The organism is Saccharopolyspora elongata, assembly GCF_004348985.1.
In the GTDB taxonomy this organism is placed as follows: Bacteria; Actinomycetota; Actinomycetes; order Mycobacteriales; family Pseudonocardiaceae; genus Saccharopolyspora; species Saccharopolyspora elongata.
In genome coordinates, this window is the sequence record NZ_SMKW01000020.1 from 57,133 (window position 1) to 114,803 (window position 57,671).

A 57,671-nucleotide genomic window follows, 5' to 3' on the forward strand; every position below is an offset into this window, starting at 1 on the left:
CGCGCCGGGAGCTCCAGGATCGGCGAGCAGCGCCTCCAGCAGGCGCGAGATCGTCGCCGGCTCCAGGTGCGGATGATCTCCGGCTAGCACGGCGACCAGCCGTGCCGACGCCGGCAACCTCCGCAACCCGGCGTGCACGCCGGCCAGCGGGCCGCCGCCCGGTGGCTCCTCCAGGGTCCACTCGACCGCCCTGGCCGTCTCCCGCTGCGGCCCGACCACGATGACCGGATCCGCCGCCGCCACGGCGTCGAGGGTGCGGTCCAGCAACGACCGGCCGCCGACCGGCAGCAAGACCTTGTCCACGCCGCCGAGCCGACGCGCCCGACCGCCCGCCAGCACGAGTGCCGCGAATTCCACCGCCACGCCGCGCAATGCTCCCAGCCGTCCGGAACCCGCGGCCAACCGGACCGCGAGTACGTTCCCTTGCCGGCCTTTCACGAGCAGCCGGTCGCAGGACCATTACTTGGTCTTGCTGCGCACGACCTTCCATGGACCGGTAAGCCCGAGCTGGGACTCCGGGCCTCAGAGCATGCGGACCGCGTACGGGGCGATGCCGCCGTAGCGGACGGCGGTGACCCGGACCCGCGAGCCCGAGTACGGCGCCTCCACCATCCTTCCGCCGCCGAGGTAGAGCGCCACGTGGTGGATCCGGCCGCCGTCCTGCCAGAACAGCATGTCGCCGCGCCGCATCTGCGACACCGGCACCCGGCGACCGGACTGGTACTGGTAGCCGCTGTAGTGGTCGAGGCTGACGCCGGCCCCGGCGAAGGCGTAGATCATCAGGCCCGAGCAGTCGAACCCGACCTTGGCGTAGTCGCCGTAGGAGTCCGCGACTCCGCCGTCCCGGATGCCCCGCGACGGGCCGCGCGAAGTCCCGCCGCCCCACGCGTACTGCACGCCCAGCTGGGACAGCGCCCGCCCGACGACCACCTCGACCGACCGCCCGCCGGGCCGCGGCCCCGCACCTGCCGATGGTGCGGTGACCGTGCTGTTCGACGTGGCCTGCGCGGCCGCTTGCGCGGCGGCCTCCTCCTCGCGCTGCTTCGCAGCTTGCCAGCTCTCGTAACGGCCGCGCTGCGCTTCCAGGCCCGCCACGTGGGAGCGCGCCTCGGCGAGCTGCGCTTCCACGCCTGCCTTGTCGGCCTCCAGCCGGCGCGCTTGCTCCGCCTGCGTCTCCTGCGCCGTGATGGCCGCCTGCTCCGCTGCCTCCGCGGCGCTGCGCGCCTGATCGGCGGCGAGGCGCTTCGCCTCTGCGTCCTGCAGCGCCGCCCGGGTCAGCGAGTCCTTGTTGATCTTCTCGATCCGCGCCCGCTCCAGGTCGTCCATGACGTCGAGCTGGGATTCGCTGATCGCGTCCAGGAAGACCGCCCGGTCGAGCACGTCCTGCGGGGTCTTCGAGCCGATGAAGGCCGTGGCCGAGCCGATCGTGCTGCCCTGCCGGTAGCTGCTGGCCGCGAACTGGTCGAGCCGCTTGCGCTGCTCCTCGATCTGCCTGGCCGCGGCGTCGGCCTCGGCCCCGGCCGCCTCGGCGGCGCGGCGGGCATCGTCGTAGGCGCGTTCGGCGCGGCCGAGGTCGACCCGCGCCTTGTTCGCGTCCTCCATCTTGAGCTCGACCTGGGACCGCAGGCCGATCAGCTGCGACTCCGCATCGGCGAGCCGGTTCGCCAGCTCCCCCACCTGGCTCGCCGTGCTCTGCGCCGTCTCGCGGCCCGCACTTATCTCGGCGTCGCTGGGGTTGGGCGGCGGGGGTGGCACCGCGAGGGCACTACCGGACGCCGCCAGGCCGACTGTCGTCAGCAGCGTGATCGTGGCAATGCTCCGCGCGCGGAGCACTCCTCGGGTTCGCGACACGACCGTCACCTCCAGCTGATGCGCCCGATCGGCGGTCGATCAATGGGCCTAATGGAGTCACACGACAGCCAGGAACTTTGCCACTCGTGCCCCGATTGCACCACTTGGCACGATCACGACATGTGCAACATCAGCCACACGTGTCACATCGTTGGAGGGACGTTCACCCCCAGGTGCTGGGGTCGCCCCAGGTGCGCAGCGGGTTCGGCGAGTCGATCAGCGGCGCCGCGACCAGCTCCGGAAGCACCTCGACCAGCGGCTCGCGCAGCACCGCCGACGCCACGTCGTCGTACGGGGTCGGCTCGGCGTTGCAGATGACCAGCGCCGCGCCCGCCTTGACGGCCAGCTCCACGAAGCCCGCCGCCGGGTACACCGTCAGCGAGGTGCCGGCCGCGACGAACAGGTCGCAGTTCAGCGTCGCGCGCTGGGCGTCGCGCAGGACGTCGGGGTCCAGGGACTGTCCGAAGGAGACGGTCGCCGACTTGAGGATGCCACCGCAGGAACGGCAGGGCGGGTCCGGCTCGCCGGCCGCCACCCGTTCCAGCGCGGCGCTCATCGGGCCCGTCGCCCCGCAGTCCAGGCACACCGTCCGGTAGATCGTGCCGTGCAGCTCCAGGACCCGGTCGCGGTCCAGGCCGGCGCGCTGGTGCAGCTCGTCGATGTTCTGCGTCAGCAGCGCGCCCAGCCGCCCGGAGCGGTCGAGTTCGACGAACGCGCGGTGGGCGGCGTTGGGCTCGGCGCGCCAGGCCGAGTGCTCGGCGCGGTTGCGCCACGCCTCCTCGCGGACCTGCGGATCGGCGATGTAGCTGTCGATGTCGGTCAGGCGCTGGGCGGCCGGGTTCTTGGTCCACACGCCGTTGGGGCCGCGGAAGTCCGGGATCCCGGAGGCCGTCGACACCCCGGCGCCGGTGAGGGCGGTGATCCGGCGCGCGCGGCCGAACAGTTCGCGGGCGCGCTGCCAGTCCGCGCCGTCACCCGTGCCGTCGGCCGTGCCTCGCTGCATCACGGCTCCACGGTGCCATGGCCCGACCGGCCGAGGCGTGCTCGGGGGCCGTTCCGCTGCTCACACCGCCCGGACCTGCGCTTGTGAAGGCCGGTTTGCACCGTGGTAACGATCGGTGCGCCCGCTCGAAACACCCGGTTCCTACCTTCGGAGCAATCCAACGAGAGGAGCCGAGTTGACCGCGAGAGCCAAGGCCAGCGGCCGCTGGATCGAGGGCTGGGATCCCGAGGACGAGCGGTTCTGGGAATCCACCGGCAAGCGCGTGGCGCGGCGGAACCTGATCTTCTCGATCCTCTCGGAGCACATCGGCTTCTCCGTCTGGAGCATCTGGTCGGTGCTGGTGCTGTTCATGTCGCCGGACATCGGCTTGCCGTTCACCGCGGCCGAGAAGTTCCTGCTGGTGATCACCCCGAACCTGGTGGGCGCCGTGCTGCGGCTGCCCTACGCCGCCGCGGTCACCCGCGTCGGCGGCCGCAACTGGACGGTCTTCAGCTCCGCCGTGCTGCTGGTGCCGACCGCGCTGGCGTTCCACTTCGTGCAGCAGCCGGGCACGCCGCTGTGGGTGTTCATGCTGATCGGCGCCGCGGCCGGGGTCGGGGGCGGCAACTTCGCCTCGTCGATGACGAACATCACGACCTTCTACCCGCAGCGCCACCAGGGCTGGGCGCTGGGGCTCAACGCGGGCGGCGGAAACCTCGGCGTGGCGGCGATCCAGGTCATCGGCCTGCTAGTGATCGCCACCGCGGGCAACTCCCACCCGTCCTACGTCGCGGCGATCTACCTGCCGCTGATCGTGGCGGCCGCCCTGTGCGCGGCGCTGTTCATGGACAACGTGGACGCGGTGCGGGCCCGTCCCGGCGCGTTGCGCGAGGCCGCCGCGAACAAGCACACGTGGTGGGTCTCGTTCCTCTACATCGGAACGTTCGGCTCGTTCATTGGTTACAGCTTCGCCTTCGGCCTGGTGCTGCAGACCGAGTTCGGCTTCACCCCGCTGCAGGCCGCGAGCTGGACCTTCCTCGGCCCGCTGATGGGCTCGGTGGCCCGGCCGTTCGGCGGCTGGCTGTCCGACCGGCTGGGCGGCGCCCGGGTCACCCTCGGGGCCTTCGCCGGCATGACGGCGGGCACCGGGGCGCTGCTGTTCGCGTCGTCGCAGGGCTCCTTCGCGCTCTACCTCGCGGCGTTCATCGCGCTGTTCGTGCTGACCGGCATCGGCAACGGCTCGACCTACAAGATGATCCCCGCGATCTTCGCCAAGGAGGCCGAGGACGACGTGACCGACGGCGGCGAGGCCATCGCGGCTTTCGCCCGGGCCCGGCGGATGTCCGGCGCGGTGATCGGCATCGCCGGCGCGATCGGTGCGCTCGGCGGCGTGGGAATCAACCTCGCCTTCCGAGCCTCCTACGGCGGCGCGGCCGCCAACGGCGATGCCGCCCTGACGACGTTCCTCGGCTACTACGTGGTGTGCGGGCTCGTCACCTGGGTGGTGTACCTGCGCGGGACTCTCAAGAACACCCCCGCGCCGCGGCCGGCTCAGGAGCCGTCGAAAGCCGAGGTCGGTCGTGCCTGACATCCGGACCGTTGCCACCCACTGCCCCTACTGCGCCCTGCAGTGCGGCACCCGGCTGACTCGCGAGCGGCGCGGCGTGTCGGTGCGGCCGACGGACTTCCCGGTGAACCGAGGTGGTCTGTGCCAGAAGGGCTGGACCGCGCCTGCACTGCTGGACGTCCCGGACCGGCTGCGGAACCCGCTGGTGCGCCGCGGCGGCGAGCTCGTGCCGGTCGACTGGGACACCGCGCTGGGCACCGTCGCCGCCGGCATCGACCGGGTGCGGCGCGAGCACGGGCCGGACGCGGTCGGGGTGTTCGGCGGCGGCGGGCTGACCAACGAGAAGGCCTACCTGCTCGGCAAGTTCGCCCGGCTGGCGCTGGGCACCAGCCAGATCGATTACAACGGCCGGTTTTGCATGTCCTCGGCCGCGGCCGCCGGCAACGCCGCCTTCGGCGTCGACCGGGGACTGCCGTTCCCGGTCACCGATCTCGCCGGCGCGGACGTGGTGCTGCTGGCCGGGGCGAACCCGGCCGAGACCATGCCGCCGCTGATGCAGCACCTGAACGCCGCGCAGCTCGTGGTCATCGATCCCCGGCGCACGGCGACCGCCGAGCGCGCCGCGCTGCACCTGCGGCCCGCCCCGGGCACCGACCTGGCGCTGGTGCTGGGACTGCTGCACATCGCCCTGGTCGACGGCTGGTCCGACACCGCCTACATCCGGTCGCGGACAACGGGTTTCGACGCGGCGTGGCAGCGGGCGACAACCTGGTGGCCGGAGCGCGTCGAGCGGGTCACCGGGGTTCCGGTGACGGCGCAGCGGCAGGCGGTGCGGATGCTCGCCGAGGCCGAGAGCGCTTACGTGCTCACGGGTCGCGGGGCCGAGCAGCACAGCAAGGGCGTCGACACCGTGTCCGGGTTCATCAACCTCGCCCTCGCGCTCGGCCTGCCGGGCCGGCCCGGTCGCGGCTACGGCTGCCTCACCGGTCAGGGCAACGGTCAGGGCGGGCGCGAGCACGGCCAGAAGGCCGACCAGCTGCCCGGGTACCGGATGATCACCGATCCCGCCGCGCGGGCGCACGTGGCCGAGGTCTGGGGCGTGCCGCCCGAGGCGCTGCCCGGTCCGGGCCGCAGCGCCTACGAGCTGCTCGACGCCTCGGGCCGCGCCGACGGACCCCGGGCGCTGCTGGTCTTCGGCTCCAATCCGGCGGTTTCGGCGCCCAACGCCGGTCACGTCGTCAAGCGGCTGTCCGCTTTGGACTTGCTGGTGGTGGCCGACTTCGTGCCCTCGGAGACCGCTGAGCTGGCCGACGTGGTGCTGCCGGTGACGCAGTGGGCCGAGGAGGAGGGCACCATGACCAACCTCGAAGGCCGCGTGCTGCGCCGCCGCCGGTTGCAGGTGCCGCCCGGCCACGCGCGCAGCGATCTCGAAGTGCTGCACGGCCTGGCGGTTCGCCTCGGCGAGCCCGGCCACCGCTACCCCACTTCGCCCCGGGAGGTCTTCGACGAGCTGCGCCGCGCGTCGGCCGGCGGCAAGGCCGACTACAGCGGCATCACCTACGACCGCCTCGATTCCGGCGAGGCCCTGCACTGGCCCTGCCCCGACCCGGAACATCCCGGTACGCCGCGCCTCTTCCTCGACGGCTTCGCGCATCCCGACGGGCTGGCCCGGTTCGCGGCCGTGGAGCACCGCGATCCGGCCGAGACGCCGCAGGAGGCGTTCCCGCTGACCGCGACCACCGGCCGGGTGCTGGCGCAGTACCAGTCCGGCGCCCAGACGCGGCGGGTGGCCGAGCTCAACGAGGCGGCCGCCGAGGCTTTCGTGGAGATCCACCCGGACACCGCCGACCGCGCAGGCCTCGCCGAAGGCGCCCTCGCCCGGGTCACGTCGCCGCGCGGCAGCGCGCTGGCGCGCGTGCGGATCGTCGCCACGATGCGCACCGACACCGTGTTCCTGCCGTTCCACTTCCCCGGCCCGGGGCGGGCGAACCTGCTCACCGGTGACGCGCTGGACCCGCGCAGCCGGATGCCGGAGTTCAAGGTCAGCGTCGTGCGGATCGAGCCCGCCGAGGAGGTGGCCACCCGATGAACCGCATCGTCATCGTCGGCAACGGGCCCGCCGCGCACCGGCTGGTGGAGCGGCTGCGCGCGCACGGCCACGCGGGCCCGATCACGGTGCTGGGCCGCGAGGAACACCCCGCCTACAACAGGGTTCTGCTCGGCGCGGTCCTGGACCGGACGCTGACCCCCGCCACCCTGGCACTGCCCGTGGTGGACGCCGAGGTGCACCTGCGGGTCACCGCCACCGAGATCGACCGCGCCCGGCGTGTGGTGCGCACCGACAACGGCGACGAGCACCCGTACGACGTGCTCGTGCTGGCCACCGGATCCCGGCCCCGGCTGCCCGAGATCCCCGGGCTGGGCGGCGAACGCCTGCAGGCGTTGCGCACGCTCGCCGACTGCGCGCGGATCGGCTCCGCCGCAGGTCCGGTCGCGGTGCTCGGCGGCGGGATCCTCGGCGTCGAAGCGGCGCGGGCGCTGCTGGCTCGCGGGCACGAGGTGACGCTGGTGCACCCGAATCCGCACCTGATGGACCGGCAGCTCGACGACGTCGGCGGGCGCCTGCTCGCCGAGCGGCTGGGCAAGCTCGGCGTCGAGCTCCGGCTCGGCCGCCGGGCGGTCGCCTACCGGCGCGGGCAGCTCGTCCTGGACAGCAGCGATGTGGTGCCGGCCGGCCTCGTCGTGGCGTGCACCGGAGTCACCGCGGAGACCGGGCTGGCGGTCCGGGCGGGATTGCCGGTGCGGCGCGGGATCGTCGTCGACGACCGGCTGCGCACCAGCGATGCGCGCATCCACGCCATCGGCGACTGCGCCGAGCACGACGGCGAGGCGTCCGGCCTGATCGCCTCGGCCTGGGAACAGGCCGACGCGCTGGCGGAGCTGCTCGCCGGCGGCGACGCACGCTACCGCGGGACCCGCACCGTCACCCGGCTCAAGGCCCGCGGTATCGACCTCGCCTCGATCGGCTCGGTCGACTGCCTCCAGAGCACGGACGCCGAGGTGGTGACGCTGTCGGACCCGGCCCGCGGCCGCTACGCGAAGCTCGCGCTGCGCGAGGAACGGATCGCCGGCGCGGTGCTGTTCGGATTCCCGGAGGCGATCGCGGCGGTCAGCCAGCTGCACGACCGCGACCTGCCGGTGCCCACCGACCGCCTCGCGCTGCTGCTGGGCACGCCGGCCGCCGTGCCGGGCGCGCCCGCCGAGCTGCCCGAGGACGCGGTGATCTGCCGCTGCAACAACGTGACAAAGAAGGCCCTGACCGCCGCCTGGCAGGGCGGCGCCCGCTCGGTCCCCGAGCTGGCCAGGGCGACGCGGGCGACCACCGGCTGCGGAGGCTGCGTCGACGACGTCGGCCGCCTCTGCGGCGCGCTGGCCGACCGCACCGAACACCAGAAGGAGGGCGCGGCATGACCCGCACGCTCGTCGTCGTCGGCCACGGGATGGTCGGCCACCGGCTCGTCGAAGCGCTCCGGGAGCGCGACGCGGACGGCACCTGGCGGATCGTCGTCCTCGGCGAGGAATCCCGGCCCGCCTACGACCGGGTGGCGCTGTCGTCCTACTTGGACGGCAAGAGCGCCGAGGACCTGAGCCTGGTCGACCACGAGCTGCTGGACGACCCGATGGTCGACCTGCGGCTGGGCATCGGCGCGACCGGCATCGACCGGGCGGCCCGCACAGTGTCCACATCGGATGGTGCGGAGCTGCGCTACGACGCGCTGGTGCTGGCCACCGGCTCGCGGCCGTTCGTGCCGCCGGTGCCCGGCCACGACCTCGACGGCTGCTTCGTCTACCGCACCATCGAGGATCTCGACGCGATCCGCGCCGCCGCCACCGAAGGCGAGCCCGGCGTCGTCATCGGCGGCGGCCTGCTCGGCCTGGAGGCCGCGAACGCGCTGCGACTGCTGGGCATGCGGGCGCACGTCGTGGAGATGGCGCCGCGGCTGATGCCGCTGCAGGTCGACGAGGGCGGCGGCCAGGTGCTCGGCCGGCTGGTCGGCGATCTCGGCCTGACGGTGCACTGCGGAGCCGCGACGAAGTCCATCGACGGCGAGGGGCGCGTCCGCGGGGTCACGCTGGCCGACGGCACCGTGATCGACACCGATGTCGTGGTGTTCTCCGCCGGCGTCCGGCCGCGCGACGAGCTCGCCGAGCCCACCGGGCTGGCGCGAGCGGATCGCGGCGGGTTCCTGGTCGACGCGAGCTGCCGCACCAGCGACGAGAACATCTGGGCCATCGGCGAATGCGCGGCGGTGGAAGGCCGCTGCTACGGCCTGGTGGCGCCCGGCTACAGCATGGCCGAGGGCGTCGCGGAGCAGCTCCTCGCCCTCGGCGAGGGAACCTTCCCCGGCGCGGATCTGTCCACCAAGCTCAAGCTGCTCGGCGTCGACGTCGCCAGCTTCGGCGACGCCCACGCCCAGACCGACGGCGCGCTGGAGGTCGTCTACGCCAACAACGCCGCGGGCACCTACGCCAAGCTCGTGCTCAGCGACGATGCGCGGATCCTGCTCGGCGGCGTCCTCGTCGGCGACGCGACCGCCTACTCGGTGCTGCGGCCGCTGATCGACCGCGAACTGCCCGCCCCGCCGGAACAACTGCTGCTGCCCGCGGGTTCCGGCGTCGACGCGGGCGCGCTGCCCGCCGATGCGACGGTCTGCTCCTGCAACAACGTGTCCAAAGAGGACATCACATCGGCCATCGCCGGACAGGGGCTCACCGACGTGCCCGGGATCAAGGCCTGCACGAAGGCCGGCACCAGCTGCGGCTCGTGCGTGCCGATGCTGAAGAACCTGCTCGCCGAATGCGGCGTGACCGCCTCCAAGGCGCTGTGCGAGCACTTCCCGCAGTCCCGCGCGGAACTGTTCGAGATCGTCCAGGCCACCGGGATCGGCTCGTTCTCCGAGCTGATCGGCAGGCACGGCAGCGGTCACGGCTGCGACATCTGCAAGCCCGCCGTCGCCTCCATCCTGGCCAGCCTCGGCCACGGCCACATCCTCGACGGCGAGCAGGCCGGGCTGCAGGACACCAACGACCGGTTCCTGGCCAACATGCAGCGCAACGGCACCTACTCGGTGGTGCCCCGGGTGCCCGGCGGCGAGATCACGCCGGAGAAGCTGATCGTGCTCGGCGAGGTCGCCAAGGACTTCGGCCTCTACACCAAGATCACCGGCGGGCAGCGCATCGACCTGTTCGGCGCCCGGGTGGAGCAGCTGCCGCTGATCTGGCGGCGGCTGGTGGACGCCGGGTTCGAATCCGGCCACGCCTACGGCAAGGCGCTGCGCACCGTGAAGTCCTGCGTCGGCAACGACTGGTGCCGCTACGGCGTGCAGGACTCGGTGAGCATGGCCATCCGGCTGGAACTGCGGTACCGGGGCCTGCGGGCACCGCACAAGATCAAGGCCGGCGTGTCCGGCTGCGCCCGCGAGTGCGCCGAGGCGCGCGGCAAGGACTTCGGCGTGATCGCCACCGACAAGGGCTGGAACCTCTACGTCGGCGGCAACGGCGGTTTCACCCCGCGGCACGCCGACCTGCTGGCCGCCGACCTCGACGACGAGCGGCTGATCAGGATCATCGACCGGTTCCTGATGTTCTACGTGCGCACCGCCGACCGGCTGCAGCGCACCTCGGCGTGGCTGGAGGCGCTCGACGGCGGCCTCGACCACCTGCGGGAGGTGGTGGTCGAGGACTCCCTGGGCATCGCCGGGGAGCTGGAGGCCGCGATGCACCGCCACGTCGAGAACTACGCCGACGAGTGGGCCGGGGTGCTGGCCGATCCCGGCAAGCTCGCCCGCTTCGTGTCCTTCGTCAACGCCCCCGACGCGCCGGATCCGACGATCCGATTCGTCCAGGAACGCGGCCAGATCCGGCCCGGCCCGGTCACGCTCCCGATGCCCGCCATCCCGAACCAGGAGGTGCTCACGTGAACTGGCAACAGATCTGCGAACTCGACCTGCTGCCGCCCGAGTTCGGGCTGCCCGCGCTGATCAGCGACCACGCGGTGGCGCTGTTCCGCACCCGCGACGACGAGCTGTTCGCCGTCGGCAACGTGGACCCGTTCTGCGGGGCCGGCGTGATGAGCCGCGGCATCGTCGGGGACCGCGACGGCGAACCCACGGTCGCCTCGCCGATGCTCAAGCAGGTCTTCTCGTTGCGGACCGGGCTGTGCCTGGACGACCCGGGCGCGCGGCTGCCGGTCTACCCGGTGCGGCGCCGGGCCGACGTGGTGGAGGTCGCCGTCCCTTGATCGACGAACTCGCTGGTTACACCGTCGCGGTGACGGCGGCGCGACGGGCCGACGAGCTCGGTTCCCTGCTGGAGCGCCGCGGCGCGCGGGTCGTGCATGGCCCCGCGCTGCGGATCCTGCCGCTGGCCGACGACGCGGAGCTGCGCCGCGCGAGCCGGGACTGCGTCGCCGCCCCGCCGGACGTGGTCGTGGCGACCACCGGCATCGGGTTCCGCGGCTGGATCGAGGCGGCCGAGGGCTGGGGCATCGGCACCGAGCTGCTCGACGCGCTGCGCCCGGCGCAACTGCTGGCCCGCGGGCCGAAGGCGCGCGGGGCGGTCCGCGCCGCCGGGCTGCCCGACCCGTGGTCGCCCGCCTCGGAATCGTCGGCGGAACTGCTGGAACGCCTGCTCGACCAGCCGCTGGACGGGGTCCGGGTAGCGGTGCAGCTGCACGGCCAGCCGCTGCCCGACTTCGTCGAGGCGCTCAGCTGCGCGGGCGCGGAGGTCATCGAGGTCCCGGTGTACCGCTGGACCGCGCCCGCCGACATCACCGCGCTGGACAACCTGCTGACCTCGGTGTGCGCGCGGGAGGTCGACGCGGTGACGTTCACCAGCGCGCCCGCGGCGGCCAGCCTGCTGTCGCTGGCCGCCGAGCGGCGCTGCCAGGTCGAACTGCTCGACGCCCTGCGCGGGCCGGTGCTGGTCGCCTGCGTCGGGCCGGTGACGCACGCCCCGCTGGCCGATCACGGCGTTCCCGCGGTGATCCCGCAGCGGTTCCGCATCGGCGCGCTGGTGCGCTCGCTGTGCATCGCGCTGCCGGGCCGGGCGCCGACGCTTCCGGTCGGCGGCAGGCAACTGCAGGTGCGCGGGCACGCCGCCGTCGTCGACGGCGTGGTGAAACCCCTTTCACCGCAGGGGAAGACGCTGCTGCTCGCGCTCGCCGAACGGCCCGGCCGGGTGGTGTCGCGGCGCAGCCTGGCCGAGGCGTTGAACGGCGCCGGGAACCCGGCGGACGAGCACGTCGTGGAGCAGGCCGTCGCGCGGCTGCGGGCCGCGCTCGGAGCGCCGGAGCTCGTGCAGACCGTGATCAAGCGCGGATACCGACTTCCGCTGGAACCGATGGGGGACGCACCGCGATGCGCCGATCCGCAACCCTGACTCCCCCGCTGCTGCTGGTCGCCCACGGCACCCGCGATCCCGCCGGGCCGCGGGTGGTCGAACACCTCGCCGAAGCCGCGGCCGCCCGCCTGCGGGTGCCGGTGCACGTCGCGTACGTGGACGTCATCGGCCCGACCGTCGCGGAGGCACTGCGGGCGGCCGGTGACGGGCCGGTGGTCGCGCTGCCCGCGTTCCTCGCGGCCGGCTACCACGTGCGCACCGACCTTCCGGAGCAGATCGCCGCGACAGGACACGAGGGCGTGACGGTCTGCGCTCCTCTCGGCCCAGCGCCGGAGATCGTCGAGGCGATGCTGCGGCGGTTGGTCGCCGCCGGTTGGCGGCCCGGCGACCGGGTCGCGTTCGCCGCGGCCGGTTCGTCGGACGAGCAGGCGCTGGCCGACGTGCGAACCGCGGCGCGGCTGCTCGGCCGCCGTGTCGGCCGGTGGCTGACGCCGAGCTACGTCGCCACAGCGTCGCCCGCGACCGCCGACGTCTGCGGCCCGGCCGACTTCGTCGCTCCGTACCTGCTGGCCCCGGGGTTGTTCCACCGGCGGCTCGCGGAACTGCCGGTGGCCGGCGTCGCCGAGCCGATCGGCGCGCACCCGAGCGTGATCGACCTGATCGCCCGCCGCTACCGGTCGGCGGTGCGCGATCGCGTTTCCGCCGCCTGAACTCCCGGCACCGGGATTCATCCGCGCGGATCGGGGTACTTCAACGGAATCGAACGGCTTCAAAGCGATCTGACGTCCGGCGCGGCCTGAACAGCTGCGGCTCCGGAGGAGGGGGTGTCCCAACCATGGCCACCACGACAAGTCCGAGCACCTCGTCGACGAGCTCGGGCACCGCGCATCGCACTCGCAAGCAGCCCGCGACCAGGGCCGCCCCGGCGCGTGGCGGCACGGACATCACCCTGCCCTACGTCACCGCCGAGCTCCACACCACCAAGGTCCACCTGCCCGGGCTCCCGGGGATGCCCGGCCGCAAGGAACTGACCTCCGCCGTCGACACCGTGCGCGGTCAGCTGCCCTCCCGCGAGCAGGCGCTGTTCTACGGCGGGTTGACCGCCGCGGCCGCGTTCAGCCTGATCGAGTGGCCGGTGGCCGCGGCGATCGGCATCGGCAACGCGCTCGTCCAGCGCAGCGTGCACAAGGAGATCAGCGAGGCCTGATCGCGAAGGATCTCCGATGCCGCTGGGTTGGCTCCTGTCGAAGGCCGCCGAAGTCGTCGCGCCGGTGGCACGCGCGGCCCGCACGGTGGCTGCCGGGCCGGCCGACCGGCGGGTGTGGGTCGGCCGCAACCGCAGCCACCTGGAGATGCGCGGGGTGCACAGGCCCGGCACCGAGAGCGCGGCACGTGACGTCGAGCAGCGGCTGCGCGACGTCGCCGGAGTGCGCGGCGCCGAGGTGAACGGCGTGTTGGGCCGGGTCGTGGTCACGCACGACCCGGAGGTCGTGAACATCGCGGCGCTGGCCCGCGTGATCGCGGAGGCCGAGGCCGAGCACGGCTTGGACGACGAGCCGATGTCGCCGCGCAGCGCGGTGCACCCGGGAAACGCCGAAGCCGTGCTCCGCGACGTGGGTGCCCTGGTCGCGGGCGTGGCGGGGCTCGGCTACTCCGCAGTCGGCGCATTGCTGCCGGTGCGGGCCGTTTCGCCGCTGGTTCCGGCCGTGGTGTCGCTGGTGGACTCGGTGCCGTGGATGCGCGGCAGCTTGGAGCGCAAGCTCGGCCGCGCCCCGGTCGACACCACGCTGGCGCTGGGCGGCGCCATCGCGCACGGCCTGGCCCGCCGTCCGCTGGGCGTGCTCACCGACATGTGCGGACGGTTCTGCGCGTCCCGCGAGGCGATCGCCCGGCACCAGGCCTGGCAGCAGTGGGAGCAGGTCTCGCACCGCTGCGACCCGGTGGCGGTCCCTGATCGCCCGCGCCCGATCCCGGACGGCCCGGTGGAGCGTGTCGCGGGCGTTTCCGGCGGCATGGCGCTGGCCGGGTACGGCATCGTGCTTGCCGGGTCGCGCAACCCGCAGCGCGCCCTCGCGGCGCTGCTGGCCGGTGTGCCGCGTCCCTCGAAGGCCGGTCGCGAGGCCTTCGCCACCCACCTGACCACCGCGATCTCGGCGCGCGGCGGGCTCGTGCTGGAACCCGACGCGATGCGCCGGCTGGACCGGGTCGACACCGTCGTGTTCGACGCGCCGGTCCTGCTCACCGGTCGCCGCGTCCTGGATGCCGTGATCCCGCTGGACCCCGAGGCCGATGCCGCGGAGCTGTTCGCCCGCGCCGGCGAACTCGTCGATCCCCGGGACCCGTTGGCCGAGCAGGTCCGCGGCGAGTGGTCGACCGCGCCACTGCCCGACGACCTCCCGGACGCCGCCCGCGACGTCGTCGAAGCCGAATCCTCGCGCGGTGCAACGGTATTGGCGCTGCAACGGGACACCACCTCGGTCGCCCTGGTGAGCGTCGCCGACGAACTCGATCCGCTGGCCGAGGCCCTGGTGGAGGCCGCGCGCGCCAACGGATCGGCGGTGGTGGCCGGGATCGGCAGCCGGCTGGACCAGCGGTTGCCGCTGGATCGGCTCGTCGCCGGCGGCAACAACCTGGCCCGCTCGGTGCGGCAGCTGCAGGCCGACGGTGCCGTCGTGGCCGTCGTTTCCGACCGCGCGCACTCCGCGCTGGCCGCTGCGGACGTCGGCATCGGACTGTCCGGAATGGACACCCATTCGTGGGGCGCCGACGTGCTGTGCCCGAGAGCCGATGTGGCCCACATGCTGCTGGCCGCAACCGAAAGCGCTCGCCGCGCCAGCCGGCACGCCGCGATGCTGTCGGTGGCCGGATCCTGCGTCGCGGCGCTGTTCGCGGCGTTCGGCCCGGCGGTCGGCGCGCCTGCCCGGGCCTCGATGCCGGTGCACGCCGCGACGCTGGCCGCCTTCGTCACCGGCACCTGGGCCGGGATGTCCGCGGCGAACCGCGCTCCCCCGGTCCCGCAGGAACGCACCCCGTGGCACGCGATGCCGCCGCCCGCGGTGCTGTCCGCGTTGTCCAGTTCCGAACAGGGGCTCAGCGAGCCGATCGCCGATTCCCGGCACCGGCCGCAGGACGGCGGCCGGATCCCGCCGACCGTGGCCGGGGCCACCGTGGAAGGCCTGATCACCCCGATCACCCCGGTGCTCGGGGCGGGCGCGGTCATCTCGGCGGGCCTGGGATCGATCATCGACGCCGCGCTGATCGGCGGCGTGCTGCTGGCCAGCGCGCTGGTCGACGGCGTGCAGCGGGTCGCGACCGACCGCGAGCTGACGCGGCTGCTCGACGCCGGCCAGATGCCCGCGCGGCGGCGGCGCGACGGGATCGCGCGGCTGGTGCCCGCCGACCAGCTCGTGCCCGGCGACGTGATCGAGCTGCGGGCCGGCGACGGGGTGCCGGCGGACTGCCGGCTGCTGGCGGTCGAGGCCCTGGAGGTCGACGAGTCCAGCCTCACCGGCGAATCCCAGTTGGTCGCCAAGGAAATCGAGGCCACGACCGCGCCCGCGGTCGCCGATCGCGCGTGCATGCTCTACCAGGGCACGGCCATCGCCAGCGGCTCCGGCACCGGGATCGTCGTGGCCGTCGGCACGTCCACCGAGCTCGGGCGCACCGCGCAGGGCACCGTGGCCGAGCACGACGGCGGCGTCGAGGCCAGGCTCGGTCAGCTGACCAAGCGGGTGCTGCCGATCTCGGTGGGCGCCGGTGCCGTGCTGTTCCTCGCCGACCTGGTGCGCGGCATCCCGCTGGCCCAGACCGTCGCGCGCTCGGTCGGCCTGGCCGTGGCGGCGGTTCCGGAGGGGTTGCCGTTCGTCGCCACCCTCGCCGAGCTCGCCTCGGCGCGCCGCCTGTCCAAGCGCGGCGTCCTGGTGCGCAGTCCGGCGACGATCGAGGCGCTGGGCCGCGTCGACGCGCTGTGCTTCGACAAGACCGGAACCCTCACCCAGGGGCGGATCGCGCTGCGCCAGGTGTCCGACGGCCGCACCGGCCAGTCCACTGAGGACCTCGACGACGGGCACCGGGAGATCGTGGCCGCCGGCATGCGGGCCACGCCGCGCCAGCACGACGAGCACCCGCTGCCGCACCTCACCGACCGGGCGGTGCTCGACGGCGCCCGCGCGGCCGGCGTCGTGGCGGATGGGGCCGTGCTGGCCGAGTTGCCGTTCGAACCCTCGCGCGGCTTCCACGCGGTGCGGACCCGTGATCTGCTGTCGGTGAAAGGGGCGCCGGAGGTCGTGCTCGACCGGTGCACCGGCTGGCGAGATCGCGGGGCGTTCGACGCCGAGGCTCGCGCCGACGTGGAAGCGGAGATCGAGCGCCTGGCGCTGCGCGGCTACCGGTTGCTGGCCGTGGCCGAACGCGCCGTCCGGGCGGGCACCGATCTCACCGAGTCCGATGTGGACGGGCTCGAGTTCGTCGGGCTGCTGGGCCTGGCCGATCCGGTGCACCCGACCGCCGCCGACGCGGTCGCGCAGCTGGGCGGGGCGGGCGTGGACGTCATCATGATCACCGGCGATCACCCCAGCACCGCCGAGGCCATCGCCGCCGAACTCGGCATGCTCGGCGACAAGCGGGTGCTGACCGGCGCGGAACTGGATCAGCTCGACGACGAACAGCTCGCGGGCGAGCTGCCGAAGGTCTCGGTGTTCGCCCGGGTCAGCCCGGCGCAGAAGGCGCGCATCGTGCGCCGGCTGCGGGCCGGCGGCCGGGTCGTGGCGATGACCGGTGACGGCGCCAACGACGTCCCGGCGATCAACCTGGCGCAGGTGGGCATCGCGTTCGGGTCCCGCGCCACCCCGGCGGCCCGGCAGGCGGCCGACCTCGTGGTCTCCGACGACCGCATCGAGACGCTGACGGACGGCATCGTGGAGGGGCGCGCGATGTGGACCTCGGTGCGCGACGCGCTGTCGATCCTGCTCGGCGGCAACCTCGGCGAGATCGGCTACGCGCTGGGCACCGGGCTGGTCAGCGCCGGCGCCTCGCTCAACGCCCGGCAACTGCTGGTGGTCAACCTGCTCACCGACATCATGCCCGCGATCGCGATCGCGGTGCGGCCGCCGCCGCAGGCCACCCCGGAGAAGCTTCTCGCGGAAGGCCCGGAGGCCTCGCTCGGCTCGGCGCTGGCGCGCGACGTCTCCGCCCGCGCGGCCGCCACCGCCGGCGCTGCGGGGCTCGCCTGGATGCTGGCCAGGCCGCTGTCCACCGCGGCCCAGGCCCGCACTACCGGTCTGGTCGCGCTGGTCGCCGCGCAGCTGGCGCAGACGCTCGCGGTCCGCGGCCGCACGCCGCTGGTGCTCGTCGCGGGCGTGGGCTCGGCGCTGGTCCTCGTCGGGCTGGTGCAGGTCCCCGGCGTCAGCCAGTTCTTCGGCAGCAGCCCGCTCCTGCCGCACCACTGGCTCATCGCGGTCGGCACCTCGATCGCGGCGACGCTGGCGGTGCTGCTGTGGCAGAAGTGGTCGCAGAACAGCCCCTGACCTGCACTGTTCTGGCTCGATTCACCTGCGCTTCATCTCCCGCGCAACGGCGGCTAACCCGTTCGGCGCACAGTCGGTTCGCAACGACACAGCAACGCGGGAGAAAGCAGACCGATGCCCCAGTTCCTCACCACCGTCCTGACCGGCGTGGCCATCGCGCTCATCGAGACCCTGTTGATCCACCTGGTGAAGTCGGCCATCCGCACCGCCTGACCTACACCCCGGCCAGCTCGGCGGACTGGGTCTTCGCCGGTGCCGCGCGCTGCGCGACGAAGGCACCGACGAGGATCAGCGCCCCGCCGACCAGCTGGATCGGGCCCAGCGCCTCGGCCAGCAGCGCCCATGCCAGCACCGTGGCGACCACCGGTTCCAGGAACGCGACCGCCCCGGCCACCGGCGGCGAGAGGCGGCGCACCGCGACGATCCCGGTCAGGTACGCCAGGACCGTGCTCAGCACGACGATCCAGCCGACCGCGAACAGCGCCGGGAACTGGTACCCGGCCAGCTCGACCTGCCCGAGCAGCAGCGCCCAGTCCAGCTCCCACGGCTGCGCGAGCAGCGTGACGACCGCGGCGCCGAGCAGCAGCCCGAAGCCGGCGAGGGCGAACGGGTTGACCTCCGGCCCGCTGTCGGACAGCAGGAAGTAGGTGGCCTGGCAGCCCGCCGCGCCCAGTGCCAGCAGCAGGCCGATCGGGTCGAAGCTCAGCCCGGACCACAGCTCCACCACGCAGGCCAGGCCGACCATCGCGATCGCCACCCCGATGGCCGCCGAGCGCGTCACCGGCTTGCGGCGGACGAACCGGATCCAGCCCAGCACCATCACCGGGCCGAGGAACTCGATCAGCAGCGCCACCCCGACCGGCACCCTGGCGATCGAGGCGAAGTAGAAGACCTGCACCCCGGCGATCGCGAACAACCCGTACCCGGCCAGCAGCTTCGGCGCCCGGCGCACCGCGGGCGCGTAGCGGATCACGAACGGCAGCATCAGCAGCGCCCCGCCGGCCAACCGCAGCCAAGCCACCTGCAGCGGGGTGAACCCCGCGGTGATCAGCGGCTTGGCGAACGGCCCGGAACCGCCGAAGCAGAACGCGGAGACGATCGCGACCGCCACACCGGCGGACTTCGCGTTGTCGGTCAGGTTGCGCATGCGCCAATCGAAGCACGCCCCTCCGACGCCCTCGCAACGGCTTTCGGTACTTCCGTCCCAATCCCTGGGAAGGCGGGAAAAACGGCGGTTTTGCACGCCGCGGTACATGTGATCGAGAGTTTGCCGACCCTTAGTTGAGGGCGAATACAGGACAAGCGTACTGTTAGCAGCGAAGAGAGCGGGTCCCCGCGCATGCTCGCTCGACGTGCGCGAGACTCGCAATCGTTCCCGAACTTGCGCCCGTCGCGAGATGGAGTTGAACGTGACTGCACCTGCGAGCAAGGACAGCTTCGGCGCCCGCGGCACGCTGAACGTCGGTGACGCCTCTTACGAGGTGTTCCGGCTCAGCGCGGTCGACGGCGCGCAGCGGCTGCCCTACAGCCTCAAGATCCTCCTGGAAAACCTGCTGCGCACCGAGGACGGCGCGAACATCACCGCCGACCACGTGCGGGCCCTCGCCAACTGGGACGCCAAGGCCGAGCCGGCCACCGAGATCCAGTTCACGCCGGCCCGCGTGATCATGCAGGACTTCACCGGCGTGCCCTGCGTGGTCGACCTGGCCACCATGCGCGAGGCGGTGGCCGACCTCGGCGGCGACACCGCCAAGGTCAACCCGCTGGCCCCGGCCGAGCTGGTGATCGACCACTCCGTGATCATCGACGTGTTCGGCAAGCCGGACGCCTTCGAGCGCAACGTCGAGTTCGAGTACGGCCGCAACAAGGAGCGCTACCAGTTCCTGCGCTGGGGCCAGGGCGCCTTCGACGAGTTCAAGGTCGTCCCGCCGGGCACCGGCATCGTGCACCAGGTCAACATCGAGCACCTGGCCCGCACCGTGATGTCCCGCAACGGCCAGGCCTACCCGGACAGCTGCGTCGGCACCGACTCGCACACCACCATGGTCAACGGCCTGGGCGTGCTGGGCTGGGGCGTCGGCGGCATCGAGGCCGAGGCCGCGATGCTCGGCCAGCCGGTGTCGATGCTCATCCCGCGCGTGGTCGGCTTCAAGCTCACCGGCGAGATCCCGGCCGGCGCCACCGCCACCGACGTGGTGCTGACGATCACCGAGATGCTGCGCAAGCACGGCGTCGTCGGCAAGTTCGTCGAGTTCTACGGCTCCGGCGTGGCCTCGGTGCCGCTGGCCAACCGCGCCACCATCGGCAACATGAGCCCGGAGTTCGGCTCCACCGCGGCGATCTTCCCGATCGACGAGGAGACCGTCCGCTACCTCAAGCTCACCGGCCGCCCGGCCGAGCAGGTCGCGCTGGTCGAGGCCTACGCCAAGGAGCAGGGTCTCTGGCACGACTCGAGCCACGAGCCGGAGTACTCCGAGTACCTCGAGCTGGACCTGTCCACCGTGGTCCCGTCGATCGCCGGCCCGAAGCGCCCGCAGGACCGGATCGTGGTGTCCGAGGCCAAGCAGTCGTTCCGCACCGCGCTGACCGACTACGCCACGGTCGAGACCGCCGACGACCGGGCCGTGGACGAGGCCGGCGAGGAGTCCTTCCCGGCCAGCGACGCCCCGGCGGTCACCCACCACGAGTCCGCGCCGGCCGTCGTCTCGGCCGCCAACGGCTCCCACGGCCGGATCTCCAAGCCGGTCAAGGTGTCCTCCGACGAGCTCGGCGAGTTCGAGCTGGACCACGGCGCCGTGGTGATCGCCTCGATCACCTCCTGCACCAACACCTCCAACCCGTCGGTGATGCTGGGCGCGGCGCTGCTGGCCCGCAACGCCGTGGACAAGGGCCTGACCCGCAAGCCGTGGGTGAAGACCTCGATGGCCCCGGGTTCGCAGGTCGTCACCGACTACTACGAGAAGGCCGGGCTCTGGCCGTACCTGGAGAAGCTCGGCTTCCACCTGGTCGGCTACGGCTGCACCACCTGCATCGGCAACTCCGGCCCGCTGCCGGAGGACGTCTCCGCCGCCGTGCAGGACAACGACCTGTCGGTCGTCTCGGTCCTGTCGGGCAACCGGAACTTCGAGGGCCGGATCAACCCCGACGTCAAGATGAACTACCTGGCCTCGCCGCCGCTGGTCATCGCCTACGCGCTCGCGGGCTCGATGGACTTCGACTTCGAGAACGACCCGCTGGGCACCGACACCGAGGGCAAGCCGGTCTTCCTGCGCGACATCTGGCCGTCGCCGCAGGAGGTCCAGAACACCATCGACTCGGCGATCACCAACGAGATGTTCACCAAGTCCTACGAGGACGTCTTCAAGGGCGACGAGCGGTGGCGGTCGCTGCCCACCCCGGAGGGCCAGACCTTCGAGTGGGCCGCGGACTCCACCTACGTGCGCAAGCCCCCGTACTTCGAGGGCATGGCGATGGAGCCGGCGCCGGTCACCGACATCTCCGGTGCCCGCGTGCTCGCGCTGCTCGGCGACTCGGTCACCACCGACCACATCTCGCCGGCCGGTGCGATCAAGCCGGACTCGCCCGCGGGCAAGTACCTCACCGACCACGGCATCGACCGGAAGGACTTCAACTCCTACGGTTCCCGCCGCGGCAACCACGAGGTGATGATCCGGGGCACGTTCGCCAACATCCGGCTGCGCAACCTGCTGTTGGACGACGTGCAGGGCGGCTACACCCGGGACTTCACCCAGGACGGCGCCCCGCAGGCGTTCATCTACGACGCCGCGCAGAACTACGCCGCCCAGGACATCCCGCTGGTGGTGCTCGGCGGCAAGGAGTACGGCTCCGGTTCGTCGCGCGACTGGGCGGCCAAGGGCACCCGGCTGCTGGGCGTCCGCGCCGTCATCGCCGAGTCCTTCGAGCGCATCCACCGCTCGAACCTGATCGGCATGGGCGTCATCCCGCTGCAGTTCCCGGAGGGCAAGTCGGCCAAGTCGCTGGGCCTGGACGGCACGGAGACCTTCGACTTCGCGGGCATCACCAAGCTCAACGAGGGAGAGACGCCGCAGACGGTGAAGGTGACCGCGACCAAGGCCGACGGCTCCACTGTGGAGTTCGACGCCAAGGTCCGCATCGACACCCCCGGTGAGGCGGACTACTACCGCAACGGCGGCATCCTGCAGTACGTGCTGCGCAAGATGATCCGCTCCTGATCCCCTGCCGATCCGGCGGGCACTACCGAACGGGCCCGGTGCGCCACAAGCGCACCGGGCCCGTTCCCGTGGGGCGCCCCGTAAACTGGCGGGCGACCTGACCGACGACGGCTGGCGAGGTGGCAGTGCAGCGCAACCGGCGGGCCGAGCGGATGGCGTCGGATCCCGATCTGGCGGCCCTGAGCGCGCGGCTGCTGCTCGCCCTGCAACGGGAACTGTTCGACGCGCTGGCCGAGCGGGGATTCGCCGATCTCACCCCGCGCCACGGCGCCGTGCTGGCCTACCTGGACGAGGCCGGCGTTCGCGCGAGCGAGCTGGCGCAGCTCTCGGGGCAGCACAAGCAGGTGATCGGCACCATCGTCGACGAGCTGGAAGCGCTCGGCTACGTCGAACGCAAGCCGGATCCCGCCGACCGGCGGGCGAAGCTGGTGGTGCCGACCGAACGCGGGCTGGCCGAGCAGCGCGCCGCGGACCGGATCATCGCCGCGATCGAGCGGCGCCACGCCGAAGAGATCACCGAGCCCCGCTACCGCGAGTTCAAGGAATCCCTGCGGGCCATCACGGAACGGGTGTGAGGGCGGCGAGCAAGGACTTCGAGTCCGACACCCAGCCGAGGTTGTGCTCGATGACCGCCAGCGACGCCTCGTGGTTGGCCCGGCCCAGCGGCTCGCTGGTGCAGTCCGCGAGCAGCACCGGCAGGTAGTCCCGGAAGAACGCGTCCCGGATCGTCGACTCGACGCAGACGCTGGTCGTGCAGCCGGTGACGATCAGCGACGTGGTTCCGAGCCGCCGCAGGGTCGCCTCCAGATCGGTGCCGTAGAAGCCGCTGTAGCGATGGTGTCCCGGACCGGACCGATGTCCAGCCCCGCCCGGTCGACCATGCCGCCGGGTGCCGCGAAGTCGTTCTGCATGTCGATCACCAGGACCGCACAACTACCGGTCGCCAACTCGACCGACGCCGGACCGGCGCCAAGGGAAAACCACATCGACACTCCGTCACCAAAGTTGATAGTCAAGATCGGTGACTAAATATAGCCGACCAGCCCACGACGACCAGCCCACTGGGACGAGCGGGCAGCGATGAGTCCCGTTGCTCAGGGCTGGCGGGGGCGGCGGCAGACGTAGATGCGGGCCGGCGGGACGTTGCGCCACACCGTGCGCGAGGTCAGCACCTCGTCGAAGCTCAGGTCCAGGCGGCGGCGGAACTGCTGGGCTCCGGCCATGCCCAGGGCGTGCACGTAGGCGAAGGTCGTGAAGGCGCCGCCGGGCGCGAGAACCGCGCCGACCTGGCCCAGGATGTCGTGCTGCAGCTTCGCCGGGAAGATCGACCACGGCAGGCCGCTGACCACCGCGTCCACCTTGTCGATGCCCGCGTCCGCGAGCAGTTCGCCGAGCCGCGCCGCGTCGCCCTGGATGACCTCCAGCCACGGCATTTCGGCGCCCAGGTACTCGACCATCCCGGCGTCCAGCTCGATCGCCACCTGTCGGCCACCCGCGGGCAGTCGCTCGGCGATCGCGCCGCTGAGCGCCCCGGTGCCGGGCCCGAGCTCCACGACCACCGGGTTGCCGGAGGTCGGCACCACGGCCGCCATCTCCCGGGCCAGGTTCGGCGAGCTGGGCGCAACCGCGCCGACCAGGTTCGGCTTGCGGACCGCGCGTTCGATGAACGTCCGGTAGTTGGCCAGCACCGATCCGGAGCCCGAACGGGGCAGCACCGGTCCACCCGGCTGTGGACCACTGGACTGTTCGACTGGACTCACGGATGCCCTTCCCGATCGGCGTGCTGACCTCGTTCGGCTCACCCTATCGGTCGCCGCACCCGCCGCGACCCGCATGTGCGGCATCACATGCCGATCATCGCGGGCCCGGGACACCCGCGGCGCTAGTTACCTTTGCAAACAACCGTGCCGATTAAACTCGGAATGAACGTGATGCAGTCAATCCGAAAATGCACCCGGAATTGGGTAACGAAAACCGGCCGGGCGACGATTGGATTCGCCGCCGTGGCCGGTCCGAGGTATGCGGGCCCGTTCCCACCGAGGGGAGCGAACCCGCTGCGCGCTAGCTCAGGCGATGCGCTCGGCCACGGGGCCGGCCGGCTCGATCACCTGGTCCGGGGTGCCCGGCTGAAGTCGCCACGCCCACTTGGTCATCGCTCCCGCCACCGCCAGCAGCACAACCGACTCGGCCGCCAGGGCCACCCACACCGTTGTCACTTCTTGCCTCCCTTCTGCAAACCTCCCCGTCTTCCGCACGCGCGCGCGAGGCACCGCCCGGCAAAGGGCAGGACGAACGGAAGAAGGTTTGGGGAACCACCGCTTACGGAATCAATCGTAGGGCGTTGTTTCGGTGGAATTAAAGCCACCCCACGGGTGTCTTGCGTCGCACTCTCTTGGCCTATCGGAACAACTCCGCAGGCAGTGGCACAGACCACCTCGCGCCCGGGAAGATTCCGCCGCGGCGGCTGTTCTGGTGGATGTGGAGGACATCGACGTCGTGGTGATCGGGGCCGGCCAGGCGGGCCTGACCGGCTCGTACCACCTGCAGCGAGCCGGCATCGACCACGTGGTGCTAGACCACGGCGACGGGCCGGGCGGCGCGTGGCGGCACCGCTGGCCGTCGCTGCGCCTCGGCGGCGTGCACGGCATCCACGACCTGCCGGGCAGCCCGCTGCGCGAAACCGACGGCGCCCGCCCCGCCGCCGAGGTCGTCCCGGAGTACTTCGGGCGGTACGAGTACGAGCAGGAACTCCCCGTGCTGCGGCCGGTGAAGGTCGACGCGGTGCGCGACGGCGGCGAGCGGCTGCTGGTGGACAGCTCGGCGGGGACCTGGGCCGCCCGAGCGGTCCTCAACGCCACCGGCACCTGGGAGAACCCGTTCTGGCCGCACTACCCCGGGCAGAGCTCGTTCGCCGGCCGCCAGCTGCACACCGCCGACTACCACGGCCCCGAGGAGTTCCGCGGCCGGCGCGTGATCGTGGTCGGCGGCGGGATCTCCGCGGTGGAACACCTGCTGGAGATCGCCGACGTCGCCGAGACGACCTGGGTGACCCGGCGGCCGCCGGAGTTCACCGACGCCGAGTTCACGCCGGTCGACGGGCGAGCCGCGGTCGCCGAGGTCGAGCGCCGCGTCCGGCTCGGCCTGCCGCCGGGCAGCGTCGTCAGCGCGACCGGGCTCCCGAACACCCCGGCCGTGCAGGCCGCGCGCGAGCGGGGCGTGCTGAACCCGCTGCCGATGTTCGAGCGGATCACCGCCGACGGTGTCGAATGGGCCGACGGGCGTTCGCAGCGCGCGGACGTGATCCTCTGGGCGACCGGCTTCCGGCCGGTCATCGCCCACCTCGCGCCGCTGCACCTGCGCGAACCGGGCGGCGGCATCCGGGTCGCCGGGACCCGCGCGGTCGCCGAGCCCCGGCTGCACCTCGTCGGCTACGGGCCGTCGGCCAGCACCATCGGGGCCAACCGCGCCGGCCGTGCGGCCGCCCGGGAGATCACCGAGTTCGTGCGGGAAAGATCAAGAAAACCTTAATCGGTCCTGTCCAGGGACCTAATGCCCTGTAACCGGAGCGCCACAGCCAGCAAGCTGCGCTGTGGCGGCTCAACCACGCCGGCGGCGCCATCTCCAGGAGAGGGGGAGGTGGCGCCGCTTCACGTCGCGGCTACCGGTCGCCGATCAGCGACAGCGCGCCCGACGGGCAGACGTGCACCGCCTCCCGGGCCGCCGCGACCAGACCCGCGTCGCCGTCGTCCACCTCGGCCGCCAGCAGCACCACCCGGCCGTCCTCGTCGTTCTGGTCGAACAGCGCGGGTTCGGTCAGCACGCACTGGCCCGCCCCGACGCAGCGGTCCAGGTCCGCCTCGATCCGCATGATCACTCCTCTCCCCAGGTCACGGGCATCTCGTAGATCCCGTAGATGTTCGCGTCGGACTTGAACGGCAGGTCGTCCACGGCGACGGCCAGCCGCAGCCCGGGCAGCCGCCGGAACAGGGTGTCGAAGACGATCTGCAGCTCCAGCCGCGCCAGGTTCTGCCCCAGGCACTGGTGCGGGCCGAAGCCGAACGCGACGTGCCCGCGGGCGTTGCGGGCGAGGTCCAGCTCGTCGGGGCGGTCGAAGGCCTCGGGGTCGCGGTTGGCCGAGCTGCCCAGCGCGACGACGCCCTCCCCCTCCGGGATCAGCACGCCGCCGATCTCGACGTCCTCCGTCACGGTGCGCGAGGTCGCCGCCTCGACGATGGTGAAGTAGCGCAGCAGTTCCTCGACGGCGGTCGGGGTCTTGGCCGGGTCGGCGACGATCTCCGCCAGCTGGTCGGGGTTCTCCAGCAGCGCCAGGGTGCCCAGCGAGATCATGTTCGCGGTCGTCTCGTGCCCGGCGACCAGCAGCAGGAGCGCCATCCGCACGAGCGCCTCGTGGTCGGCCTCGCCGGCTTCGCGCTGCTTGCGGATCTGCCTGCCGAGCAGGTCGTCGGTGACCTCCTGCTCCTTGGCCGTCACCAGCTCGTCCAGGTACGCCTGGATCTCCTCGACCGCGGCGATGCGCTGCTCGACGGGGGTGGTCTTGCGCAGGATCAGGCCGGTGCGCTCCTGGAAGAAGTCGTGGTCGGTGTAGGGCACGCCCAGCAGCTCGCAGATGACCAGTGATGGCACCGGCAGCGACAGCGCCCGCACCAGGTCGACCGGGCGGGGCTCGGCGAGCATCTCGTCGATGCAGCCGTCGACGATCTGCTGGATGCGCGGTCGCATCGCCTCGATCCGCCGCACGGTGAACTCGCCGAGCACCGAGCGGCGGGCGGCGGCGTGCTCTTCCCCGTCCATCCCGATCATCGACGGGGCCACGGTGCCGACGGTGGCCCGCTGGCCTACCGAGAGCTGCGGGAAGCCGGGGCGGCGCCGGTCGGAGCTCATCCGCGGATCGCCGAGCACCTGGCGGACGTGTTCGTGCCGGGTCACCAGCCACGCGGTGCCGCCGCCCGCCATCGGGACCTTGGCGATCGGTGCTTCGGCGCGCAGTTCGGCGTACTCCGGTGCGGACGCGAACGGGCAGGTGCGGACTTTAGGGTAGGCCGCCGGGTCAACGGCATGTTCGGACATCGTGACTCCCTGATCACCGAGCGAACAAATGGATGATGCTCTTCCGGTTATAGCGAAGTGGAAGAATTTCGTCCACCTAATTTCGGCCCGGAACATGCGACAATCCGCCCACCCGACGCACAGCACGCGAGTGAGGACCATGACGACCGACGCCACGCCACGGCTGCGGGCCGACGCCCGCCGCAACCGGGACCGGATCATCGCTGCGGCGCGGGCCGTCTTCACCGAGCACGGCACCGAGGTCCCGATGGAGGAGATCGCCCGCGCCGCCGGTGTCGGGATCGGCACCCTGTACCGCCGCTTCCCGGACCGCGAATCGCTGCTCGGCGCCATCGGCCGGGACGCGTTCCAGCAGGTCTTGGACGAGGCCCGGGCGATCGGCGACCGCGAATCCGACCCGTGGCGCGCGCTCTGCGACTTCCTGCTGCGCGCCGCCAACCTGCGCACGGTCGTCCGGTTCTCGATGCTGTCCCAGCGGGCCAGGGCGATCCTGGCCGCCGATCCGGAGGTCGAGCAGGCGCGCGAAGAACTGCTGGAAATCCTCGACGGGATGGTGCGCGCCGCGCAGGCGAACGGTTCGATGCGGCCGGACGTCAGCGGCGGCGACCTCGGCATGATCCTTTCGATCGTGCTCCAGGGCGTGCACATCGCCCCGGACGACATCCGCCAGGACGCCTCGGCCCGCTACCTGACGCTGATGCTCGACGGCTTGCAGGCCCGCCCCGGCACGCCGCTGCCCGGCAGGCCGGTGACGATCGCCGACATCGCCCTGGTGCGGCACAGCGCGGCAGTGGCCGACGAGCAGACCGTCTGACCGGCGCGCTCGCCGTCCCGGTCAGCTCGCCAGGTCGTCGGCCTGGAACATGCCGAAGATGTTGCCCTCGGTGTCCCGGCAGTACGCCACCCAGCCCATGCCGGTCAGCGCGGTCCGCGGCATCGCCACCCGGCCGCCCGCGGACTCCACAATCGACAGCATGGCGTCGACGTCCTCCACCTCCATGGTCGTCGCGAACGCCGCGATCGGCGTCTCGTCGGAGGGCTCGGAGCCCTTGCGGGGCAGCAGGCCGCCATCGATGCCCGGGCCCTGTCCCGTGAAGATCAGCCAGTACTGCTCGTCGCCCCACTGCTGGAACCGCCAGCCGAACACGGTCGAGTAGAACTCGCGGGCCCGATCCACGTCTCCCACGTGGATCTCGAAGTGCACGGGACGCAGCATGGCGGCCTCCTCGACGCCGGTCGTCGTCTGCGAACCTACGACCTGCCGGCCGCGGGCGCACTGACGATCAGCGGCAGGGAGCAGGTCACCCCCGGGCGGGCACCAGCCAGCGCAGCACGTGGTAGCCCAGCAGCGTCACGATGGTGCCCAGCGCGATACCGCTGAGGCTGAACTGCGGCGTGATCTGCAGCGACACCCCGCCGATGCCGGCCACCAGCCCGGCGGCCAGCGGCATCAGGTTGACCGGGTCGCCGAAGTCGACGCGGTTCTCCGTCCAGATCTTCGCGCCCAGCAGGCCGATCATGCCGTAGAGCACGACGGTGATGCCGCCGAGCACTCCGCCGGGAGTCGCGGCGATCACCTCGCCGAACTTGGGGCACAACCCGAACAGGATCGCCACGATCGCGGCCACCCAGTAGGCCGCCGTGGAGTACACCCGGGTGGCGGCCATGACGCCGATGTTCTCGGCGTAGGTGGTCGTGGGCGGGCCGCCGACCGCGCTGGAGAGGGTGCTGGCGAAGCCGTCGGCGAAGATCGCCCGCCCGAGGCTGCCGTCCAGCTTGGTACCGGTCATCTCCTCGACGGCCTTGACGTGGCCGGTGTTCTCCGCGATCAGCGCGATCACCACGGGCAGCACCACGAGGATCGCCGCCGCGTCGAACGACGGCGCGTGCAGCGTCGGCAGGCCGAACCAGCTGGCGTCGGCGACGCCGCTGAGATCGAGCCGGAGGTGCATGCTGACCTCGCCGCTGGCGTTCGGCGCGGTGATCGGGCCGAAGCCCAGGTCGAACAGCCACGACAGGACGTAGCCGACGACCAGCCCGATCAGCACCGCGATGCGGGACCAGAATCCGCGCAGCAGCACGCTGCAGCCGAGCACCACCATCATGGTGATCAGCGCGATCCACTGGTCCTGCGGCCAGTACGACTCGGCGACCACCGGGGCGAGGTTGAAGCCGATCAGCATCACCACGGCGCCGGAGACCGCGGGCGGCAGCACCTTGTGCACCACCTGCGGGCCGACGAAGTGGATGATCATCCCGACCGCGGACAGCACCAGGCCGAGCACCAGGATCGCGCCGGTGACCGTCGAGCTGTCCCCGCCGCCGGCCCGGATCACCGTCACGACGCCCACGAAGGACGCGCTGCTGCCCAGGTAGCTGGGGATCTTGCCCTGCACGATGAGCAGGAACAGGATGGTCGCCACGCCCGAGACCATGATCGCCAGGTTCGGGTCCAGGCCCATCAGCACAGGGAAGACGAAGGTGGCGCCGAACATGGCCACCACGTGTTGGGCGCCGAGCCCGATGGTGCGTCCCCAGGAAAGCCGCTCGTCCGGGGCCACCGCCTCGCCGGGGCGCGGCGTGCTGCCGTCCCCGTGCAGCTTCCAGCCGACGCCCAGCTTCGCGCCGAGTTCCTGCCGCATGGCGCCCCTCCTCGTTCCACCCCGCCGGTCGGGGCTGCCACTTTCCGGCGGAACTCTACAAACCCGCGGCCGTGTGATCACCGCCGCAGGTCCGCGAGGCGTCAGGACATGGCCGGGATGACGGCATCACCATAGGCGTCCACAGTGGAGTCGAGCGCGTCGTGCATGGCGTAGATCGCGAACTGGTCGACCCCGGCATCGCGCAGTTCCTGCAGCTTGGCCAGGTGCGCCTGGGCGGGCCCGAGCAGGCAGAACCGGTCGACGATCTCGTCCGGCACGAACTCGGTGCTCGGGTTGTCGGCGCGCCCGTGGTGCGAGTAGTCGTACCCCTTCCTGCCCCTGATGTAGTCGGTGAGCGCGGCGGGCACCGCATCCGCCGCGTCGCCGTAGCGGGCGACGAGGTCGGCGACGTGGTTGCCGACCATGCCGCCGAACCAGCGGCACTGCTCGCGGGCGTGGTCGAGGTCGTCGCCGACGTAGGCCGGGGCGGCCACGCACACGGTGATCGACGCCGGGTCGCGACCGGCATCGCGGGCGGCCTCCCGGACGTGGTCGACCATCCACCGCGTCAGGTACGGGTCGGCGAGCTGCAGGATGAAGCCGTCCGCCTGCCGGCCGGCGAGCTCCAGGGCCTTCGGCCCGTAGGCGCCCATCCAGATCGGCAGCCGGCCGTCGCGCACCCACGGCAGCCGGACCGGGGTTCCGTGCAGCTGGACCTCGCGGCCCTCGGCCAGCTCCTTGATCACGCGCATGGCCTGTTCGAGCGTCGCCAGCGTGGTCGGCCGCCCACCGGTGACCCGCACCGCCGAGTCGCCGCGGCCGATGCCGCACACCGTGCGCGGCCCGAACATGTCGTTGAGCGTGGCGAAGGTCGATGCGGTGACCGTCCAGTCGCGGGTGGCCGGGTTGGTCACCATCGGGCCGACCACGAGTCGTTCGGTGGCGGCCAGGATCTGGCTGTGGATGACGAACGGCTCCTGCCACAGAACGCAGGAGTCGAAGGTCCAGCCGTGGCTGAAGCCGAGCTGCTCGGCCCGGCGCATCCGGTCCACCACGGACCACGCGGGCGGATCGGTCTGCAGAACCAGTCCGAAGTCCATCTCTCCCCCAAAACTGTTCTTGAATCTAATTTGCTTTGCGGTGCGGGTAGCGGAACCTCAGACGCCGCCTGGACTGTCGGAGCCCCGACTTGCGTATGACCTGTACGAATTCAGATCAGGTACTGGCAGGTGTCGCGGGCCAGGAACCGCCCGTGCCCGGCCCGGCCCGTGTAGGTGCCGTCGTCGACGACGACCTCGCCGCGGGAGAGCACAGTGCGGACCCGGCCGGTGATCCGCTTGCCCTCGTAGGCGTTGTAGTCGACGTTCATGTGGTGCGTCTCGGCCGAGAGCACGTGCTCGGCGCGCGGGTCGTAGATCACGATGTCGGCGTCTCCGCCGGGCGCGATCGTGCCCTTGCGCGGGTGCAGGCCGAACATCCGGGCCGGGGTGGTGCAGGCCAGTTCGATCCAGCGGCGGCGGTCGATGCGCCCCTCCACGACGGCCTGGTGCAGCAGGTCGATGCGGTTCTCCACGCCCGGGATGCCGTTGGGGATCTTCGAGAAGTCGCCGCGGCCGAGTTCCTTCTGGTCCTTGAAGCAGAACGGGCAGTGATCGGTCGACACCACCGAGAGGTCATTGGTGCGCAACGCCCGCCACAGGTCCGCCTGGTGCTCGGCGGGCCGCAGCGGGGTCGAGCAGACGTACTTCGCGCCCTCGAACTCCGGCCGGGCCAGGTCTTCGACTGTGAGGAACAGGTACTGCGGGCAGGTTTCGCCGAAGACGTTCAGCCCGTTGTCGCGGGCCCGGGTGATCTCGGCGACGGCCTCGGCCGCCGAGACGTGCACGACGTAGAGCGGGGCACCGGCCACTCTGGACAGCTGGATCGCCCGGTGCGTCGCCTCCGCCTCCAGCAGCGGGTGCCGGACCTGCCCGTGGAACCGCGGGTCGGTGCGCCCGGCGGCCAGCGCCTGCTGCACGAGGACGTCGATGGCGATGCCGTTCTCGGCGTGCATCATCGTGAGCGCGCCGTTTCCGGCAGCCTGCTGCATGGCCCGCAGGATCCGCCCGTCGTCGCTGTAGAACACGCCGGGATAGGCCATGAACATCTTGAAGCTGGTGATCCCCTCGGCGACCAGCGCGTCCATCTCCTTCAGCGCCTCGTCGCCGACGTCGGAGAGGATCATGTGGAAGCCGTAGTCGATCGCGCACTGCCCGTCTGCCTTGGCGTGCCAGGCGTCCAGTCCTTCGCGCGGCGAGCCGCCGACCGGCTGGATCGCGAAGTCGACGATCGTGGTGGTGCCGCCCCACGCGGCGGCCCTGGTGCCGGTCTCGAAGGTGTCCGACGCGAACGTCCCGCCGAAGGGCATCTGCATGTGCGTGTGCCCGTCGACGCCGCCCGGGATGACGTAGTGCCCGGACGCGTCGATCACGGTGTCCGCATTGGACACCCACTGCTCGGCGACGGCGGGCGCGGCGATCGCGGTGACCTGCTCGCCGTCGACGAGCACGTCCGCGTGGGTCTCCTCGGTCGCGGTGATCACGAGGCCACCGCGGATGATCGTCCTGCTCATGACCGCCCCGCCTTCTCCAGCGCCGCCAGCAGGATCCGGCCGCCCTCGCGCGCCTCGGCCTCCGTGAGGGTCAGCGGCGGCGCGATGCGCAGGACGTTGCCCTCCAAGCCGCCCTTGCCGATGAGCACGCCGCCCCGCCGAGCCTCCTCGAGGACCTCGGTGGCGATCTCCGGCGCGGGCGTTCCGTCGGCGTGCGCCAGCTCCACGCCGATCATCAGGCCCTTGCCGCGCACGTCGACGACGGTCGGGATCCGGCCGAGCGCTCCGTCGAGCTGTTCGCGCAGCACGCCGCCGACGCGCGCGGCGTTGCCCTGCAGGTCGTGGTCGAGGAGGTAGTCGAGGTTGGCCAGCGCACCGGCCGCGGTGACGGGGCTGCCGCCGAAGGTGGAGATCGAGTTCGCCCGGACGCTGTTCATGATCTCGGCGCGGGCGATGACGCCGCCGACCGACAGGCCGTTGCCGATGCCCTTGGCGAAGGTGACGATGTCCGGCGCGCCGTTGGCGTCGTGCGCCTGCCAGCCCCAGAAGTGCTCGCCGGTCCTCCCCCACCCGGTCTGCACCTCGTCGCTGATCCACAGGATGCCGTGCCGGTCGAGGACCTCCTTGAAGCGGGCGAACATGCCGTCCGGCGGGGTGGCGAAACCGCCGACGCCCTGGATCGGCTCGGCGATCAGGCAGGCGACGTTGCCGTTCAGCTGCCCGAGCACGTCCTCCAGGTCGGACACGCACGCGGCGGTGAACTCCGCGTCCGGCAGGCCCGCGAACGGGGTGCCGCGCCGGCGGCTGCCGTGCACGTACGCCGTCTGGACCGGCGACAGGCTGGTCGGCGACCAGCCGCGGTTGCCGGTCACCGCCAGGGCCGAGAACGACCGGCCGTGGTAGCTGTTGCGCAACGCCAGCACCTGGTTGGAGGCGCGGTAGCCGGTGGCCAGCAGCAGCGCGGTGTCGTTGGCCTCGGTGCCGCTGGTCGTGAAGAACACCCGCGGGTCGTCGATGCCCGAGAGCTCCGCGACCCGCTCGGCGAGCTCGATCATCGGCCGGTTCAGGTACAGCGTGGAGGTGTGCAGGATCCGGCCCGCCTGCTCGCCGACCGCCGCGGTCACCTCGGGCAGCGCGTGCGCGGTCATCGTGGTGAGGATGCCGCCGAAGAAGTCCAGGTACCGGTTCCCCTCGGCGTCCCAGACGTGCCGCCCCTCGCCGCGCTCGACGTCGATCGGCTCGTCGTAGTACAGCGCGAGCCAGTCCGGCAGCACCGCGCGGTGCCGCTTGGTCAGCTCTGCGTGCGTGCTCGTCATCGTCGTTCCTCTCACGGCTCGGTCAGCAGGCGGTAGGCGTCCGGGCGGCGGTCGCGGTAGAACGCCCACTTCTGCCGGACCTCGTCGATCACGTCGAAGTCCAGGTCGCGCACCACGAGTTCCTCGTCGGTGCCGCTGGCCGGCTCGCCGACGAACTGCCCGTACGGGTCGACGAAGTAGCTGGTGCCGTAGAAGTCGTTGTCGCCGTACTCCTCGATGCCGACCCGGTTGATCGCCGCGATGAAGTACTCGTTGGCCACCGCCGCGGCGGGTTGTTCGAGCTTCCAGAGGTAGGAGGAGAGCCCGCGGCTGGTCGCCGACGGGTTGTAGACCAGCTGCGCGCCGGCCAGCCCGAGCGCCCGCCAGCCCTCCGGGAAGTGCCGGTCGTAGCAGATGTAGACGCCGATCCGGCCGACGGCGGTGTCGAAGACGGGCCAGCCGAGGTTGCCGGGGCGGAAGTAGTACTTCTCCCAGAACCCGGGCAGGTGCGGCAGGTGGTGCTTGCGGTACTTGCCGAGGTAGCTGCCGTCGGCGTCGATCACGGCGGCGGTGTTGTAGTAGAAGCCGGGTCCGTCGACCTCGTAGACCGGCACGACGATGACCATGCGGAGTTCCCGCGCCAGCGCGCACATCCGCTGCGTGGTCGGCCCGTCGGGCACCGCCTCGGCCCAGCGGTAGTGCTCCGCCTCCTGCACCTGGCAGAAGTAGGGAGCGTTGAAGACCTCCTGGAAGCCGATGATCCCGGCGCCCTGCCCGGCCGCGGCGCGGGCGTGCTCCTCGTGCTGGTCGACCATCGAGGCGGTGTCGCCGGTCCACTTCGCCTGGACCAGCGCCGCACGAACGATGTTGGGCATGGTTGCGCTGCACCCCTTCGGTCGGTGATGCCCTCTAGGACGACGTTCGGAGGGCGACCATGACGAGCCGGTCGGCCCATCCATCGAAGGTATGACCAGTGGCCATGACGCGCAATGATCAAGCGGTCACGCAGTGTTCCCGTCGGGCGGCGGCGGGAACCTCCGCACGGCCTAGGCGTGGGGCAATGCCGGAATCACCTCGCCGCCCCGCCGACCGAATTCCATCGAACAGGCGAAGCGCCGGTGTGTCGTGCTATCGGCTTTCGACCGCGACCCGCAGACCCGAACCGACCAGGACGGTCCCGCTGACGGCTTCGTCGCTCGTGAGTGCGTAACAGGGCTCCAGCCCGGTTGCGCACTCACGAGCAGTCAGCCATGGCCGCCCTGCACGTCGCGTCCAGGCTGGACAACCAACCCACGCCAGGCCGCAGCCTTCATCTGCTGAGCCCGATCCTTTTCCCGATCGAGGAACGACCGCAACTGGACTGACCGGCAGGGTCACTCGCAGATGATGCCGATCTCGTGGGAAATCGACGCCACCGGACACCAACCCGTCAGCTGCCGAGGCCGATGCCGCGGTTGTCGAGGAAGCGCAGCCAGCGGCCGCGCCGCCCGCCGTTCTCGTCGGCCCGGGCGAGAGCGCGGCGGGTGTACTGGACCAGCGGCCAGCGCAGGGGTTCCGGCGGGAACGGGATGGGCCGGTCGCGCACCATGCGCAGCCGGGCGCGTTCGGTGTCCTCTCCCCACAGCAGGTCGAGCGCGGTCTGCGCGCCGAAGCGGGACGCCGCCACGCCCAGGCCCGTGTAGCCGACCGCGTGGGCGACCCCGCGGTCGCAGCCGATGACCGGCGTGAACCGGACCGTGGAGTCGATCGGCCCGCCCCAGCGGTGGGTGAAGCGCAGCCCCTCCAGCTGGGGGAAGGTCCGGAAGAAGTTCCGCGCCAGCGCGCGGTGCGCGGCGTCGTGCCGGGCCAGGGCGGGATCAGTGCGGCCGCCGTAGTAGTACACCGCGTCGTAGCCGCCCCACAGGATCCGGCCGTCCGGTGTCGGGCGGTAGTAGTGGAAGCGGTTGGCGCTGTCGGTGACGCCCTGCCGGTCCCGCCACCCCAACGAGTCCCACTGCGGTGCCGACAGCGGCTCGGTGACCAGGACGTAGTCCCAGATCGGGAGCACGTACCGGCGGACCGAGCGCAGCGGCGCGGGAAACGCGTTGGTCGCGAGCACGACGCTACCGGCCCGCACGGTCCCTTGTGGAGTCTTCAGTCGGACCCCGGCGTCACGACGCAGCGCGCGCACGGGGCTGCCTTCGTGGATGCGCACCCCGAGCCGCTGCGCCGCCGCGGCGAGACCCCAGGTCAGCCTCGCCGGGTCGACGAGCCCGCCCGCGTCCGGCAGGCGCACGCCCGCCCGGTAGGTCGGCGAGTTCACGTCCGCGCGAATGCCGCCGGCACCCAGGAACCGCGCCGCCATCCCGTGCTCGCGGTACAGCTCGGCCTCGTCGCTGAGCTCCTCGACCTCGTGGGGCTCGGTCGCGACGCTCGTCTTGCCGCACAGCCGGAAATCCGCGTCGATCGCCTCGTCCCGCACGAACTCGCCGATCGCTTGGAGGTTCTCCCGCCCCAGGCGCACCAACCGGTCGTTCTCCGCCGGCCAGCAGAAGCGGCCGTGGGCGAGGCCGTGCGTCAGGGATTCCGACACGAAGCCGCCGTTGCGGCCGCTACCGCCGTGCCCGAGCCGGTGCGCTTCCAGCAGCAGGACGTCGAGGTCCGGGCGCCGCCGCTTGGCCAGGATCGCCGCCCACAGCCCGGTGAATCCGCCGCCGACCACGACGAGATCCGCGCGGTCGTCGCCGGGCAGCGGATCGCGCGGGGCGGGCGCGTCCGCGCGATCCATCCAGTACACGGCGATTTCGGCATCGCGCAACGCCGGGTCGAGCTCGTCCATCCGGCGCTAGTCCCACCACGGGCGATAGCCGACGCCGTGCTTCGCCACACGGCGGACGTCTCGGCGCAGTTCCCGGGTTTCGCGCGCGACGCCGGGCGGGAAACCGTGCTTGATCGCCCGGTGCTCGGCGGTCTCGCCCATGTAGCAGACTGAGTAGAACAGTCCGACCAGCAGGCCCAGCAGGATCGAAGTGAGCCGGATCCACAGCGGACCGGGCATCAGCACTAGGAGGCAGAAGGGTGCCAGCTGGGTCAGGGCGCGGGCGAAGTGCCGCAGCACCCAGGTCGAGCAGGTGACGTCGTGCAGCACCCACTCCGCGCACCGGTCCGGCAGCCTGCCGCCGAAGGCGTACCAGACCCACTGCGCCGGATTGGGCCGATTGGTCGCCATGTTCTCCAGGCTAGTCTCCGCGATTCGGGTCTCCAGCCGCCCATTCGGCCGGATCCGACGACGCGGCAATCCTAGGCCCGGCCGGGCGCGGCACCCGCATCCGACCGGAAATGCGTCCCGCGACACACCTGGGGGATACCGGTAACGAAGGCCGCCCCTGATCGATGTTATGGGCAGAAGGGGTGAGTGATCGTGTTCGTCGTCGTTGTCGCCTTGTTGCTCGTGCTTGTCCTGGGTGCCGTCATGTTCACCGACGTGCTGGACCACAAGGGTTCGCCGAGCCGTGGCCTGAAGAACGCGGTGGCCCAGTTGCGGCGGGACCTCCGCCTGCTCGGCCACCGCTGATCGTCCAGAGTGGACTCCGGCCTCGCCTCGCGGCGAGGCCGTTTCCGTTCCCGGCCCCACCGCCCGCGACCCTCCCACCAGCGATGATCTTGCGAATCGCCGACCCGGGGGGGCTGGCCACGCGGGCCGGCGGTGACGTAGGGTGCGACCGGCCGTCATCACTCGTTCGGGTGAAGGCGACGCCGCGAACAGACCAATCGGCCGGACAGGTGGGTGGCAGAAGTGGGTAATTCGTCGTTGCCGCGAGCCCGCACTCGGGGCCGCCACCGGCGGGTGGAACCCAAGACGTGGCAGCACGCCACTCCCCCGCGGGTGATCGGCTACGCGGTCGCGGTGTTCCTCACCGTGATCGCGGTCAGCAGCGCCTACCACCGCACCGACGCGCCGCAGGCAGCGCCGGCTCCGGCTCCGCAGCCGGCCGCCGCCCAGCCCGCCGCGCAGTTCCTCGCTCCGCAGGTCACGGCCACGGCGCCGGACCTGGCTCCCGCGACGCCGGAACCGCGGCTGCTCGCCAGCGAAACCCCGGCCCCGACCCCCGCCAAGACGCCGGTCACCGAGCGGCAGACCGAGGAAGCCCCGGAGACGACGAAGGCGCCGAAGCCGACCACCCGGACCTCGGCGGCCGCGGCGACCTCGCAACCGGAGGAGCCGAGCCGGACCACGCAGCCGTCCGACGAACCGGCGCCGACCACGCAGCCGTCCGAGCCGCCGAGCGAGACCGCCCCGCCGTCGCAGCCCGAGCCGCCGAGCGGCTCCGAGCCCGAACGCCCGGGCCTGCTGCCCGCGATCGGCGGCATCGTCGACGGGCTCACCGGACCGCTGCTGAAGCCGTAGCCGTCGCGACTTCGGCACCCCGGTGGGACAGTTGATCCGGAGGTGCCGAGATGGACACAGTCGCGATCACCGGCGGGACCGGACACCTCGGGCGCGAGCTGGTGCGCCTGCTCAAGCCCGCGTACCGGGTGCGGGTCCTGACGCGCCGACCCGGCACCGATCCCGAGCTGGAGTGGGTGCAGGGCGACCTCGCCACGGGTGAAGGGGTCGCCGAAGTGGTGGCCGGCGCGCACACCGTGGTGCACGCGGCGACGTGTTCCCCCGCCGCCCAGCGCGGTTTCATGCACCCGGTCGACTTCTGGCGCAGCCCGCCCGATGTCGACGTCGACGGCACCAGCCGGTTGCTCGAAGCCGCCGCGGCGGCCCGGGTCCGGCACTTCCTCTACGTCTCCATTGTCGGCGTGGACCGGCCGGCCATGCCCTACCTTCGGCTGAAGCACACCGCCGAGGAGCTCGTCAGCGTCGCCGACGTGCCGTGGTCGATCGCGCGGGCGACCCAATTCCACTGGCTGCTGGACCGGATGCTCAACCGCGCCGCCCGGCTCCCCGTGCTGCCGCTGCCGGGCGCGCTGCCCACGCAGCCGGTCGACACCCGCGACTTCGCCGAGTACCTGGTCGAATGCATTCGCGATGGTGCCGGGCAGCGGCGCGAGGACTTCGGCGGCCCGCAGGTGCTCACCCTCCGCGATGCGCTGCGCACCTGGCAGCGCGTCCGCGGCACCGACCGCCGGGTGATCAACGTGCCCGCGCCGCGGCGGCTGCGCCGGATCGCCACCGACATGACCTGCCCCGGCGGTCGCCGCGGCAAGATCAGCTGGGCCGACTGGCTGCAGTCGCACCCCGCGGAGTGACCGCCGCGCCGCACGCTCCGGGCGCTCTCCTACGATCTGAGGCGTACGGAGTACGGAGAGGGTGCGATGGCGACGGAGTACAGCGGCGGCGGAGACCCGGCACGCAGCCTGGCGCTGCTGTGGCGGACGCAGGACGGGCCGACCAGCGGGCGCAAGGGGCGGTCCGATCTGGGCGTGGGCCGGATCGTGCGGGCGGCGATCGAGATCGCCGACACCGACGGGCTCCCCGCGCTGTCGATGCGCCGGGTCGCCGACCACCTCGGTGTCGGCACCATGTCGCTGTACACCTACGTGCCGGGTAAGGCCGAGCTGATCGACGTCATGCTCGACACCGCCTACGGCGAGACCGCCCGCCCCGAGCCCGGCCCCGCCTGGCGAGACCGGTTGGCGCAGGTGGCGCGGGAGAACTGGGCGATGTACCACCGGCATCCGTGGATGCTGCAGGTCGCGGCCGGGCGCGCCGTGCTGGGTCCGAACGCGATCGCCAAGTACGACCACGAGTTGGGCGCGGTCGCGGAGCTCGGGCTCACCGACGTCGAGATGGACTCCCTGCTGAGCCTGGTGCTGGGGCACGCCGAGGCCGCCGCCCGGCGGTCGGTGGAGATGGCGCAGGCCGAGCAGCGCAGCGGGATGAGCGACGAGCAGTGGTGGCAGGCGCACGCCCCTCTGCTCGGGCAGCTGGTCGACCCGCAGCGCTACCCGACGGCCACCCGGGTCGGCGCCGCCGCGGGCGAGGCCCACGGCTCGGCGCACAACCCGGAGCACGCCTTCGAATTCGGCCTGCAGCGGATCCTCGACGGCATCGAGGCGTTCGTCGCGGGCCGCGGCTAGCGGTCAGGCGATCTCGACCTGCCTGGACCCGCAAACCCGGCCGGCCACGGGTGGATAGGGTTGATCAATGGTCCAACCAACGGCAGAACGGTCGATCATGGCGCTGGCCGACCTGGCCACCCCCATGGCAATCCGGGTGGGGGCGACGCTGAGCCTGGTGGAACACGCAGGGGGCGAGGGCGCGACGGCGGAGCAACTCGCCGCCAGAACCGGAACCGCGACGCAGGCGATGCGATGCCTCCTCGATCACCTGGTCACGATCGGCGCATTCGATCTCGATGCGGATTCCGCCCGTTATCGGCCCACGAGTCTCGGTGCCCAGATGGGCGAGGATGCCCCGGAAGGGGTCAAACCCCTGCTCGACATCACTTGCGCAGGTGGTCGCGGCGAACTCGCCTTCGTCGATCTCCTCGAGACGGTCACCACCGGCGCGCCCGCCTATCCGCACCGGTACGGGCGCGATTTCTGGGCGGACCTCGACGCCGAGCCGAAACTGCGGCGCACGTTCGACGCCCAGATGAACTGGCGGTTCCGCGAGCAGGCGCCGCAGATCGCCACGAGATTCGACTGGAGCCGCTTTCCCGACATCGTCGATGTGGGCGGCGGCGACGGGGCGTTGCTCATCGAGATCCTGCACGCCCATCCCGGCGTCAGGGGCCGGATCCTGGACTTGGCACCCACGGCGACCGCTGCCACCGAAAGGTTCGCCGCCCTCGGACTCGGGGACCGGGCGAGCGCTGTCTCCGGCAGCTTCTTCGACCCACTGCCCGCGGGAGCCGACGCCTACCTGCTCTCCGACATCCTGCACGACTGGGACGACGAGCACGCCCGAAGGATCCTGACCGAGTGCCGCCGGGCGGCCACCCCGAACGGCACCGTGGTGGTGATCGAGCCGGTGCGGGGCCACGGGGTCGGCACGGCCATGGACCTGTTCATGCTGATGTGCTTCGGCGGCAGGGAAAGGACGGTCGACGAGCTGACCGAGCTCGCCGCCGGCTGCGGGCTCCTGCTCCACAGCTCGGTTCCAGTGACGGAAGGGCGGATGGCACTGGAACTCGGAGTCGCGCCCGATCTTGCGGATGAACCGCCGCAGGTCCGGTAGCACTCTGCCTTGCCCCGCATCATCACCTGTACACCCGCGGCTTCGGTCGAGTCGGGTTCACGAACCGCTCAGCCGCCGGCCCCACCCCGCGCAGTCGCATCCTCGGATGGCATGCACGGGGCGGGGCCGCGAACGTCGTCCGGACCGTGGCCAGGACTCGTCGAGCCGCCGGTCATCGTCGGAGAAAGCCAGGAAACCTACCCGGCGTCTGAGATCTTGACCAGCATCTTGCCGGTGTTCTCGCCGCGCATCATGCCGAGGAAGGCCTCCGGGGCGTTGCGCAGGCCCTCGACGACCGTCTCCTGGTAGCTGATCTTGCCGTCGCGCAGCCAGCCGCCGACCTCGGCGAAGAACTGGTCCTTGCGGTGCGCGTGGTCGATGACGATGAAGCCCTGCAGCTTCAGGCGCTTGGAGACGATCTTGAACAGGTTGTTCGGGCCGGGCTTCGGCTCGGCGTTGTTGTACTGCGAGATCATGCCGCACTCCGCCACTCGGCCGAAGTCGTTGAGCACCTCGATGGCGGCCTCCAGGTGCTCGCCGCCGACGTTGTCGAAGTAGACGTCGATGCCGTCGGGCGCGGCGGCCTTGAGCTGCTCGACGACCGGGCCGTCGTGATAGTTGAACGCGGCGTCGAAGCCGAGTTCGTCGACGAGGTAGCGGACCTTCTCGGCCGACCCGGCGCTGCCGATCACCCGGGACGCGCCGCGCAGCTTGGCGATCTGCCCGGCCAGCGAGCCCACCGCCCCGGCGGCGCCGGAGATGAACACCACGTCGCCCTCCTTCTGCTCGGCGATGTCGGCGAGCCCGAGGTAGGCGGTCATGCCGGGCATCCCGAGCACGTACAGGTAGGCGCTCAACGGCGCGACCTGCGGGTCGACCTTCACGGCGTGCTTGGCGTCGAACGTCGCGTAGTCCCGCCAGCCGAAGTAGTGCAGCACGAAGTCGCCGGGCTGGAAGCCCTCGACGTTGGCGGCGACGACCTCGCCGACCGCGCCGCCCTGCAGCGCCTTGCCCACCTCGAAGGGCGGCACGTACGACCTACCCTCGTTCATCCGCCCCCGCATGGCCGGGTCGACGCTCATCCAGACGTTGCGGACCAGCAGCTCGCCGTCGCCCGGCTGCGGCTGCTCGACCTCGACGACGTCGAAGTTCTCCTGCGTCGGCCAGCCCTTCGGGCGGGACGCGAGGCGGATCTCCAGGCCCTTGCTCATCGTTGCTCCTCCATCGGTGCGGTCGACACCGACCATACATAAAGTGTCAGTCGCTGCCAATTGTCGCTACGTGACTTATGTCGTCCTCTGGCATAATGACGGGCATGAGTGCCCCGACCGACCAGGGTGGCCTGCGCGCCCGCAAGAAGCAGCGCACGCGGACCGCGCTGATCGACGCGGGCCTGGACCTGTTCCTCACGAAGGGCTACGACGCGACGACCATCGACGAGATCGCCGCCGAGGTGGAGATCTCGTCGCGCACGTTCTTCCGCTACTTCGCCGGCAAGGAGGACGTCGCGCTGGCCAAGGGCGACGAGTTCGACGAGCTGGTGCTCGAAGCCCTCACCGCCCGGCCCGCCGCCGAACCGCCGCTGCTCGCCCTGCGACACGCGGTGCTGGCGATGATCCACGAGGCCGCTGCGGGTGACGGCGTCCCCCGATTCCTCCAGGTCCAGCACCTGATCAACAAGACGCCGGCGCTGCTGGCCGGCAACCTGCGCCGCGCGGCAGGCAACGAAGAGCGGCTGACCACCGAGATCGCAGTGCGGCAGGCCGTCGACCAGGCCCACGACATGCGGCCCCGGGTGCTCGTCGGGATGGTCTGCGCGGGCCTGCGCATCGGCCTGGAGACGATGTGCGCCGACCCACGCCGCGACCTGGAGCGGCTGGTCGAGCTCGTCGAGGAGGCCATCGACCTGGCCACCGCCGGGATCCCGCAGCGCTGGGGCGACGACCCGCACACCTGGTGAACGCGCCGGCTCAGAGCCTCGGCCAGGGGCGCTGCGCGGGGCGGAGCTGCTCGTACGCCCTGGCCAGGGCAAGGGTGCCCAGGTCGTCGAAGCGCTTGCCCGCGATCTGCAGGCCGATCGGCAGGCCCTCCGGGGTCCAGCCGCAGTTGACCGACACCGCCGGCTGGCCGGACATGTTGTAGGGCAGCGTGAACGCGATGTGCTCCATCGCTCGCATCGGATCGCCCGTCGGGTAGGCCTGCTCCGCCGGGAAGGCCGGGATCGGTGCCACCGGGGACAGCACGTAGTCGAAGTCGCGGGCCACCCGGTTGGCCGCCACCGAGATCGCGTCCATCTGGCTGAAGCCGTGGAACACCTCGGCCGCCGAGACTTCCTCGGCGCTGGTCGCCCACTGCGCGATGCCGGGCAGGATCTTGGCGCGGCGTTCGGCGGGCAGCGCCGAGATGTCGGTGAACGACCGGAAGCGCCAGAACAGGTCCATGCCGTCGAGCATCTCGCGGGACAGGAACGGGTCGATGGGTTCCACCGCCGCCCCGGCGGAGGCGAACAGCTGCGCCGCGGCGGTCACGGCGGCGGTGACCGCGGGCTCGACCGGCAGCCCCACCCGGTGGTCGAGCAGCAGGGCGATGCGCAGGCCGCGCACGTCGCGGTCCAGCCGCGTCCAGTCGACGTCGGCCGGGGGAAGCGCCGTGTGGTCGCGCTCGTCCGGGGCCGACAGCACCGACGTCAGCAGCGCGGCGTCCGCGACCGTGCGGGTCAGCGGGCCGATGACCCGGCCGGGATACGGCGGCGAGACCGGGATGCGGCCGAAGCTGGGTTTGAGCCCGACCACCCCGCACCAGCCGGCGGGCAGCCGCACCGACCCGCCGATGTCGGTGCCGACGTGCAGCGGCCCGTAGCCCGCGGCGGCCGCCGCGCCCGCCCCGGCGCTGGAACCGCCGGGCGTTCGCGTCAGGTCCCACGGGTTGCGGGACAGGTGGTGGAAGCTCGACGCGCCAGAGGAGAGCATGCCGTAGTCGGGCATGGTGGTCTTGGCGAAGATCACCGCACCGCCCTCGCGCAGCCGTACGGGCGCGGGCGCGTCTTCGGTGGCCGGGATCAGCTCGGTGGCCGCGGTACCTTGCGGCACCGGCGTCCCCTTCGTGGCGATGTTCTCCTTGACCGTCACCGGCACCCCGTCCAGCGGCCCGGCCGGTTCGCCGGCGCGCCAGCGCCGTTCCGACGCCCGGGCCGCGGCCCGGGCACCTTCGGGATCCGGCGCGTAGAGGGCGCACAGCTTGGGCTCGCGGGAATCGACGCGCGCCAGCACCGCGTCGATGGCTTCGACCGGCGAGGCCTCGCCCGCCCGGTACGCCGCCACCAGATCCACGGCCGGGAGGTCGGCCAGCTCTGTCATGCCACGTCTCCTCGTTCGCGTCCGAAGCCCCGAGTCTCGGCCAGCGCGCAGCGCGAGGAAAGTTGGCAACGTGTCCACACCGGGGGCGCGAACCGTGCACAACGTCAGTTGACTCGCGCCGGCCGCCGCGGACCGAGGCCGGTCCACTGTGGATTCTGCCGGTCCGGCCGAAGTGGATGCCCGGCCGGGCCGGCGGTGAACTCCGCGGCTCAGCTCGGACGGCGCGTTCGGCCCCGGGCCCGCAGCTCGACGTTCGGCAGTTCCGGCGCGGGCAGCGCCGGGCCGCCGTAGCCGTGCACGACCCCGAACCGGCCGTCCGGGTCGGCGGCCACGCGGCCGTGCTCCCACTCCGCCCTGGCCTGGGCGACTTCGTCGTGCGAGCGCCCGACGAAGTTCCACCACATGACGATCTCCTCCTCGAACGGGACGCCGCCGAGCAGCATCGCCCGCGCCGGGCCGTCGCCCCGCACCGAGAGCTCGTCCCGGCCGCGCCCGAGGTAGAGCATGTTGCCGCGGGCCAGCGGCCGGTCGTCGACGGAGACGCCGTCGGAGACCGCCAGCACCGCGTGCTCGAACTCCGGCTCCACCGGTAGCCGCAGCGTGCGGCCCGCCGCGATCGACAGGTCCGCGCCGATCAGCGGCGTGTAGGTCCGCGCGGTCGACTCGGCGCCGGCGAGCGCGCCCATCAGCACCGTCACGGCACCGTCCGTCGTGGACAGCACCGGCAGGTCGGCGTGGTTCTCGAAGTGCGGGGCGACGTCGCGCCGGTCTCCGGGCAGCGCCACCCACAGCTGCACGCCGTGCAGGACCGGGCCGTGGCCGACCGGCGACTCCTCGGAGTGCGAGATGCCGAAACCGGCCGTCATCAGGTTGAGCTCGCCCGGCCGCACCAGCTGCTCGCTGCCCAGGCTGTCGCGGTGCAGCACCTCGCCGTCGAGCAGCCAGCTCACCGTCTGCAGACCGGTGTGCGGGTGCGGCGGCACCTGCATGCCCGGCGCCCCGGCGATGTCGGCAGGACCGTAGAAGTCGGCGAAGCACCAGGCGCCCACCATGCGCCGGTCGCGATTCGGCAGGGTCCGGCCCACCATCATCGCCCGCGGGCCGCCCAGCGGCACGGTGCGCGGTTCGAGGAGTTCGCATTCCCGCCCGGCGGCGGTCGCCACGCCGCCGCAGCGCAGTTCGGCCGGATCGTGTTCCACGTTGCTCACCCGGCCAGCCTCCCCCATCCCGGGCCGCGTGCACAATCGACGGGACCGATGCCGATCGCTCGTGGAGGCAGAACGTGACCAGTCCGACAAAGCCCGAGGTCGTGGACAACCCCGACGCCAAGCGGTTCGAGATCCGCGCCGACGGCGAGCTGGCCGGCTTCGCCGAGTACCGGCTGCGCCCCAAGTCCATCGCGTTCGTGCACACCGAGATCGACTCCCGGTTCGAGGGCCGCGGTCTGGGCAGCGCGCTCGTCCGCACGGCGCTGGACGACGTCCGGGAGCGGGGCCTAACCGTGCTGCCGTACTGCCCGTTCGTCCGCCGCTGGATCAGCACGCACCCGGACTACCAGGACCTCGTCCCCGCCGACAAGCGCGCCGAGTTCGAACTTTGACAGTCCTTTGTGGTCAGTCCGGATGGTGAACCGCTCCGCGCGGCGGGCCTAGGCTCGTGGCGGACCGGAAATCGAGACAACACCGATCGGAGCGCACGTGTCGCAACCGTCCCTGCCCCGCCGCGAACTGGGCCGCAACGGCCCGCTGGTGAGCGCCATCGGCTATGGCGCGATGGGCCTGTCCGGGGTCTACGGCGCCGCCGACGACGCCGAGTCGGCCCGGCTGCTCGACCAGCTGGTCGACCTCGGCATCAACTTCCTGGACACCGCCGACGTCTACGGCGAAGGGCACAACGAGGAGCTGATCAGCGGCCTGCTGGCGAAGCGCCGCGACGAGGTCGTGCTGGCCACCAAGTTCGGCTCGAACAAGGAGACCGGCGGCGGCCGCCCCGAGTACGTCCGCCAGGCGGTCGAGGCCAGCCTCACCCGCCTGGGCACGGACCGCATCGACCTCTACTACCTGCACCGGTTCGACCCGACCACGCCGATCGAGGACACCGTCGGGGCGCTGGCCGAGCTGGTGCAGGCGGGCAAGGTGCGGTACCTCGGCCTCTCCGAGATCAGCGCCGACACGCTGCGCCGCGCCCACTCGGTGCACCCGATCACCGCGGTGCAGCAGGAGTACTCGCTGTTCACCCGGGACCCGGAGGCCGAACTGCTGCCCGCGCTGCGCGATCTCGGTGTCGCGCTCGTCGCGTACTCGCCGCTGGGCCGGGGCGTGCTGACCGGCGCGTTCAGCGACATCTCGGACGTCGAGAACCTCGAAGTCCGCAAGAAGCGGTATCCGCGCTTCGAGGAGGAGAGCCTCCGCCACAACATCGAGCTGACCCGGCCGCTGCGCGAGCGCGCCGCGGACCTGGGGATCACCCCGGCGCAGCTCGCGCTGGCCTGGCTGCTCGCCCAGGGCGAGGACGTGGTGCCGATCCCGGGCAGCCGCCGGATCGAGCGAGTGGAGGCCAACATCCAAGCCGCCACGACGCGGTTGGACCCGGCGGTCGTGGCGGAGCTGTCCGCGAAGTTCCCGCCCGGCGCCGCCGCCGGCGAGCGCTACACGCCCGCCGGGATGGCCCGGCTGGACCGGTGACCGCTCACCCGACGGTCGCGCCGAAGACCAACCCGAGCAGGTAGGTCACCGCCGCTGCCCCCGCCCCGATGGCGAGCTGCCGCAGGGCGCGGGGCAGCGGCGCCGCACCGGAGAGCACGCCGACGGTCGCGCCGGTGAGCATCAGCGCGAGCCCCACCAGCACGGCGGCGACCAGGACGGCGAGGCCGCCGGAGAGGCCGAACGCGAACGGCAGCACCGGGACCAGCGCGCCGGAGGCGAAGAAGACGAAGCTGGAGATCGCCGCCTTCGTGCCGGTTCCGACGACCTCGTGGTCGTCGGCGACCTTGTCGGTCGGCGGCACCGCCGGTTTGGGATTGCGCAGCAGCGCGTCCGCGCGGCGCTGGGCCTCCTCGGCGGACATCCCCCGGGCCCGGTAGACCAGGGCCAGCTCGTTCGCGTCGACGTCGAGGTAGGGCACCACGCTGCGGGCTTCGGGATTCGGGGCCGCCGCGGCCAGCAGTTCCCGCTGGGAGCGCACCGAGATGTACTCGCCGGCCCCCATCGACAGCGCGCCGGCCAGCAGCCCCGCCAGGCCGGTGAGCAGCACCGTCGAGGTCGGCACGTTCCCGCCGATGACGCCCAGCACCAGCGCCAGGTTGCTGACCAGGCCGTCGTTGGCACCGAACACCGCCGCCCGGAAGGTGCCCGACACGCGGGCACGCCCGCGCGCGGCCAACGCCCGCACGACTTCTTCGTGGATCCGCTCGTCGGCGGCCATCGCCGGCGGCGCGTCGCGGTCGGAGCCGTACGGCGAGCGGCTTTCGGCGCGCTGCGCCAGGGCGAGCACGAACACCGACCCGAACCGCCGGGCCAGGAACACCAGCAGCCGCATCCGGAACTGGCCGCGCCGCACCGGCCCGACCTCGTCGCCGAGCAACGCCTCCCAATGGGCGGCGTGCCGTGCCTCTGCCTCGGCGAGGCCCAGCAGGATCTCCCGTTCCTCACCGGAGCGGCGGGCGGCCAGTTCCCGGTAGACCTCGGCCTCCTCGCGCTCGTCGGCGAGCCGTCGCCGCCACCGGCGCACCGACCGTGCATCGGCCTTGCCCGCTCGAGATCCGCTGTCCTGCACGCGCCACGCCTCCCAGCAGAGATCGCCGTGTTCCACTCGAAGCATAGGTCCACTGTGGATTTTCAGCGCCGGATGGGCAGCAGCTCCATCGAATCCGCGAGCACCCGGCGCGGCGTCGGCGGCGTCGGCGCCTCTGACGCCGGCCAGCCCAGCCGCAGCACCAGCTGGGGGTGGCCGGCCCCGCCGAGGACCGTCTCCCGGACCCGATCGCGCTCCTCGTCGACCTCGCCGAGGTGGTTCAGCGGGCAACCGACCAGGCCGTCGCGCGCCGCGGCCAGCAGGACCGCGCTCAGCGCCTCCCCCACCGCCAACCAGCTGTCGACGCCGTCGCCGCGGGTGGCCAGCACCGCGAACACCGCCTCATCGCCGAGCACCGGGAGCACCGGCTCGGGATCATCGAGCTCCGCGATCGCGCTCTGGTACGCGGCGGATTCCCGGAACCGCCCGGCCCGCCGCAACGACTCCAGCACGACCGAACGGTGCTCGGCGGCCCGCACCAGGACGCCGTGCTCCGTCTCGGCTGCGGCGCGCAGCTCTGTCAGCAGCTCGGAGGCGACGAGCTCCGACCGGAACGACCGCCGCTCGGTGCGCCGCTGCCCTGCCACGCCGGCGAGCGCGACCAGCTCCGGGGCCACGTGATCGCGCGGGCTGAACTGGATCGACGCCAGGTGTCCCGGCTGGGCCGGGTTCGGGAGCCGGTGCACCAGCGCCCGCCAGCCGAGCGCGGCGAACGCGATCCGCGCGTGGTGCAGCACGGCACCGCAGCTGATCACCTGCGCGCGCCCCGTCGGGTCGAGCACCTCGGGCAACCTGGACAGGTCCAGGAACAACTGCACCGATCGCTCGGCGAGCAGCCACCGCCACGGTTGGCAGTTGTGCGCGGAAGGCGCCCGGCACGCCAAGGACAGCGCCGAGCACACGGTGTCGTACGACGGTGCCGAGACGCGTGTCATCCCAGCGCCAGCAGCCGCCGGACGCGGCGCGGCAGGCGCGGCAACCACCCGTCGCCGAACCTGCGGCGCGCTCCTCGCGGACGCTTCCCGATGATCGAACCGAACACCACCACCACGACCTCACGCACTCCGGACGGGCCACCATCGTTCGCACGACCGGGCTGATCGGTCCAGAGCAGAAAGTCACGGCGGTGGTAGCTGCGTAGGTGGAAGCGGCTGGCGCCGCTTCAAATGCCAAAACAGCCCTTCAGTCGCCGAAGGCCGGGGGGCGCTTCTCCAGGAACGCCCGCATCCGCTCGCGCGCGTCCGCGGTCTGCGAGGTCGCCGCCATCACCTCGGTGGCGATCGCGTAGGCGTCGGCCTCCGGCCGGTCAAGCTGCGCGTAGATGGTCTGCTTGCCGACCGCCTTGGCGTGCCGGCTGCCGCGGGTGGCCCGGGCCAGCAGCGCCTCGACGGCCGCGTCCAGTTCCGCGTCGGGCACCACCTGGTTCACCAGGCCCCACCGCTCGGCGGTCGCGGCGTCGACCAGGTCGCCGGTCAGCGCCATCTCCATCAGCCGCTTCCGGCCGATGGATCGGGCCACTGGCACCGCCGGGGTGTGGCAGAACCAGCCGCCCTTGCCACCGGGCAGCGCGAACCCGGCCGACTCGGCGGCGACCGCCAGGTCGCAGGTCGCGACCAATTGGCAGCCGGCCGCGACCGCCGGGCCGTGCACCCGCGCGATCACCACCTGCGGGACCGCGTGGATGGTGCGCATCAGCGACTCGCACAGGCGCAGCAGCTCGCGCATCCCGGCCAGGTCCCGGTCGGCCATGTCGCCGAAGTCGTGCCCGGAGCTGAACACCGGACCCGCGCCCGCCAGCACGATGCCGGTCGCCTTCGTCTCGGCGGCCGCCTCGAAGGCCCGGCGCAGCTCGGCGAGGTGCCCCGCCGACAGCGAATTGCGGGTCTCGGGGCGGTTCATGGTGATCCGGACGGTCGCACCGTCCTGTTCGGTCAGCAGGTGCTGGTACTCCGGGTTGCTCATCGATGCTCCAGGGAACTCGACTCCGTCGTCGTTCTCCCGAGCCTCGCACAGCGAACACCGCCGCGGCACCCACCTGACGGGGCGGCCGCAGAATGGGTCCATGTCGGGTTTCGAGACGGACCGGCGCACGCCGCCGGGGTTGCCGCAAACCGCCGACCGCGCCCTGCAGGTGCTGCTGGCCTTCGACCGGGCGAGGCCGGAGTGGGGTGTCACCGAGGTCGCGACCGAGTTCGGCCTGCACACCTCGATCGCGCAGCGGCTGCTGGCGACGCTCGCGCACCGCGGTTTCCTGGTGCAGGACACCGCGAACCGCCGGTACCGGATCGGCCCGGCCGCGCTGCACCTCGGCCGGATGTGGGACCAGGCCGGCGCCCTCGACATCCTGGTGCGGCCGCTGCTCGCCGAGCTCGCCGAGGCGACCGGGCACAGCGCCCTGCTGGCGCTGCCGGACAGCGCGCACATGCGCTGCGTCGTGGTCGCGGAGGGCGCCGACGGCAGGCTGCGGGACTACCCGCTGACCAACGAGCTCTACCCGGCGCACGCCGGCGCCACGAGCAAGTCCTTCTACGCGTTCCTGCCCGACGAGCAGCGGTCGCGGATCTTCACCGACCGGCCGCTGGCCCGCTTCACCGACCGCACGGTGACCGACCTGGCCGAGCTGGAAGCGCAGTTCGCCGAGGTCCGGGCGAACGGCTGGGCCTACACGGTCGGCGAGTACGACTTCGGCGTGGCGACCCTCGCGGTGCCGGTCTTCCTGCGCGACGAGCCCTACGGGAGCGTGAGCGTCGGCTGGCTGTCCGAGCAGTACCGGCACGACCCCACCGAGTGGGTGGAGTTGCTGCGCGAAGTCAGCTCCCGCATCAGCCTCCGCCTGACCAGGCCGATCCCCCGGCGGCATCGGCGCGGCCGGTTGTGATCGGCGGTCGGATGTGATCGGCTTCCCCCACGCGGGTGAGAGGCGGCACGCGCGGGCCGGGTAGGGTCTCGTCGGCGCCGGGGGCCGGACAGGAGGCTGATCTCATGAATCGCAAGGCCGTGATCGTGATCGTGGTGCTCCTGGTCGTCGTCTGCGGCTCGCTGCTGGTGCGCGACCCGATCGGGGCGGCGGACGTGGTCCGGTCCGGGTTCGACATGCTCGTGTCGGCGATCAGCGCCATGGTCAACTCGCTGACCACCTTCCTCCAGCACCTCTTCGCCGGCAGCTGACCGGCCGGGCCCCGCGCGGCGGCCGACAATTCATTCACCAACTGTGCTGCCAGATACTTATCAACCCACCGGCATCCGCGTTGGGCGAAAACATCGCCATGATTCATTTCCGGCACCTGAAGAAGCGGACAGGACTATAAAAGGATCGCGACCAATACCCACTTGCCCAACACCGGAAACGGGCTTTGGAAAAAGCTAGGGACCAAATACCCGGATCCCTGCGGGCGCCGCAGAAGCCGCGCCGCAAAGACGAAAAAATCCGTCCGGTCAATGCGAAAGTCGGCTTGTCCTCCCCGGGGCGACCGCTTAGGGTGGGAACCGGTCACATCGAGGAAAGAGCCGGCCGAGGTCAGTGCCAATTGACATCGGCTACTGGGGAAGACCGACTCACCGGCGAAGTGGCCCGGCGCGGGGGAAAAGATTTCCGGCCGGTCCGCATGCCACAAAGCTCCCATCGGGCGTACGTTCGATCCAGGGCCCAGATCGAGCTGCCCGGATGGCATGCGGATGACTGGAATTCCCAAGCGCTGCGTGCAAGCGCGCGTCGGATCGCACGGTTCGGCACGCGACGTGCATCGATTCCGGAAATGGTGATGGGAATGCAGATCAAGGACTCGTTCAGGTTCGACCGGTTCCGCAGCAACTGGGGCTGGGGCGGAGGCCACGGCTGGGGTGGCTGGGGCTGCTAGTGACCCCTGACGTCCGCTGGACCGTTTCGTCATTGCGTAGCTCCCACCCCGCGGGGGTGGGAGCTACGCCCGTGCATGGGGGGTGAGGATTTGCCGGGCTTGGTGAACTGGCTGTTCCGGCCGGCCGACCGGGACACCGAAGGACTCGTCGAGCGCGCGCCGACGGTGCGGCTGCGAGAAGTCTTCCGCCGCTTCTGGCCGGATGCGCGGCAGTACCGCGGCTGGCTGCTGCTCAGCCTGGTGCTGGTGCTGGTGGCGCCGCTGCTGGACGCCGCCGCGATCTGGCTGTTCAAGGTACTCATCGACGACGTCCTCACCCCGCGCAACTTCTCCCTCTTCCCCGCCATCGCCGCGGCGTACGCGGTGATCACGCTGGTCTCCGGCGCGCTGGACTTCTGCGGGCAGTACCTGGCGACGTGGATCGGCGAGAACTTCCTGAACAAGTTGCGCACCAAGGTCTTCGCCCACCTGCACACGCTGTCGGTCGGCTTCTTCGACCGCAGGCGCATCGGCGACACGCTGTCCCGGCTCACCGGCGACGTGGCCGCCATCGAGAGCCTGGTGCTCTCCGGCGTCGCGCAGACCTTCGCCTCGGTGGTGAAGGTCCTGCTGTTCGCCGGCGTGCTGTTCTACCTGAACTGGCTGCTGGCCCTGGTGTCCCTGGTCGGGGCGCCGCTGTTCTGGGTCGTCGCCAAGTTCTTCGCGCGGCGGATCCGGGAGGCCTCCCGCGAGGTCCGCGGCCGCAGCGGCTCGATCGCCACCGTCGCCGAGGAGAGCCTCGGCAACGCGCCGCTGATCCAGGCCTACGGGCGGGAGCAGTCGGAGATCGACCGCTTCGCCAGGCAGAGCCGCGGCAACGTCGGCGCAGCGTTGTCGTCCGTGCGGGTCGGCGCACTGTTCTCCCCGCTCGTCGACGTGCTGGAGGTCATCGGTGTGATGGCGATCCTCGGCGTCGGCATCTACGAGCTGTCGGCCGACCGGATCACCCTCGGTGGTCTGCTGGTGTTCCTGGTCTACCTGTCCCAGCTCTACACCCCGGTCCGCAGCCTCGGCCAGCTGTCCAACACCGTCTTCGCCGCCGCCGCCAGCGCCGAGCGCATCATCGACCTGCTCGACCAGCGCCCGCTGGTGCAGAACCCGGCGCACCCGATCCCGCTGCCGCGGCGGGTCACCGGCCGCCTGGAGGTCGACCGTGTCACCTTCCGCTACCCCGACACCGCCGCCGACGTGCTGCACGGGGTGAGCTTCTGCGCCCTGCCCGGCCAGACCACCGCCGTGGTCGGCGCCAGCGGCGCGGGCAAGTCGACCCTCACCAAACTGCTGCTGCGGTTCTACGACCCCACCCACGGCCGGATCCTGCTGGACGGCACCGACGTGCGGGCCGTGGACATCACCGCGCTGCGCGCCAACATCGCGATCGTGCTGCAGGAAACGCTGCTGCTGGACGGCACCATCGCGGACAACATCCTGGCCGGGCGCCCGGACGCCAGCCGCGAACGGCTCGTCGAAGCGGCCGAAGCGGCCGACGCGCACGAGTTCATCCAGCTGCTGCCGGATGGCTACGACACCCGCGTCGGGCAGCGCGGCCGGCTGCTCTCCGGCGGCCAGCGGCAGCGCATCGCGATCGCCCGCGCGATGATCCGCGACGCCCCGATCCTGCTGCTGGACGAGCCCACCACGAGCCTGGACGCCGAAGCCTCGCGGCGGATCCTCGCGCCGCTACGGCGCCTGATGGCCGGCCGCACCACCATCGTGATCTCGCACAACCTGCTCACGGTGCGCGACGCCCAGCAGATCATCTACCTCGACCGGGGGACGATCACCGAGGTCGGCACCCACCACGAGCTGCTGGCCAACAACAACGGCTACGCCCACCTCTACCGGCTGCACCACCCGGAGACTCCGGCCGGGCCGGAAGCACCGGCCCGGCCGGACGGCCGACTGCCCAACAACTAGCGCCAGGACTCGCCGCGGCGCCGGGCGCGCAACCAGCGCTGTCCGACGCCGGCGAGTCGCTTCCCCTTGCGCACCAACAGGTTCTGGTTGATCAGGTGCTGCTGGTACCGCCACGGCGGCTGCACGCTGTGGCGGCCGGCCATCGCGAAGGTGAAGTCCACCGCGCCGCGGTCGGCGTAGCGGTCGAGGTTCTCGAACCACGCCATGCTGGTGCGCGCGGCGGTCTGCGCCAGGCGCAGCTGGGCGTGACCCTCCTCGTCGAACTCCTTCAACGCGGCGGTCGTGTCGCCGTGGTCGAACAGGTACTGCGCGAGCACGATCGCGTCCAGCATCGCCAACCGGGTCCCGGAGCCGATGGTGAAGTGCGTGGTGTGCGCGGCATCGCCGATCAGCACCATGTTCTCGTGCAGCCAGGTCTGGTTGTAGACCTGGGTGAACCGCTGCCACGCCGCGGGTTTCCCGCGGGACTGGCTGATCAGCGAGCCACCCCGCAGCTGGCCCGCGAAGATCCGCTCCAGCAGCCCGACGGTGTCCTCCGGACCCATCTGGTCCAGGCCCAGTCGTCGCCAGGTGGTGTCCTGGCATTCGACGATGAAGGTGCTGATGCCGGCGCTGGAGGGGTAGGCGTGGAACCAGATCCAGCCCTCGGGTGTTTCTTCGAAGTCGAAGGTGAACATGTCGAACACCCGGTCCGTGCCCAGCCAGATGTACGGGTTGCGGCCGTGGTCCACCTGGGTGCCGAACTCCCCGGCGTAGCGCTGCCGGGTGCGGCTGTTCGCCCCGTCGGCGACCACGATCAGGTCGGCGTCGGCGAACTCCGACAGATCATCCGCGGCGTGCTCGTACCGGACGTCCACGCCCAGCTGGGCCGCCCGCTCAGCGAGTATCTCCAGCAGCGGCGCGCGGTTCACGCTGTACCCGTATCCCCCGAGATATGCCTTGTCCCGGCCGCGCATAGCGACGACCTGCTCCTGCCACAGCGTCGAGGCGGCGCGGATCCGCTCCGCGCTCTCCCGGTCGTTGCGGTACAGGGTGTCCAGCAGGTTCTCCCAGTACACGACGCCCCAGCCGTAGGTGGCTCCCGGCGGGTCCCGTTCGATCACGGTGATGTCGTGCCCGGCGTCCCGCATTTTGGCCGAAATGGCGAAGTACAGACCGGCGGGGCCGGCTCCGATGCACACAATTCTCACAGCACGACCTCCTGCTAACAGGCGGGCAGCTGCGCAGGCGCACCGGGAGGCACGCCGTTGTCCGCGTGACGTCCTCGTTGTACACCGCAGCCGGGTTGGTCGCACCCGCACGCGGCGGCGGGGCACCCGCGCGCCGCTACTCCCCCAGGCCCGTGCGCACCGCGGACGAGACCTCCTCCAGGTCGCCGTCCTCCCGCAGCACCAGTGCTCCGGTGATCAGCCCCACCACCTGGCTCATGCTGTGCTCGCGGGGCGTCACCACGCCGACCCGGCGGCCGAGCCGGTGCACGTGGATCCGGTCCGCGATCTCGAAGACGTGCGGCATGTTGTGGCTGATCAGGACCACCGGCAGGCCGCGCTGCCGGATCCGGTCGATCAGCGCCAGCACCTTCCCCGACTCCGCCACGCCGAGCGCCGCCGTCGGCTCGTCCATGATCACCGCCTTGGTGCCGAAGGCGGCCGCCCGGGCCACCGCGACGCCCTGCCGCTGCCCGCCCGACAGAGTTTCCACCGGCTGCGCGATCGACTTCACCGCGATGCCCAGCTCGTCCAGCACGCGCTGCGCCTCGGCCCGCATCCAGCCCTGGTCGACCTTCCGGAACAGCTTCCCGAGCAGCCCCGGGTGCCGCTTCTCCCGCGCCAGGAACATGTTGGAGGCGATGTCCTGCGCCGGGGCCAGCGCCAGGTCCTGGTACACCGTCTCGATGCCGTAGCGGCGGGCGTCCAGCGGCCCGCGGAAGTGCACGACCTCGCCGTCCACCCTGATCTCGCCCGCGTCCGGGATCAGCGCCCCCGACAGCGCCTTGATCAGGCTCGACTTGCCCGCGCCGTTGTCGCCGACGACGGCCAGCACCTCGCCGGGCCGGACCTCGAAGTCCGCGCCGTCGATGGCGGTCACCCGGCCGTAGCGCTTGACCAGGCCGCGGGCGGAGAGCGTGGGCACCATCAGCCGTTCCTCCTCGTCACCCGGTCCACCACGACCGCCGCGATCACCAGGGCCCCGGTGGCGACGTCCTGGTAGAGCGCGTCGACGCCCAGCTGCGTCAGCCCGGAGCGCAGGACCGCGACGATCAGCGCCCCCATCAGCGTGCCCAGCACCGATCCCCGGCCGCCGAACAGGCTCGTGCCGCCGAGCACCACCGCGGTGATCGAGTCGAGGTTGCCCAGCTGGTAGGCGTTCGGGTCGGCGTTGGGCACCCGGCCGAGCGCCTGCCAGGCGGCCAGCCCGAAGATCACCCCGGCCGCCACGTACACCGACAGCAGCGTGCGGTTGACCTTGATCCCGGCGAGCCGGGCCGATTCCGGCGCGTTGCCGACGGCGTAGACGTGCTTGCCCCAGGCGGTACTGGTCAGCGCGTACCAGACCCCCAGGTACAGCAGCAGCGCCAGCGTCATGCCGTAGGTGATCTCGATGCCGCCGAAGAGGTAGCGGCGGGTGCCGAGCCAGGTCAGCAGCGCGTCGCCGGTCGGCACCGCCTCGCCATCGGCGACCAGCTTCGCGACCGCGGTGAGCATCGTGAGCATGCCCAGGGTGACGATGAACGGCGGCAGCCGCACCTGCGTCACCAGCGTTCCGACCACGGCGCCGATGGCCGCGGTGGCCGCGATTCCCAGCAGCAGTGCGACGAATCCGGGCGCGCCGCCCAGCGCCAGCTTGGCCATGATCAGGGTGGCCAGCACCGCGGCCGAGGCGTTGGCGAGGTCGATGCCGCCGGTGAGGATGATCAGCGTCTGGCCGAGCGCGAGGGTGGCGATCACCAGCGACTGCTGCACCACCAGCGACAGGTTGTCCGGGTTCAGAAACGTGTCGGTGAACACGGAGAACACCGCGATGGCGACGAGCAGCGCCAGCGCGGGCCCGACCGCGGGCGCGCGCAGCAGGAACTCCCGCACGCCCGGCCGCTCGCCGGTGTCCGGCGCTCGGAGCGTCGTCACTTGTCGCCCCAGCAGTTCTGCTCGCCCCAGGCGACCCTCTCGCTGCGCACGCCCGGCATCGGGTGGTCGGTGATCACCACGGAGCCGGTGTCGTGGAAGCCGCTGGGCTTCTGCTTCGTCTTGGCGTACTCCACCGCGGCGTCGACGCCCAGTTCCGCCATCTTGGCCGGGAACTGCATCACGGTCGCCCGGATCTGCCCGGCGGCCACGTTCGCTACGCCCTCGCAGCCGCCGTCGATCGACGCCATCACCACCGGCCCCGCCAGCCCGCGCGCCTGCAGAGCCGCATGCGCGCCGCGCGCCGTCGGCTCGTTCATCGTGTAGACGACGTTGATATCGCTGGTGCGGGCCAGCAGGTTCTCCGCACCCTGCTGGGCGAGGTTCTGGTCGCCGTTGGCGTTCTGGGTGCCGCGGATCTCCGGCGCGCCTTCGGGCAGGCCGATGCCCGCCAGGAATCCGTTGTGGCGGAGGGTGTTGACGGATGATCCGGCGGTGCCGTCGATCATCAGCAGCTTCGGCGACGTCGCGCCGAGCGCGGCCTTGGCGTAGGCGCCCTGCTGCCGCCCGGCCTCGAAGTTGTCGGTGGCGAAGGTCGCGTCGACGGCGTCGGCGGGTTCCGTCGCGGTGTCCAGGGCGATGACCAGGATGCCCGCCTGGCGGGCGCGGGCGATGGCGTCCAGCACGCCGGTCGAGGAGTTCGGCGTGATCAGGATCGTGTTCACGCCCTGCTGCACGAAGTTCTCGATCGCCCGCACTTGGCCGTCGTTGTCGCCGTCGAACTGCCCTGCCAGCGCGATGAATTCGGCGCCCCGCGCCTGCGCGGCGGCCTTCGCGGACTCGCGGAGCTGCACGAAGTACGGGTTGGTGTCGGTCTTGGTGATCAGGCCGATCTTGGCCGTGCCCGCCGGGCTCGCCGACCCGCCGCCCCATTCGCGTTCGGCCGAACACCCCGCCGCGGTCAGCGCCAGCAGTGCGGCCGCGATCGTCAGGCCCCGTTTGAACATGATGCCTCCACGTCGAGGGCGTGCGTTCAAAGCTCTTTCCGACCGATCAACAACGGCATCGTAGGAACGCGACCATGGCCGGACAAGTCTTTCCCCGGCGGCCACCGGATCGGCCCATTGAGGACGGAAGCGGTGCCCGATTCCTTACGGGTCATTTCGAAATGCGGCGTCAGCCGCATGCGGTGGGGGACTCAGCTTGCACCGCCGCGGGTTCTCAGGCTGTGCCCGCCCGAAGGGCTCCCGGCGAGGCCAGTC

52 protein-coding genes (1 of these 52 running past the window's edge) are annotated in these 57,671 nt (G+C 71.8%); 24 read left to right on the forward strand and 28 right to left on the reverse strand.

What is annotated here, in order from left to right:
• The 3 genes from mobA to E1288_RS16930 all read right to left on the reverse strand — a co-directional run.
• Positions 1-363, reverse strand: the 5' portion of a protein-coding gene (gene mobA, locus E1288_RS16920) for a molybdenum cofactor guanylyltransferase (protein ID WP_132486141.1). It extends 219 nt beyond the left edge of the window; the window shows 363 of its 582 coding nt (coding positions 1-363); it begins with the start codon at positions 361-363; the stop codon falls past the left edge of the window.
• A gap of 159 nt (positions 364-522) precedes the next feature.
• Positions 523-1,851 (reverse strand): NlpC/P60 family protein, encoded by a 1,329-nt coding sequence (locus E1288_RS16925; RefSeq protein WP_235883606.1) that lies wholly within the window; start codon positions 1,849-1,851, stop codon positions 523-525.
• Between the two features lie 163 nt (positions 1,852-2,014).
• Complete coding sequence (locus tag E1288_RS16930; RefSeq protein ID WP_207954393.1) at positions 2,015-2,854, reverse strand: SIR2 family NAD-dependent protein deacylase; 840 nt, start codon at positions 2,852-2,854, stop codon at positions 2,015-2,017.
• A gap of 175 nt (positions 2,855-3,029) precedes the next feature.
• Between E1288_RS16930 and E1288_RS16935 the strand changes: the two genes are divergently transcribed.
• The 9 genes from E1288_RS16935 to E1288_RS16975 all read left to right on the forward strand — a co-directional run bounded on the left by E1288_RS16935 (position 3,030) and on the right by E1288_RS16975 (position 17,326).
• Positions 3,030-4,421, forward strand: coding sequence for a nitrate/nitrite transporter (locus tag E1288_RS16935; RefSeq protein WP_132486145.1), 1,392 nt, complete (start codon positions 3,030-3,032; stop codon positions 4,419-4,421).
• Positions 4,414-6,489, forward strand: a complete 2,076-nt coding sequence (locus E1288_RS16940) for a molybdopterin oxidoreductase family protein (protein WP_132486147.1) — start codon at positions 4,414-4,416, stop codon at positions 6,487-6,489. The genes E1288_RS16935 and E1288_RS16940 overlap by 8 nt, the downstream gene beginning before the upstream one ends.
• Entirely contained in the window at positions 6,486-7,871 is a 1,386-nt protein-coding gene (locus E1288_RS16945; RefSeq protein ID WP_132486149.1) for an FAD-dependent oxidoreductase, read from the forward strand. The genes E1288_RS16940 and E1288_RS16945 overlap by 4 nt, the downstream gene beginning before the upstream one ends.
• The gene (gene nirB / locus E1288_RS16950; RefSeq protein WP_132486151.1) at positions 7,868-10,381 is read left to right on the forward strand and encodes a nitrite reductase large subunit NirB; all 2,514 of its coding nucleotides are present in this window, start codon (positions 7,868-7,870) and stop codon (positions 10,379-10,381) included. The genes E1288_RS16945 and nirB overlap by 4 nt, the downstream gene beginning before the upstream one ends.
• Positions 10,378-10,701 (forward strand): nitrite reductase small subunit NirD, encoded by a 324-nt coding sequence (gene nirD, locus E1288_RS16955; RefSeq protein WP_132486153.1) that lies wholly within the window; start codon positions 10,378-10,380, stop codon positions 10,699-10,701. Before nirB ends, nirD begins: the two co-directional genes overlap by 4 nt.
• A complete protein-coding gene (locus E1288_RS16960) occupies positions 10,698-11,840 on the forward strand; it encodes a uroporphyrinogen-III synthase (RefSeq protein ID WP_132486155.1) in 1,143 nt (380 codons plus the stop codon). Before nirD ends, E1288_RS16960 begins: the two co-directional genes overlap by 4 nt.
• Complete coding sequence (locus tag E1288_RS16965) at positions 11,819-12,511, forward strand: sirohydrochlorin chelatase (protein ID WP_132486157.1); 693 nt, start codon at positions 11,819-11,821, stop codon at positions 12,509-12,511. The genes E1288_RS16960 and E1288_RS16965 overlap by 22 nt, the downstream gene beginning before the upstream one ends.
• 125 nt (positions 12,512-12,636) lie before the next feature.
• Entirely contained in the window at positions 12,637-13,008 is a 372-nt protein-coding gene (locus E1288_RS48800; protein WP_235883607.1) for a hypothetical protein, read from the forward strand.
• Positions 13,009-13,024: 16 nt separating this feature from the next.
• Complete coding sequence (locus E1288_RS16975) at positions 13,025-17,326, forward strand: HAD-IC family P-type ATPase (RefSeq protein WP_132486159.1); 4,302 nt, start codon at positions 13,025-13,027, stop codon at positions 17,324-17,326.
• A gap of 214 nt (positions 17,327-17,540) precedes the next feature.
• On the opposite strand, the gene E1288_RS16980 is transcribed toward E1288_RS16975, so the two are convergent.
• Entirely contained in the window at positions 17,541-18,473 is a 933-nt protein-coding gene (locus E1288_RS16980) for an EamA family transporter (protein WP_165968149.1), read from the reverse strand.
• Positions 18,474-18,723: 250 nt separating this feature from the next.
• Between E1288_RS16980 and acnA the strand changes: the two genes are divergently transcribed.
• Positions 18,724-21,540 carry an aconitate hydratase AcnA gene (gene acnA / locus E1288_RS16985; protein ID WP_165968150.1) on the forward strand — a complete coding sequence of 939 codons (2,817 nt, stop codon included), beginning with the start codon at positions 18,724-18,726 and terminating at the stop codon, positions 21,538-21,540.
• Positions 21,541-21,665: 125 nt separating this feature from the next.
• Entirely contained in the window at positions 21,666-22,115 is a 450-nt protein-coding gene (locus E1288_RS16990) for a MarR family winged helix-turn-helix transcriptional regulator (protein WP_235883608.1), read from the forward strand.
• On the opposite strand, the gene E1288_RS16995 is transcribed toward E1288_RS16990, so the two are convergent.
• The 3 genes from E1288_RS16995 to E1288_RS46980 form a co-directional block, all read right to left on the reverse strand.
• The gene (locus E1288_RS16995; RefSeq protein ID WP_235883609.1) at positions 22,099-22,473 is read right to left on the reverse strand and encodes a cysteine hydrolase family protein; all 375 of its coding nucleotides are present in this window, start codon (positions 22,471-22,473) and stop codon (positions 22,099-22,101) included. The genes E1288_RS16990 and E1288_RS16995 overlap by 17 nt on opposite strands.
• A 161-nt stretch (positions 22,474-22,634) precedes the next feature.
• Positions 22,635-23,228, reverse strand: a complete 594-nt coding sequence (locus E1288_RS17000) for a class I SAM-dependent methyltransferase (RefSeq protein ID WP_235883614.1) — start codon at positions 23,226-23,228, stop codon at positions 22,635-22,637.
• A gap of 378 nt (positions 23,229-23,606) precedes the next feature.
• A complete protein-coding gene (locus E1288_RS46980) occupies positions 23,607-23,756 on the reverse strand; it encodes a hypothetical protein (RefSeq protein WP_165968146.1) in 150 nt (49 codons plus the stop codon).
• Positions 23,757-24,018: 262 nt separating this feature from the next.
• On the opposite strand from E1288_RS46980, the gene E1288_RS17005 reads away from it, so the two are divergent.
• Positions 24,019-25,068 (forward strand): NAD(P)-binding domain-containing protein, encoded by a 1,050-nt coding sequence (locus E1288_RS17005; RefSeq protein WP_132486240.1) that lies wholly within the window; start codon positions 24,019-24,021, stop codon positions 25,066-25,068.
• A 130-nt stretch (positions 25,069-25,198) separates the two neighbouring features.
• Here the strand turns inward: E1288_RS17005 and E1288_RS17010 are convergent, their stop codons facing one another.
• On the reverse strand, positions 25,199-25,408 hold the full coding sequence (locus E1288_RS17010; RefSeq protein WP_132486165.1) for a ferredoxin: 210 nt from the start codon (positions 25,406-25,408) through the stop codon (positions 25,199-25,201).
• A 2-nt stretch (positions 25,409-25,410) separates the two neighbouring features.
• Complete coding sequence (locus E1288_RS17015; RefSeq protein WP_132486167.1) at positions 25,411-26,628, reverse strand: cytochrome P450; 1,218 nt, start codon at positions 26,626-26,628, stop codon at positions 25,411-25,413.
• Positions 26,629-26,767: 139 nt separating this feature from the next.
• Between E1288_RS17015 and E1288_RS17020 the strand changes: the two genes are divergently transcribed.
• On the forward strand, positions 26,768-27,442 hold the full coding sequence (locus E1288_RS17020) for a TetR/AcrR family transcriptional regulator (protein WP_132486169.1): 675 nt from the start codon (positions 26,768-26,770) through the stop codon (positions 27,440-27,442).
• 21 nt (positions 27,443-27,463) lie between these two features.
• On the opposite strand, the gene E1288_RS17025 is transcribed toward E1288_RS17020, so the two are convergent.
• From E1288_RS17025 to E1288_RS17060, 8 genes are all read right to left on the reverse strand, one after another.
• Entirely contained in the window at positions 27,464-27,844 is a 381-nt protein-coding gene (locus E1288_RS17025; protein ID WP_132486170.1) for a VOC family protein, read from the reverse strand.
• A gap of 85 nt (positions 27,845-27,929) precedes the next feature.
• Positions 27,930-29,270 carry a uracil-xanthine permease family protein gene (locus tag E1288_RS17030; protein ID WP_132486172.1) on the reverse strand — a complete coding sequence of 447 codons (1,341 nt, stop codon included), beginning with the start codon at positions 29,268-29,270 and terminating at the stop codon, positions 27,930-27,932.
• Positions 29,271-29,371: 101 nt separating this feature from the next.
• Entirely contained in the window at positions 29,372-30,370 is a 999-nt protein-coding gene (locus tag E1288_RS17035) for a TIGR03842 family LLM class F420-dependent oxidoreductase (protein ID WP_132486174.1), read from the reverse strand.
• 110 nt (positions 30,371-30,480) lie between these two features.
• Positions 30,481-31,881 carry a dihydropyrimidinase gene (hydA, locus tag E1288_RS17040; protein WP_132486176.1) on the reverse strand — a complete coding sequence of 467 codons (1,401 nt, stop codon included), beginning with the start codon at positions 31,879-31,881 and terminating at the stop codon, positions 30,481-30,483.
• A complete protein-coding gene (locus E1288_RS17045) occupies positions 31,878-33,176 on the reverse strand; it encodes an aspartate aminotransferase family protein (RefSeq protein WP_132486178.1) in 1,299 nt (432 codons plus the stop codon). The genes hydA and E1288_RS17045 overlap by 4 nt, the downstream gene beginning before the upstream one ends.
• 11 nt (positions 33,177-33,187) lie before the next feature.
• Positions 33,188-34,030 carry a nitrilase-related carbon-nitrogen hydrolase gene (locus tag E1288_RS17050; protein WP_132486180.1) on the reverse strand — a complete coding sequence of 281 codons (843 nt, stop codon included), beginning with the start codon at positions 34,028-34,030 and terminating at the stop codon, positions 33,188-33,190.
• Positions 34,031-34,584: 554 nt separating this feature from the next.
• Positions 34,585-35,973 (reverse strand): NAD(P)/FAD-dependent oxidoreductase, encoded by a 1,389-nt coding sequence (locus tag E1288_RS17055; RefSeq protein ID WP_132486182.1) that lies wholly within the window; start codon positions 35,971-35,973, stop codon positions 34,585-34,587.
• A gap of 6 nt (positions 35,974-35,979) precedes the next feature.
• Positions 35,980-36,363, reverse strand: a complete 384-nt coding sequence (locus E1288_RS17060; protein WP_093267813.1) for a DUF5313 family protein — start codon at positions 36,361-36,363, stop codon at positions 35,980-35,982.
• 192 nt (positions 36,364-36,555) lie between these two features.
• Here E1288_RS17060 and E1288_RS46985 point away from each other — a divergent pair, with 192 nt between their 5' ends.
• From E1288_RS46985 to E1288_RS17080, 5 genes are all read left to right on the forward strand, one after another.
• A complete protein-coding gene (locus E1288_RS46985) occupies positions 36,556-36,708 on the forward strand; it encodes a hypothetical protein (RefSeq protein WP_165968147.1) in 153 nt (50 codons plus the stop codon).
• Between the two features lie 273 nt (positions 36,709-36,981).
• On the forward strand, positions 36,982-37,542 hold the full coding sequence (locus E1288_RS17065; protein WP_132486184.1) for a hypothetical protein: 561 nt from the start codon (positions 36,982-36,984) through the stop codon (positions 37,540-37,542).
• 50 nt (positions 37,543-37,592) lie between these two features.
• On the forward strand, positions 37,593-38,393 hold the full coding sequence (locus E1288_RS17070) for an SDR family oxidoreductase (RefSeq protein ID WP_132486186.1): 801 nt from the start codon (positions 37,593-37,595) through the stop codon (positions 38,391-38,393).
• A 66-nt stretch (positions 38,394-38,459) separates the two neighbouring features.
• The gene (locus E1288_RS17075) at positions 38,460-39,224 is read left to right on the forward strand and encodes a TetR/AcrR family transcriptional regulator (RefSeq protein ID WP_132486188.1); all 765 of its coding nucleotides are present in this window, start codon (positions 38,460-38,462) and stop codon (positions 39,222-39,224) included.
• Between the two features lie 67 nt (positions 39,225-39,291).
• Positions 39,292-40,326: a methyltransferase gene (locus E1288_RS17080; RefSeq protein WP_132486190.1), complete on the forward strand. Its 1,035-nt coding sequence runs from the start codon at positions 39,292-39,294 to the stop codon at positions 40,324-40,326.
• Between the two features lie 197 nt (positions 40,327-40,523).
• Here E1288_RS17080 and E1288_RS17085 read toward each other — a convergent pair whose 3' ends face one another.
• Entirely contained in the window at positions 40,524-41,537 is a 1,014-nt protein-coding gene (locus E1288_RS17085) for an NADP-dependent oxidoreductase (protein ID WP_132486192.1), read from the reverse strand.
• 104 nt (positions 41,538-41,641) lie between these two features.
• On the opposite strand from E1288_RS17085, the gene E1288_RS17090 reads away from it, so the two are divergent.
• Positions 41,642-42,286 carry a TetR family transcriptional regulator gene (locus tag E1288_RS17090; protein ID WP_235883610.1) on the forward strand — a complete coding sequence of 215 codons (645 nt, stop codon included), beginning with the start codon at positions 41,642-41,644 and terminating at the stop codon, positions 42,284-42,286.
• A gap of 10 nt (positions 42,287-42,296) precedes the next feature.
• Here the strand turns inward: E1288_RS17090 and E1288_RS17095 are convergent, their stop codons facing one another.
• Both E1288_RS17095 and E1288_RS17100 read right to left on the reverse strand, forming a co-directional pair.
• Positions 42,297-43,682, reverse strand: a complete 1,386-nt coding sequence (locus tag E1288_RS17095; protein WP_132486196.1) for an amidase — start codon at positions 43,680-43,682, stop codon at positions 42,297-42,299.
• Positions 43,683-43,891: 209 nt separating this feature from the next.
• Entirely contained in the window at positions 43,892-44,890 is a 999-nt protein-coding gene (locus E1288_RS17100) for a pirin family protein (RefSeq protein WP_132486198.1), read from the reverse strand.
• Positions 44,891-44,964: 74 nt separating this feature from the next.
• On the opposite strand from E1288_RS17100, the gene E1288_RS17105 reads away from it, so the two are divergent.
• Complete coding sequence (locus E1288_RS17105) at positions 44,965-45,282, forward strand: GNAT family N-acetyltransferase (RefSeq protein WP_132486200.1); 318 nt, start codon at positions 44,965-44,967, stop codon at positions 45,280-45,282.
• 97 nt (positions 45,283-45,379) lie between these two features.
• Positions 45,380-46,366, forward strand: a complete 987-nt coding sequence (locus E1288_RS17110) for an aldo/keto reductase (protein WP_132486202.1) — start codon at positions 45,380-45,382, stop codon at positions 46,364-46,366.
• 4 nt (positions 46,367-46,370) lie between these two features.
• Here E1288_RS17110 and E1288_RS17115 read toward each other — a convergent pair whose 3' ends face one another.
• From E1288_RS17115 to E1288_RS17125, 4 genes are all read right to left on the reverse strand, one after another.
• Positions 46,371-47,501 carry a VIT1/CCC1 transporter family protein gene (locus tag E1288_RS17115; protein WP_235883611.1) on the reverse strand — a complete coding sequence of 377 codons (1,131 nt, stop codon included), beginning with the start codon at positions 47,499-47,501 and terminating at the stop codon, positions 46,371-46,373.
• Positions 47,502-47,518: 17 nt separating this feature from the next.
• Complete coding sequence (locus tag E1288_RS17120) at positions 47,519-48,409, reverse strand: nitroreductase family protein (protein WP_207954394.1); 891 nt, start codon at positions 48,407-48,409, stop codon at positions 47,519-47,521.
• Positions 48,406-48,537, reverse strand: coding sequence for a hypothetical protein (locus tag E1288_RS49835; RefSeq protein ID WP_268951841.1), 132 nt, complete (start codon positions 48,535-48,537; stop codon positions 48,406-48,408). Before E1288_RS49835 ends, E1288_RS17120 begins: the two co-directional genes overlap by 4 nt.
• 119 nt (positions 48,538-48,656) lie before the next feature.
• A complete protein-coding gene (locus E1288_RS17125; protein WP_093267845.1) occupies positions 48,657-49,436 on the reverse strand; it encodes an enoyl-CoA hydratase-related protein in 780 nt (259 codons plus the stop codon).
• A gap of 100 nt (positions 49,437-49,536) precedes the next feature.
• On the opposite strand from E1288_RS17125, the gene E1288_RS17130 reads away from it, so the two are divergent.
• From E1288_RS17130 to E1288_RS17140, 3 genes are all read left to right on the forward strand, one after another.
• Positions 49,537-50,352: an IclR family transcriptional regulator gene (locus E1288_RS17130; protein WP_132486204.1), complete on the forward strand. Its 816-nt coding sequence runs from the start codon at positions 49,537-49,539 to the stop codon at positions 50,350-50,352.
• 104 nt (positions 50,353-50,456) lie between these two features.
• On the forward strand, positions 50,457-50,642 hold the full coding sequence (locus E1288_RS17135) for a hypothetical protein (RefSeq protein ID WP_132486206.1): 186 nt from the start codon (positions 50,457-50,459) through the stop codon (positions 50,640-50,642).
• A gap of 791 nt (positions 50,643-51,433) precedes the next feature.
• Complete coding sequence (locus tag E1288_RS17140) at positions 51,434-53,287, forward strand: ABC transporter ATP-binding protein (protein WP_235883612.1); 1,854 nt, start codon at positions 51,434-51,436, stop codon at positions 53,285-53,287.
• On the opposite strand, the gene E1288_RS17145 is transcribed toward E1288_RS17140, so the two are convergent.
• From E1288_RS17145 to E1288_RS17160, 4 genes are all read right to left on the reverse strand, one after another.
• Positions 53,284-54,477 carry an FAD-dependent monooxygenase gene (locus tag E1288_RS17145; RefSeq protein ID WP_132486208.1) on the reverse strand — a complete coding sequence of 398 codons (1,194 nt, stop codon included), beginning with the start codon at positions 54,475-54,477 and terminating at the stop codon, positions 53,284-53,286. The two genes, E1288_RS17140 and E1288_RS17145, sit on opposite strands and share 4 nt — an antisense overlap.
• A 136-nt stretch (positions 54,478-54,613) precedes the next feature.
• Positions 54,614-55,423, reverse strand: coding sequence for an ATP-binding cassette domain-containing protein (locus E1288_RS17150; RefSeq protein ID WP_132486210.1), 810 nt, complete (start codon positions 55,421-55,423; stop codon positions 54,614-54,616).
• Positions 55,423-56,412, reverse strand: a complete 990-nt coding sequence (locus tag E1288_RS17155) for an ABC transporter permease (RefSeq protein WP_132486212.1) — start codon at positions 56,410-56,412, stop codon at positions 55,423-55,425. Before E1288_RS17155 ends, E1288_RS17150 begins: the two co-directional genes overlap by 1 nt.
• Positions 56,409-57,416 (reverse strand): substrate-binding domain-containing protein, encoded by a 1,008-nt coding sequence (locus E1288_RS17160; protein WP_132486214.1) that lies wholly within the window; start codon positions 57,414-57,416, stop codon positions 56,409-56,411. Before E1288_RS17160 ends, E1288_RS17155 begins: the two co-directional genes overlap by 4 nt.
• Between the last annotated feature and the right edge of the window lie 255 nt (positions 57,417-57,671).

Excerpts from the sequence above, each read along its gene's own strand:
- E1288_RS16930 (WP_207954393.1), bottom strand. The coding sequence starts at position 2,854 with ATGCAGCGAGGCACGGCCGACGGCACGGGTGACGGCGCGGACTGGCAG.
- E1288_RS16945 (WP_132486149.1), top strand. The coding sequence starts at position 6,486 with ATGAACCGCATCGTCATCGTCGGCAACGGGCCCGCCGCGCACCGGCTG.
- nirB (WP_132486151.1), top strand. The coding sequence starts at position 7,868 with ATGACCCGCACGCTCGTCGTCGTCGGCCACGGGATGGTCGGCCACCGG.
- E1288_RS16965 (WP_132486157.1), top strand. The coding sequence starts at position 11,819 with ATGCGCCGATCCGCAACCCTGACTCCCCCGCTGCTGCTGGTCGCCCAC.
- E1288_RS48800 (WP_235883607.1), top strand. The coding sequence starts at position 12,637 with ATGGCCACCACGACAAGTCCGAGCACCTCGTCGACGAGCTCGGGCACC.
- E1288_RS16975 (WP_132486159.1), top strand. The coding sequence starts at position 13,025 with ATGCCGCTGGGTTGGCTCCTGTCGAAGGCCGCCGAAGTCGTCGCGCCG.
- E1288_RS16980 (WP_165968149.1), bottom strand. The coding sequence starts at position 18,473 with ATGCGCAACCTGACCGACAACGCGAAGTCCGCCGGTGTGGCGGTCGCG.
- acnA (WP_165968150.1), top strand. The coding sequence starts at position 18,724 with ATGGAGTTGAACGTGACTGCACCTGCGAGCAAGGACAGCTTCGGCGCC.
- E1288_RS17010 (WP_132486165.1), bottom strand. The coding sequence starts at position 25,408 with ATGCGGATCGAGGCGGACCTGGACCGCTGCGTCGGGGCGGGCCAGTGC.
- E1288_RS17015 (WP_132486167.1), bottom strand. The coding sequence starts at position 26,628 with ATGTCCGAACATGCCGTTGACCCGGCGGCCTACCCTAAAGTCCGCACC.
- E1288_RS17020 (WP_132486169.1), top strand. The coding sequence starts at position 26,768 with ATGACGACCGACGCCACGCCACGGCTGCGGGCCGACGCCCGCCGCAAC.
- E1288_RS17025 (WP_132486170.1), bottom strand. The coding sequence starts at position 27,844 with ATGCTGCGTCCCGTGCACTTCGAGATCCACGTGGGAGACGTGGATCGG.
- E1288_RS17030 (WP_132486172.1), bottom strand. The coding sequence starts at position 29,270 with ATGCGGCAGGAACTCGGCGCGAAGCTGGGCGTCGGCTGGAAGCTGCAC.
- E1288_RS17035 (WP_132486174.1), bottom strand. The coding sequence starts at position 30,370 with ATGGACTTCGGACTGGTTCTGCAGACCGATCCGCCCGCGTGGTCCGTG.
- hydA (WP_132486176.1), bottom strand. The coding sequence starts at position 31,881 with ATGAGCAGGACGATCATCCGCGGTGGCCTCGTGATCACCGCGACCGAG.
- E1288_RS17045 (WP_132486178.1), bottom strand. The coding sequence starts at position 33,176 with ATGACGAGCACGCACGCAGAGCTGACCAAGCGGCACCGCGCGGTGCTG.
- E1288_RS17050 (WP_132486180.1), bottom strand. The coding sequence starts at position 34,030 with ATGCCCAACATCGTTCGTGCGGCGCTGGTCCAGGCGAAGTGGACCGGC.
- E1288_RS17055 (WP_132486182.1), bottom strand. The coding sequence starts at position 35,973 with ATGGACGAGCTCGACCCGGCGTTGCGCGATGCCGAAATCGCCGTGTAC.
- E1288_RS17060 (WP_093267813.1), bottom strand. The coding sequence starts at position 36,363 with ATGGCGACCAATCGGCCCAATCCGGCGCAGTGGGTCTGGTACGCCTTC.
- E1288_RS17070 (WP_132486186.1), top strand. The coding sequence starts at position 37,593 with ATGGACACAGTCGCGATCACCGGCGGGACCGGACACCTCGGGCGCGAG.
- E1288_RS17075 (WP_132486188.1), top strand. The coding sequence starts at position 38,460 with ATGGCGACGGAGTACAGCGGCGGCGGAGACCCGGCACGCAGCCTGGCG.
- E1288_RS17080 (WP_132486190.1), top strand. The coding sequence starts at position 39,292 with ATGGTCCAACCAACGGCAGAACGGTCGATCATGGCGCTGGCCGACCTG.
- E1288_RS17085 (WP_132486192.1), bottom strand. The coding sequence starts at position 41,537 with ATGAGCAAGGGCCTGGAGATCCGCCTCGCGTCCCGCCCGAAGGGCTGG.
- E1288_RS17090 (WP_235883610.1), top strand. The coding sequence starts at position 41,642 with ATGAGTGCCCCGACCGACCAGGGTGGCCTGCGCGCCCGCAAGAAGCAG.
- E1288_RS17095 (WP_132486196.1), bottom strand. The coding sequence starts at position 43,682 with ATGACAGAGCTGGCCGACCTCCCGGCCGTGGATCTGGTGGCGGCGTAC.
- E1288_RS17115 (WP_235883611.1), bottom strand. The coding sequence starts at position 47,501 with ATGCTTCGAGTGGAACACGGCGATCTCTGCTGGGAGGCGTGGCGCGTG.
- E1288_RS17120 (WP_207954394.1), bottom strand. The coding sequence starts at position 48,409 with ATGACACGCGTCTCGGCACCGTCGTACGACACCGTGTGCTCGGCGCTG.
- E1288_RS17125 (WP_093267845.1), bottom strand. The coding sequence starts at position 49,436 with ATGAGCAACCCGGAGTACCAGCACCTGCTGACCGAACAGGACGGTGCG.
- E1288_RS17130 (WP_132486204.1), top strand. The coding sequence starts at position 49,537 with ATGTCGGGTTTCGAGACGGACCGGCGCACGCCGCCGGGGTTGCCGCAA.
- E1288_RS17135 (WP_132486206.1), top strand. The coding sequence starts at position 50,457 with ATGAATCGCAAGGCCGTGATCGTGATCGTGGTGCTCCTGGTCGTCGTC.
- E1288_RS17150 (WP_132486210.1), bottom strand. The coding sequence starts at position 55,423 with ATGGTGCCCACGCTCTCCGCCCGCGGCCTGGTCAAGCGCTACGGCCGG.
- E1288_RS17160 (WP_132486214.1), bottom strand. The coding sequence starts at position 57,416 with ATGTTCAAACGGGGCCTGACGATCGCGGCCGCACTGCTGGCGCTGACC.